55 protein-coding genes (2 of these 55 running past the window's edge) are annotated in these 56,068 nt (G+C 63.7%); 29 read left to right on the forward strand and 26 right to left on the reverse strand.

What is annotated here, in order from left to right:
- The 3 genes from BVG79_RS09395 to BVG79_RS09405 all read left to right on the forward strand — a co-directional run.
- A protein-coding gene (locus BVG79_RS09395; protein WP_085786662.1) for a thiamine pyrophosphate-binding protein crosses the window boundary here: on the forward strand, positions 1-1,662 show its 3' portion. The gene continues 21 nt to the left of window position 1, outside the view; the window shows 1,662 of its 1,683 coding nt (coding positions 22-1,683); its start codon lies beyond the left edge, outside the window; its stop codon occupies positions 1,660-1,662.
- A gap of 73 nt (positions 1,663-1,735) precedes the next feature.
- Positions 1,736-2,956, forward strand: coding sequence for an MFS transporter (locus BVG79_RS09400; protein ID WP_085786663.1), 1,221 nt, complete (start codon positions 1,736-1,738; stop codon positions 2,954-2,956).
- Between the two features lie 9 nt (positions 2,957-2,965).
- A complete protein-coding gene (locus BVG79_RS09405) occupies positions 2,966-3,355 on the forward strand; it encodes an NUDIX hydrolase (protein WP_085786664.1) in 390 nt (129 codons plus the stop codon).
- A 50-nt stretch (positions 3,356-3,405) separates the two neighbouring features.
- On the opposite strand, the gene katG is transcribed toward BVG79_RS09405, so the two are convergent.
- Positions 3,406-5,580 carry a catalase/peroxidase HPI gene (katG, locus tag BVG79_RS09410; protein ID WP_085786665.1) on the reverse strand — a complete coding sequence of 725 codons (2,175 nt, stop codon included), beginning with the start codon at positions 5,578-5,580 and terminating at the stop codon, positions 3,406-3,408.
- 136 nt (positions 5,581-5,716) lie between these two features.
- Here katG and BVG79_RS09415 point away from each other — a divergent pair, with 136 nt between their 5' ends.
- Positions 5,717-6,622, forward strand: a complete 906-nt coding sequence (locus BVG79_RS09415) for a hydrogen peroxide-inducible genes activator (protein ID WP_085786666.1) — start codon at positions 5,717-5,719, stop codon at positions 6,620-6,622.
- A gap of 19 nt (positions 6,623-6,641) precedes the next feature.
- Here the strand turns inward: BVG79_RS09415 and BVG79_RS09420 are convergent, their stop codons facing one another.
- From BVG79_RS09420 to BVG79_RS09435, 4 genes are read right to left on the reverse strand one after another with little or no spacing between them, the layout of a single operon-like run.
- A complete protein-coding gene (locus BVG79_RS09420; RefSeq protein ID WP_085786667.1) occupies positions 6,642-8,288 on the reverse strand; it encodes a hydantoinase B/oxoprolinase family protein in 1,647 nt (548 codons plus the stop codon).
- Complete coding sequence (locus BVG79_RS09425; RefSeq protein WP_085786668.1) at positions 8,288-10,357, reverse strand: hydantoinase/oxoprolinase family protein; 2,070 nt, start codon at positions 10,355-10,357, stop codon at positions 8,288-8,290. Before BVG79_RS09425 ends, BVG79_RS09420 begins: the two co-directional genes overlap by 1 nt.
- Before the next feature lie 9 nt (positions 10,358-10,366).
- A complete protein-coding gene (locus BVG79_RS09430; protein ID WP_085786669.1) occupies positions 10,367-10,945 on the reverse strand; it encodes a peroxidase-related enzyme in 579 nt (192 codons plus the stop codon).
- 1 nt (position 10,946) lies between these two features.
- Positions 10,947-11,390, reverse strand: a complete 444-nt coding sequence (locus BVG79_RS09435; protein ID WP_085786670.1) for an esterase — start codon at positions 11,388-11,390, stop codon at positions 10,947-10,949.
- A gap of 222 nt (positions 11,391-11,612) precedes the next feature.
- Between BVG79_RS09435 and BVG79_RS09440 the strand changes: the two genes are divergently transcribed.
- Positions 11,613-12,593, forward strand: coding sequence for a LysR family transcriptional regulator (locus BVG79_RS09440; RefSeq protein WP_085786671.1), 981 nt, complete (start codon positions 11,613-11,615; stop codon positions 12,591-12,593).
- A 41-nt stretch (positions 12,594-12,634) separates the two neighbouring features.
- Here BVG79_RS09440 and BVG79_RS09445 read toward each other — a convergent pair whose 3' ends face one another.
- A complete protein-coding gene (locus BVG79_RS09445; protein WP_085786672.1) occupies positions 12,635-14,134 on the reverse strand; it encodes an ABC transporter substrate-binding protein in 1,500 nt (499 codons plus the stop codon).
- Between the two features lie 35 nt (positions 14,135-14,169).
- Positions 14,170-15,024, reverse strand: a complete 855-nt coding sequence (locus tag BVG79_RS09450; RefSeq protein WP_085786673.1) for an alpha/beta fold hydrolase — start codon at positions 15,022-15,024, stop codon at positions 14,170-14,172.
- 229 nt (positions 15,025-15,253) lie between these two features.
- Here BVG79_RS09450 and BVG79_RS09455 point away from each other — a divergent pair, with 229 nt between their 5' ends.
- The 6 genes from BVG79_RS09455 to BVG79_RS09480 all read left to right on the forward strand — a co-directional run bounded on the left by BVG79_RS09455 (position 15,254) and on the right by BVG79_RS09480 (position 21,251).
- The gene (locus tag BVG79_RS09455) at positions 15,254-16,690 is read left to right on the forward strand and encodes a flavin-containing monooxygenase (RefSeq protein ID WP_085787346.1); all 1,437 of its coding nucleotides are present in this window, start codon (positions 15,254-15,256) and stop codon (positions 16,688-16,690) included.
- 25 nt (positions 16,691-16,715) lie between these two features.
- Positions 16,716-17,639, forward strand: coding sequence for an ABC transporter permease (locus BVG79_RS09460; protein WP_085786674.1), 924 nt, complete (start codon positions 16,716-16,718; stop codon positions 17,637-17,639).
- Complete coding sequence (locus tag BVG79_RS09465) at positions 17,636-18,487, forward strand: ABC transporter permease (RefSeq protein WP_085786675.1); 852 nt, start codon at positions 17,636-17,638, stop codon at positions 18,485-18,487. Before BVG79_RS09460 ends, BVG79_RS09465 begins: the two co-directional genes overlap by 4 nt.
- Positions 18,484-19,497, forward strand: a complete 1,014-nt coding sequence (locus BVG79_RS09470) for an ABC transporter ATP-binding protein (RefSeq protein ID WP_085786676.1) — start codon at positions 18,484-18,486, stop codon at positions 19,495-19,497. Before BVG79_RS09465 ends, BVG79_RS09470 begins: the two co-directional genes overlap by 4 nt.
- Positions 19,494-20,375: an ABC transporter ATP-binding protein gene (locus tag BVG79_RS09475; protein WP_085786677.1), complete on the forward strand. Its 882-nt coding sequence runs from the start codon at positions 19,494-19,496 to the stop codon at positions 20,373-20,375. The genes BVG79_RS09470 and BVG79_RS09475 overlap by 4 nt, the downstream gene beginning before the upstream one ends.
- A gap of 69 nt (positions 20,376-20,444) precedes the next feature.
- Positions 20,445-21,251 carry an inositol monophosphatase family protein gene (locus BVG79_RS09480; protein ID WP_085786678.1) on the forward strand — a complete coding sequence of 269 codons (807 nt, stop codon included), beginning with the start codon at positions 20,445-20,447 and terminating at the stop codon, positions 21,249-21,251.
- On the opposite strand, the gene BVG79_RS09485 is transcribed toward BVG79_RS09480, so the two are convergent.
- The gene (locus tag BVG79_RS09485; RefSeq protein ID WP_085786679.1) at positions 21,252-22,184 is read right to left on the reverse strand and encodes a sugar-binding transcriptional regulator; all 933 of its coding nucleotides are present in this window, start codon (positions 22,182-22,184) and stop codon (positions 21,252-21,254) included. It abuts the gene before it with no gap.
- Positions 22,185-22,340: 156 nt separating this feature from the next.
- Here BVG79_RS09485 and BVG79_RS09490 point away from each other — a divergent pair, with 156 nt between their 5' ends.
- The 5 genes from BVG79_RS09490 to BVG79_RS09510 are packed head-to-tail and all read left to right on the forward strand — an operon-like array spanning position 22,341 to position 26,970.
- A complete protein-coding gene (locus tag BVG79_RS09490; RefSeq protein WP_085786680.1) occupies positions 22,341-23,654 on the forward strand; it encodes an extracellular solute-binding protein in 1,314 nt (437 codons plus the stop codon).
- Positions 23,641-24,636 (forward strand): ABC transporter permease subunit, encoded by a 996-nt coding sequence (locus BVG79_RS09495; RefSeq protein WP_085786681.1) that lies wholly within the window; start codon positions 23,641-23,643, stop codon positions 24,634-24,636. The genes BVG79_RS09490 and BVG79_RS09495 overlap by 14 nt, the downstream gene beginning before the upstream one ends.
- Positions 24,637-24,640: 4 nt before the next feature.
- Complete coding sequence (locus tag BVG79_RS09500; RefSeq protein WP_085786682.1) at positions 24,641-25,561, forward strand: ABC transporter permease subunit; 921 nt, start codon at positions 24,641-24,643, stop codon at positions 25,559-25,561.
- Between the two features lie 18 nt (positions 25,562-25,579).
- Positions 25,580-26,320 (forward strand): glycerophosphodiester phosphodiesterase family protein, encoded by a 741-nt coding sequence (locus BVG79_RS09505; RefSeq protein WP_085787347.1) that lies wholly within the window; start codon positions 25,580-25,582, stop codon positions 26,318-26,320.
- Positions 26,317-26,970, forward strand: coding sequence for an HAD family hydrolase (locus BVG79_RS09510; RefSeq protein ID WP_085786683.1), 654 nt, complete (start codon positions 26,317-26,319; stop codon positions 26,968-26,970). Before BVG79_RS09505 ends, BVG79_RS09510 begins: the two co-directional genes overlap by 4 nt.
- A 49-nt stretch (positions 26,971-27,019) precedes the next feature.
- On the opposite strand, the gene BVG79_RS09515 is transcribed toward BVG79_RS09510, so the two are convergent.
- The 5 genes from BVG79_RS09515 to BVG79_RS09535 are packed head-to-tail and all read right to left on the reverse strand — an operon-like array spanning position 27,020 to position 31,680.
- Positions 27,020-27,847 carry a glycerophosphodiester phosphodiesterase gene (locus tag BVG79_RS09515; RefSeq protein WP_085786684.1) on the reverse strand — a complete coding sequence of 276 codons (828 nt, stop codon included), beginning with the start codon at positions 27,845-27,847 and terminating at the stop codon, positions 27,020-27,022.
- Positions 27,840-28,847 (reverse strand): ABC transporter ATP-binding protein, encoded by a 1,008-nt coding sequence (locus BVG79_RS09520; RefSeq protein ID WP_085786685.1) that lies wholly within the window; start codon positions 28,845-28,847, stop codon positions 27,840-27,842. The genes BVG79_RS09515 and BVG79_RS09520 overlap by 8 nt, the downstream gene beginning before the upstream one ends.
- A gap of 9 nt (positions 28,848-28,856) precedes the next feature.
- Positions 28,857-29,663: an ABC transporter permease gene (locus BVG79_RS09525; RefSeq protein ID WP_085786686.1), complete on the reverse strand. Its 807-nt coding sequence runs from the start codon at positions 29,661-29,663 to the stop codon at positions 28,857-28,859.
- Positions 29,663-30,535: an ABC transporter permease gene (locus BVG79_RS09530; RefSeq protein ID WP_085786687.1), complete on the reverse strand. Its 873-nt coding sequence runs from the start codon at positions 30,533-30,535 to the stop codon at positions 29,663-29,665. The genes BVG79_RS09525 and BVG79_RS09530 overlap by 1 nt, the downstream gene beginning before the upstream one ends.
- Positions 30,535-31,680 carry an extracellular solute-binding protein gene (locus BVG79_RS09535; RefSeq protein WP_085786688.1) on the reverse strand — a complete coding sequence of 382 codons (1,146 nt, stop codon included), beginning with the start codon at positions 31,678-31,680 and terminating at the stop codon, positions 30,535-30,537. The genes BVG79_RS09530 and BVG79_RS09535 overlap by 1 nt, the downstream gene beginning before the upstream one ends.
- A gap of 250 nt (positions 31,681-31,930) precedes the next feature.
- Between BVG79_RS09535 and BVG79_RS09540 the strand changes: the two genes are divergently transcribed.
- From BVG79_RS09540 to BVG79_RS09585, 10 genes are all read left to right on the forward strand, one after another.
- Complete coding sequence (locus tag BVG79_RS09540) at positions 31,931-32,140, forward strand: hypothetical protein (RefSeq protein WP_085786689.1); 210 nt, start codon at positions 31,931-31,933, stop codon at positions 32,138-32,140.
- Between the two features lie 88 nt (positions 32,141-32,228).
- Entirely contained in the window at positions 32,229-33,341 is a 1,113-nt protein-coding gene (locus BVG79_RS09545; protein ID WP_085786690.1) for an MFS transporter, read from the forward strand.
- Between the two features lie 132 nt (positions 33,342-33,473).
- Positions 33,474-34,352: a ThuA domain-containing protein gene (locus tag BVG79_RS09550; RefSeq protein ID WP_085786691.1), complete on the forward strand. Its 879-nt coding sequence runs from the start codon at positions 33,474-33,476 to the stop codon at positions 34,350-34,352.
- A 60-nt stretch (positions 34,353-34,412) separates the two neighbouring features.
- Entirely contained in the window at positions 34,413-35,189 is a 777-nt protein-coding gene (locus tag BVG79_RS09555) for a substrate-binding periplasmic protein (RefSeq protein WP_085786692.1), read from the forward strand.
- A 30-nt stretch (positions 35,190-35,219) separates the two neighbouring features.
- Positions 35,220-36,929, forward strand: coding sequence for a pyrroloquinoline quinone-dependent dehydrogenase (locus BVG79_RS09560; RefSeq protein WP_085786693.1), 1,710 nt, complete (start codon positions 35,220-35,222; stop codon positions 36,927-36,929).
- A 136-nt stretch (positions 36,930-37,065) separates the two neighbouring features.
- Positions 37,066-38,232: an ABC transporter substrate-binding protein gene (locus BVG79_RS09565; RefSeq protein WP_085786694.1), complete on the forward strand. Its 1,167-nt coding sequence runs from the start codon at positions 37,066-37,068 to the stop codon at positions 38,230-38,232.
- A 64-nt stretch (positions 38,233-38,296) separates the two neighbouring features.
- Positions 38,297-39,160, forward strand: coding sequence for a branched-chain amino acid ABC transporter permease (locus tag BVG79_RS09570; RefSeq protein ID WP_085786695.1), 864 nt, complete (start codon positions 38,297-38,299; stop codon positions 39,158-39,160).
- A complete protein-coding gene (locus BVG79_RS09575; protein ID WP_085786696.1) occupies positions 39,157-40,149 on the forward strand; it encodes a branched-chain amino acid ABC transporter permease in 993 nt (330 codons plus the stop codon). The genes BVG79_RS09570 and BVG79_RS09575 overlap by 4 nt, the downstream gene beginning before the upstream one ends.
- A complete protein-coding gene (locus BVG79_RS09580; RefSeq protein WP_085786697.1) occupies positions 40,146-40,892 on the forward strand; it encodes an ABC transporter ATP-binding protein in 747 nt (248 codons plus the stop codon). The genes BVG79_RS09575 and BVG79_RS09580 overlap by 4 nt, the downstream gene beginning before the upstream one ends.
- Positions 40,889-41,599: an ABC transporter ATP-binding protein gene (locus BVG79_RS09585; RefSeq protein ID WP_085786698.1), complete on the forward strand. Its 711-nt coding sequence runs from the start codon at positions 40,889-40,891 to the stop codon at positions 41,597-41,599. Before BVG79_RS09580 ends, BVG79_RS09585 begins: the two co-directional genes overlap by 4 nt.
- Positions 41,600-41,608: 9 nt before the next feature.
- Here the strand turns inward: BVG79_RS09585 and pobA are convergent, their stop codons facing one another.
- Entirely contained in the window at positions 41,609-42,763 is a 1,155-nt protein-coding gene (pobA, locus tag BVG79_RS09590; protein ID WP_085786699.1) for a 4-hydroxybenzoate 3-monooxygenase, read from the reverse strand.
- Positions 42,764-42,851: 88 nt separating this feature from the next.
- Here pobA and BVG79_RS09595 point away from each other — a divergent pair, with 88 nt between their 5' ends.
- Positions 42,852-43,709 (forward strand): helix-turn-helix domain-containing protein, encoded by an 858-nt coding sequence (locus BVG79_RS09595; protein WP_085787348.1) that lies wholly within the window; start codon positions 42,852-42,854, stop codon positions 43,707-43,709.
- Here the strand turns inward: BVG79_RS09595 and pcaQ are convergent.
- The 9 genes from pcaQ to BVG79_RS09640 all read right to left on the reverse strand — a co-directional run bounded on the left by pcaQ (position 43,669) and on the right by BVG79_RS09640 (position 51,203).
- The gene (gene pcaQ / locus BVG79_RS09600) at positions 43,669-44,592 is read right to left on the reverse strand and encodes a pca operon transcription factor PcaQ (protein ID WP_085786700.1); all 924 of its coding nucleotides are present in this window, start codon (positions 44,590-44,592) and stop codon (positions 43,669-43,671) included. The genes BVG79_RS09595 and pcaQ overlap by 41 nt on opposite strands.
- A complete protein-coding gene (locus tag BVG79_RS09605) occupies positions 44,593-45,918 on the reverse strand; it encodes a lyase family protein (protein WP_085786701.1) in 1,326 nt (441 codons plus the stop codon). It abuts the gene before it with no gap.
- 18 nt (positions 45,919-45,936) lie between these two features.
- Positions 45,937-46,548 (reverse strand): protocatechuate 3,4-dioxygenase subunit alpha, encoded by a 612-nt coding sequence (pcaG, locus tag BVG79_RS09610; RefSeq protein WP_085786702.1) that lies wholly within the window; start codon positions 46,546-46,548, stop codon positions 45,937-45,939.
- Complete coding sequence (pcaH, locus tag BVG79_RS09615) at positions 46,548-47,285, reverse strand: protocatechuate 3,4-dioxygenase subunit beta (RefSeq protein ID WP_085786703.1); 738 nt, start codon at positions 47,283-47,285, stop codon at positions 46,548-46,550. The genes pcaG and pcaH overlap by 1 nt, the downstream gene beginning before the upstream one ends.
- Before the next feature lie 33 nt (positions 47,286-47,318).
- Positions 47,319-47,720 (reverse strand): 4-carboxymuconolactone decarboxylase, encoded by a 402-nt coding sequence (pcaC, locus tag BVG79_RS09620; RefSeq protein ID WP_085786704.1) that lies wholly within the window; start codon positions 47,718-47,720, stop codon positions 47,319-47,321.
- Complete coding sequence (pcaD, locus tag BVG79_RS09625) at positions 47,717-48,511, reverse strand: 3-oxoadipate enol-lactonase (protein WP_335617548.1); 795 nt, start codon at positions 48,509-48,511, stop codon at positions 47,717-47,719. The genes pcaC and pcaD overlap by 4 nt, the downstream gene beginning before the upstream one ends.
- Positions 48,512-48,602: 91 nt before the next feature.
- Positions 48,603-49,799 (reverse strand): 3-oxoadipyl-CoA thiolase, encoded by a 1,197-nt coding sequence (gene pcaF, locus BVG79_RS09630; RefSeq protein ID WP_085786705.1) that lies wholly within the window; start codon positions 49,797-49,799, stop codon positions 48,603-48,605.
- A 3-nt stretch (positions 49,800-49,802) separates the two neighbouring features.
- Positions 49,803-50,471 carry a 3-oxoacid CoA-transferase subunit B gene (locus BVG79_RS09635; protein WP_085786706.1) on the reverse strand — a complete coding sequence of 223 codons (669 nt, stop codon included), beginning with the start codon at positions 50,469-50,471 and terminating at the stop codon, positions 49,803-49,805.
- Entirely contained in the window at positions 50,472-51,203 is a 732-nt protein-coding gene (locus BVG79_RS09640; RefSeq protein WP_085786707.1) for a 3-oxoacid CoA-transferase subunit A, read from the reverse strand. It lies immediately after the preceding gene.
- A 108-nt stretch (positions 51,204-51,311) separates the two neighbouring features.
- On the opposite strand from BVG79_RS09640, the gene BVG79_RS09645 reads away from it, so the two are divergent.
- Positions 51,312-52,070, forward strand: coding sequence for an IclR family transcriptional regulator domain-containing protein (locus BVG79_RS09645; protein WP_085786708.1), 759 nt, complete (start codon positions 51,312-51,314; stop codon positions 52,068-52,070).
- Positions 52,071-52,139: 69 nt separating this feature from the next.
- On the forward strand, positions 52,140-53,372 hold the full coding sequence (locus BVG79_RS09650) for an Hsp70 family protein (RefSeq protein ID WP_085786709.1): 1,233 nt from the start codon (positions 52,140-52,142) through the stop codon (positions 53,370-53,372).
- Between the two features lie 15 nt (positions 53,373-53,387).
- On the opposite strand, the gene BVG79_RS09655 is transcribed toward BVG79_RS09650, so the two are convergent.
- The 3 genes from BVG79_RS09655 to BVG79_RS09665 all read right to left on the reverse strand — a co-directional run.
- Positions 53,388-54,152 carry an isocitrate lyase/PEP mutase family protein gene (locus BVG79_RS09655; RefSeq protein ID WP_085786710.1) on the reverse strand — a complete coding sequence of 255 codons (765 nt, stop codon included), beginning with the start codon at positions 54,150-54,152 and terminating at the stop codon, positions 53,388-53,390.
- Complete coding sequence (locus BVG79_RS09660; protein ID WP_085786711.1) at positions 54,149-55,222, reverse strand: bifunctional transcriptional activator/DNA repair enzyme AdaA; 1,074 nt, start codon at positions 55,220-55,222, stop codon at positions 54,149-54,151. Before BVG79_RS09660 ends, BVG79_RS09655 begins: the two co-directional genes overlap by 4 nt.
- Before the next feature lie 100 nt (positions 55,223-55,322).
- On the reverse strand, positions 55,323-56,068 hold the 3' portion of the coding sequence (locus tag BVG79_RS09665; protein ID WP_085786712.1) for a c-type cytochrome. It continues 139 nt past the right edge of the window; only the last 746 of its 885 coding nucleotides appear in the window; the start codon falls outside the window, past its right edge — the gene reads right to left on this strand; the stop codon is at positions 55,323-55,325.

Consider the following 56,068-nt stretch of genomic DNA (forward strand, 5'->3'; position numbering starts at 1 on the left):
GTCAACGCCCGCCGCGGCGCCGACGTGCTGCTGGAAGTACTTGAGAGCGAGGGCGTCAAATATATTTTCGGCAACCCCGGCACAACCGAACTGCCGCTAATGGATGCCCTGCTCGACTTCCTCGACATCAAATATATCCTCGGCCTGCAAGAGGCGAGCGTGGTGGCGATGGCCGATGGCTACGCCCAAGCCGCCCGCCGCCCCGCGTTTTTGAACCTGCACACTGCAGGCGGGCTGGGGCACGGCATGGGAAACCTGATCAACGCCAACGTCTCGCAAACGCCGCTGGTGGTGACGGCTGGCCAGCAGGATTCGCGCCATAGCGTGACCGACCCGCTGTTGTTCGGCGATTTGGTCGGCCTTGCCGCGCCCACGGTCAAATGGGCGCGCGAGGTTACGACCGCCGACCAACTACCCGTTCTGGTCCGCCGCGCCTTCCACGATTCGAACGCCGCCCCCAGCGGCCCCGTCTTCCTGTCGCTGCCGATGGATGTGATGGAGGAGATGAGCACCGTCAGCACCACCGGCAAATCGGTGATCGACCGCAATGCGGTTGCCGGATCGCTGCCGGAACTTGCACAATATCTGGCCGACATCCCACCCGGCCGCCTTGCCGTAATTGCGGGCGACGAGATCTATTCCAGCCAAGCCGCGACCGAGGCCGCACAGGTGGCCGAACTGCTGGGCGCGCCGGTATACGGCTCGTCCTGGCCCTCGCGCATCCCCTTCCCTACCTCGCACCCGCTGTGGGCAGGCAACCTGCCCACGCAGGCCAGCGGCATCGCCAGCATCTTGTCGCAATACGATGCGATTTTTGCGCTGGGGGGCAAGTCGCTGATCACGATCCTTTACACCGAAGGCCCGGCTGTGCCGGACGGTTGCGATGTGTTCCAGCTGTCGGCCGATGTGCGCGACCTGGGCCGCACCTATGCAACCAAACTGTCGGTCGTCGGCGATATTCGCGCGTCGCTGCAGGCGCTGATGCCGCATTTGCGCGAACGCACCGCCGACCGCACCGCCACCTATAGCAAGCTGGTTTCGAACGCCGGTGCCGCGCGTAAACAACAACGGTTCGACCTGAACGCCGCAGCCGATGCCCTGATGGATGCCGACTGCATCCCGCCGCTGGTCGCCGCGCGCGAAGCAATGCGCGCCATCGGCCCAAAAACCGCCATCGTGGACGAAGCGATCGCGACCTCCAGCCTCGTGCGCAAGTTCCTCGATAGCGACAGCCCCAACCAGTATTCGTTCCTGCGCGGCGGCGGCCTTGGGTGGGGTATGCCTGCCGCGGTTGGCTGTTCGCTAGGCCTTGGGCGCGATCCGGTCGTTTGTTTTGTAGGCGACGGCGCGGCGATGTATTCGCCCCAAGCCCTGTGGACAGCCGCACACGAAGAACTGCCCGTCACTTTCGTCGTGATGAACAACCGCGAATACAATGTCCTCAAAAACTTTATGAAGGGGCAGGCGAATTACGTATCTGCGCGCAGCAACCAGTTCATCGCGATGGACCTGCAGCGGCCAGCCATCGATTATGTCGCGCTGGCCAACTCCATGGGCGTCACCGCGCGCCGCATTGACCGCGCCAGCGACATCGCCCCTGCGATCGAGGCGGGCATCGCCAGTGGGCAGCCGAACTTGGTCGAGATCATCATCGGCACATAACCGGACGCCAGACTTGGGATTAGACCTTGCCCGATCAGGGGTCTAAGAGGGGGGTGTCAGAAAGGCGCGTTCCATGCACTCCCCCCTTCCCCCAGCGTCGGCCGAGACCACGCAAGTCCGCCGCGCATCGCCGGCCTTTGCGAAAATCAAGTTCGCGCTGTTTCTGGCGGGGTTTTCCAGCTTTGCGCTGATCTACTGCGTCCAGCCGCTGCTGCCCGCCTTTGCCGCCAGCTTCAACCTGTCGCCGACCGCCAGTTCGCTGGCGCTGTCGCTGACGACGGGTTGCCTTGCCATCGCCATCTTTATCATGGGGGCACTGTCGCAATCGCTCGGGCGTAAAATGGTGATGGCGGGGTCGATGTTCGGCGCGGCGGTGCTGAACATGATCATCGCAGTCTTGCCTGATTGGCATTCGGTTTTACTGGCGCGCGCACTGGAAGGCGTCGTGCTGGGCGGCGTTCCCGCCGTGGCCATGGCCTATCTGGCCGAGGAAATCGCCCCCGAAGATCTGGGTAAGGCCATGGGCCTTTACATCAGCGGCACCGCATTTGGCGCGATGATGGGGCGCGTCGGCATGGGCCTGCTGACCGAGATCGGGTCGTGGCGCATGGCCATGGGGGTGCTGGGCGCGCTGTGTTTCATCGCGGCGGTCGGCTTTCTAATTTTGCTGCCCGCCTCGCGCAACTTTCAGCCCAAGCCCCATGCAGGCTTGCGCTTTCACCTGAGCACTTGGGCAGGGCACCTGCGCAATCCCGCGCTGCAACGCCTTTATTTCCTGGGCTTTTGCCTGACCAGCGTTTTTGTCACCATCTTCAACTACGCCACCTTCCGGCTAACGGGCGCGCCCTACGGCCTCAGCCAAACTGCGACCAGCATGATCTTTCTGGCCTTTGCGCTGGGGGTGGTGTCCTCGAATGTGGCGGGCACGCTGGCCGACCGGCTGGGGCGGCGGCCCATGCTGGTGTCGGCCTTTGCCATGATTCTGGTTGGGGTGCTGGTCACGCTGGCCAGCCCGATTTGGGCGATTATCACCGGCATCGCCATTATCACCACCGGCTTTTTCATCGGCCATTCGGTCGCGAGCAGTTCGGTCGGGGCGGCGGCGGATGGGGCCAAGGGGCACGCGGCGGCGCTGTATTTGTTGCTGTATTATGCTGGGTCCAGCATTACGGGGTCGATTGGTGGTTGGTTCTGGCAGCACGGCGGGTGGCCTGCGGTCGTCGCGCTGGCGGCGGCCTTCAGTATCGCCGCGCTTCTGGTGGCTGCGTTTGGCCCGAAAATAAACAGGCATTAGGGGACACGAATGGAAATCATCATCGCCGCCGCAATCATCACCCGCGCCGATGGTGCGCTGCTGCTGGTGCGCAAACACGGAACAACCGCCTTCATGCAACCGGGCGGCAAAATCGACGTGGGCGAGAGCCCGCGCGCCGCGCTCTGCCGCGAGTTGAGCGAGGAGCTGGGCATCGACATCGCCCCAGATGCGCCGCAGTACATCGGGCAGTTCAGCGCCCCCGCCGCGAACGAGGCTGGCCACACCGTCACCGCCGCGCTGTTTCGCGTCACCGCCCCGCCCACGATCACCGTTCAGGCCGAGATTGCCGAGGCCATCTGGCTTCATCCCGACCAACCCGCCCTGCCCGATTTGGCGCCGCTGACACGCGACCATGTTTTGCCGCTGGTCAGGGCCTGAAACGCAAAAAGCCCCGCCAACCGGCGGGGCTTTTCGTGTAATATATCACCTTAGGCGCGCAAATCGAACCGGTCTGCGTTCATCACCTTGACCCAAGCCGCCACGAAATCGTTCACGAACTTTCCGGCGTTGTCGTCTTGGGCGTACACCTCGGCATAAGCGCGCAAGATCGAATTCGACCCGAAGACCAAATCAACGCGGGTTGCCGTCCACTTCGTGACACCCGTGTCGCGGGCGCGGATCTCGTAAAGGCCATCGGCCACTGGCACCCACTGATAGGCCATATCGGTCAGGTTCGCGAAGAAATCGTTCGTCAGCGCCCCAGCGCGGTCAGTGAACACACCGGCCTTGCTGCCGCCCGCGTTGACATCCAGCGCGCGCATACCGCCGACCAGCACGGTCATCTCAACCGCCGTCAGCCCCATCAGCTGGGCGCGATCCAGCAGCATTTCCTCCGGGCTGACAACGTATTGCGCCTTTTGCCAGTTACGGAAGCCGTCGGCCGCAGGCTCCAGCCAGCCAAAACCCTCGACATCGGTCTGCTCGGGCACGGCATCGCCACGGCCCGGCGCGAACGGCACGATGATGTCAAAGCCCGCAGCCTTCGCCGCAGCTTCAATGCCCACGCTACCTGCCAGCACGATCACATCGGCCACGCTTGCGCCCGCCTCGGCGGCGATCGGCTCTAGCACAGCCAGCACTTTGGCAAGACGCGCGGGTTCGTTGCCCACCCAGTCCTTTTGCGGGGCAAGGCGAATGCGCGCGCCGTTGGCACCGCCGCGCATGTCGGACCCGCGATAGGTGCGCGCGCTGTCCCATGCGGTGGCGATCATCTCTTGCGGGGTCAGGCCGGATGCGGCGATCTTCGCCTTGACCGCGTCTACGCTCCAACCGGTCGGGCCAGCGGGAATCGGATCTTGCCAGATCAGATCCTCGGCCGGAATATCGGGGCCGATGTAGCGCGTCTTCGGCCCCATGTCGCGGTGGGTCAGCTTGAACCACGCGCGGGCAAAGGCATCGGTGAAGGCATCGAAGTCATTCATGAACTTCAGCGAAATCTCGCGGTAGATCGGATCGACCTTCAGCGCCATATCGGCATCAGTCATCATCGGGTTGCGGCGGATCGTCGGGTCTTCCACGTCGACGGGCATGTCCGCCTCGGCGATTGCGACGGGTTCCCACTGCATCGCCCCTGCGGGCGAGCGGACGAGGTGCCAGTCGTGCTTGAACAGCATTTCGAAAAAGCCGTTGTCCCACTTGGTCGGCTCGGTCGTCCATGCCCCTTCAAGGCCGGATACCACGGTGTCGCGGCCAATGCCGCGCCCGACGGTATTCATCCAGCCAAGGCCCTGAAACTCGGGGCCCGCGGCCTCGGGTTCAGCCGACAAGTTGGCGGCGCTGCCATTGCCATGCGTCTTGCCGATGGTGTGGCCGCCCGCCGTCAGCGCGACGGTTTCGGCATCGTCCATCCCCATGCGGGCAAAGGTCTCGCGCATCATGGCGGCGGTGGCCAGCGGATCGGACTTGCCGTTCACGCCTTCGGGGTTGACGTAGATCAGCCCCATCTGCACGGCGGCCAGCGGGTTTTCCAGCGTGTCGGCCTGCGCGACATCGCTGTAACGCTCGTCCGACGGGGCCAGCCATTCTTTCTCGTCGCCCCAATAGGTGTCGATCTCCGGCGCCCAGATATCCTCGCGGCCAAAGGCGAAACCAAAGGTTTTCAGCCCCACGGTTTCATAGGCAATGGTTCCAGCCAGCGCGATCAGGTCGGCCCAGCTGAGCTTGTTGCCGTATTTCTTCTTGATCGGCCACAGCAGGCGGCGGCCTTTGTCGGTGTTGACGTTGTCGGGCCAGCTGTTCAGCGGCGCGAAACGCTGGTTGCCGGTATTAGCCCCACCGCGCCCGTCGGTCGTGCGGTACGACCCTGCAGCATGCCACGTGACACGCGCCATCATGCCCGCGTAGTTGCCCCAGTCGGCAGGCCACCACGGTTGGCTGTCAGTCATCAGGGCGCGCAGATCGGCTTTCAGCGCATCAATATCCAGCGACTTGACCGCCGCGCGGTAGTTGAAGTCAGCGCCGAAGGGATTCGTCTTGGTGTCGTGCTGGTGCAGGATGTTCAGGTTCAGCGCATTGGGCCACCAGTCCATAACCGTTTTGCCGGTTTCCGTCATCGCGCCGTGCGCGACCGGGCACTTGCCCGTTGCTTTGGTAATTCCGTCCATCTTGCCCTCTGATTAGCTGCGAATTGCGTAGCAAGCGGCTGCGGGCCAGCGCCCACACCCACATTTGCGCGCAGCCTAACAAAGCATGTCCATAAATCCTAATTGGAACTTCCAAATATTGTGATAAGATTTTCAAATGAAAGCCCTGACGATCAAACACCTGCGCTACTTCGCCGCCCTTGCCCGTCACCACCATTTCGGCCGCGCGGCCGAGGTCTGCGCCATCAGCCAACCCGCTTTGTCGCTGCAGATTAAAGAGCTGGAGACCATCGTCGGCGCCCCCCTGCTGGAGCGCGGCCCCCGCCAGTTGCACTTGACTGCACTAGGCGAGGAATTCGCCGCGCGCGCCGCGCAAATTCTGCAAGCTATGGACGACCTGGGCGAGCTGGCCCGCGCCGCGTCGGGCGACATGGCGGGGCGGCTACGACTGGGGATCATTCCGACGGTCACCCCCTATCTGCTGCCGCGCCTGATGACGGCCCTGACCCGGCGCTACCCCGCGCTAGACCTGCAGCCGCGCGAGACAGTCACCCGCCGCCTACTGGATGATCTGCACGCCGGCACGCTGGATGCGGCCGTCGTCGCCCTGCCCGTATCCGAGCCCCAACTGCACGAGGAGCCGCTGTTCGACGAAGATTTCGTGCTGGTGCGCCCCGTCACCGATGCCGACCGGCCCGTGCCCAGCGCCGCGATGTTGCGCGAGATGCGCCTGCTGTTACTCGAGGAAGGGCACTGCTTCCGCGATCAGGCGCTGTCGTTTTGCAGCCTTGATACCACGCATGCACGCGACCTGATGGAGGCAAGCTCGCTTGCGACACTGGTGCAAATGGTCAGCGCCGGCATCGGCGTCACGCTGATCCCCGAAATGGCGGTTGCCGTCGAGACGCGCGGCGCGGCTGTCAGCGTGGCGCGACTGGCGCACCCTGCCCCGACGCGCCGGATCGGGCTGGTCTGGCGCAAATCCAGCCCGCTGGCGGGGCAACTGGGGCAGTTTGCCGCCCTTATCCGCCAGACATGGGCGCAGCAAAAAGGCGGCGCTTAAACGGCGCCGCCTTCTATCATTATTCTAAGCCGTAAACGTCGCGCGCAGCTGCGGCTGAAATGCGCCCCTCGCGCAAATCGCGCCGAACCAAGTCGCGGTCACGCGCCAGCGGGTCACCATAGCCGCCACCGCCCGATGTCACGGCAGCCGCAGTTTGACCGCCTTCCAGCATTCCGTTGCGGGCCGACAGCGGCTTCACCCCCGCGCCCAGTTCGATGCGCGCAAGGCCGCCGGGCAGGCCATCTTCCAGCCCCCAAGCGGGAACGCGGTTCAGCGGACCGCCAAGGTTGACGGTCGCCTGATGGCCGATCGGCGACAGGCGGCGACGAATGGCCATCCCACCACGGAACTTACCTGCACCACCCGAATCCTGCACCAACTCGTAAACATCGACGGACAGGGGGTATTCACTTTCCAGCGCCTCGACCGGAATGTTGGCCGAATTGGTGCTGTTCACATGTACGCCGTCCAAACCGTCGCGCAGGCGCCGCGCGCCCATGCCCCCGCCCATGCTTTCGTTATAGACATAGAACTTGCCCAAGCGCGGGTGGGTGCCGCTGACGGTTTGAACGGTGACCCCGGTCGACCCTGCCGGCACTCGATCGGGGATAGCGGGGGCGAGCGCTGCGAACATCATGTCGATCAGGCGCTGCGCCACATCATGGCGGCTGTAAACGGCGGCGGGCGCCGTTGCGTTCACCACTGTCCCCTCGGGGGCGGTGATGGTCAGCGGGCGGTGGAAACCCGCGTTTGCCGGCGTATCGGGGTCGATCAGCGTTTTGACGACGAAATACACGCAGGCCTGCAACACGGTGAAGACCATGTTCATACCCGAGCGGGTCTGCGGTGGACAGCCATCGAAATCAAACGTGGCTTCGTCGCCCTTGATGGTGATCGCCACAGCCAGCGGCAGAATATCGGGCCAAAGGCTGGTGTCGAAATCATGCTTGAACGTGTAGTGGCCATCGGGGATGGCCTCGATGCCCGCGCGGGCCATACGTTCCGAATAATCCATCAGTTGGTTCGACGCCGCCGCAATCGTGCCCGCGCCATAGCGCTGGAACAGCGCCTGCATGCGCTGCACGCCCAAGCGGTTCGACGCCATCTGCGCGCGAAAATCGCTGACGCGTTCGTCCGGCACTTGGCAGTTCAGCAGCACCAGATCCATGATGTCCTGCTGCAGAACCCCCGCACGATAGAGGCGCACGGGCGGAATCCGCAGCCCCTCTTGGAAGATGTGGGCATGGCCGCGGTCGACGAAATCGGAATGGTGCGCAATGTTGGCAACCCACGCGACAATCGTGCCGTCGACAAAGACAGGTTCAAAGAAGACGATGTCGTTCAGGTGCGTGCCGCCGCCCGTGTAGGCGTCGTTGCCGATAAACACGTCATCGGGGCGCACGGTGGACAGGTCGGTCCGCTTCAGCGTCTCGGTCGCGATCCCCAGCAACGAGCCGAGGTGCAGCGGAATTTGCTGAGCCTGCGCCAGCAGCGTGCCATCGGGGGCGAACACCGCCGCGGAACAGTCGCCGCGTTCCTTGATGTTGGCCGAATAGGATGCGCGCATCAGCGCGCGGCCCATTTCCTCGACCACGGTCGACAGGGCATTGCCGATCACCTCGACGGTGATCGGATCAAGACGCAGGGTTTGATCAGACGCGGCCATCAGGCGATCTCCTCGATGACGATGTTCAGATAGGGGTCGACCGAGGCCTTTTGACCATCCAACACCAGCGTGGTCGAATCCATCTGGGTGATAATCGCGGGGCCCATCACGCTTTGGCCCGGGCCCATCTGGGCGCGGTCGTACAGGTTCACGCTGATTGTCGTGCCACGTTCGGGCAACCACAAATCGCGCGTGCCAACGATGGTGTCTGCGACATCGCCCGTCGCCGCAGGCTCGGCCACCAGACGCGCGCGCTGCACACGGCCCGTCGCCTCTAGCCGCAGGGCAATGATGTCGATCGGCTCGTCAGGGAAGGCATAGCCGTAGATCTGGGTATGCGCCGCCTCGAACCCGGCGCGCAGGGCGGCCAGCGTTTCGGCGGTGATGAGGCCTGCGGGGCAGTCGACGGGCAGCTCGAACGCTTGGCCGCGATAGCGCATGTCGGCTGTGCGGGCGGTGCTTTGGTCGGCGCCAGCAATGCCTTGGGCGGCGAACCAGCCTTCGGCCTTGGCATCCAGTTGGGCATAGCCCTGCGCGACGGCATCAATGCTGTCGCCGTTCAGATGGATCATCCGGCCCACGGCAAAGTGGGTCTTCAGGTCGGTCAGCAGCAACCCCATCGAGCACATGATACCGGGGTTGCGGGGCACCAGAATGCGCGGCATGTCCAGAGCGCGGGCCAGACGTGCGGCGTGCAGCGGGCCAGCCCCGCCAAAGGCCATCAGTGCGTAATCGCGGGGGTCGTAGCCACGCTCGACCGAAACAACGCGGATGGCCTTGGCCATGTTCGCCGTCGCGACCGAGATGATCCCCTGCGCGGTTTCCATCAAACCCATGCCCAGCCGGTCGGCCAGTGCCTGAATCGCATCGACCGCTGCCTGACGGTTGATCGGCAAACGCCCGTCCAGCAAATGCGTCGGGTGCAAAACGCCCAGCACAACATTCGCATCGGTCACCGTGGGTTGGGTGTTGCCTTTGTCGTAGCAGACCGGCCCGGGCACGGCGCCCGCGCTTTGCGGCCCCACCTTCAGGTGGCCGCCTGCATCAATCCACGCGATCGAACCGCCACCGGCGCCCACGGCGTGAATGTCCAGCATCGGCACCTTGATCGGGTGGCCGTGAACGACCGCATCGGTGACCAGCTGGGGCCGTCCCTTGTCGATCAGCGCGACGTCGGACGAGGTGCCGCCCATGTCGAACGTGATCACATCGGGGAAGCCTGCGGCACCCGCAATTTCCAGCGCGCCCATCACGCCCGCCGCGGGGCCGGACAAGACGGTGCGCACCGGATAGGTCGCAGCCTCTTGCGCGGAAATGACACCACCGTTGCTCTGGGTCAGACGCGGCTCAGGCGCGACGCCGATGTCGCTCAGGCGCGGGCGCAACCTGTCTAGATAGCGCTTCATCACGGGCCCCAGCGCGGCATTCACCACGGCCGTCGAAAACCGCTCGAACTCGCGATATTCGGGCGCCACATCCGAGGAGGTCGAGATGAACACCCCCGGCAACTCCTCGGCCAGAATGCGGGCGACTGTTTCCTCGTGGTCGGGATAAAGGTAGGCGAAGAGGAAGCCAATCGCGACCGATTCCACCCCTTCGGCACGCAGCTGCGCGGCATGGGCGCGCACGGCCCCCTCGTGTAGCGGCACGCGAACCGAACCATCGAAATTCACGCGTTCCGGCACTTCGAGGCGCAGATCACGCGGGGCCAGCGGCGGCGTCTTTTCTTGTTGCAAATCATACAGATCGGGGCGCTGCTGGCGGCGGATCTCGATCACGTCGCGGAAGCCTTGGGTCGTGATCATCGCCGTTTTGGCGAAATTTCCGGTGATCAGCGCGTTGGTTGCGACCGTGGTGCCGTGACCGACATAGGCCACCTCGTCAGGGGTGCGGCCATGGGCGGCCAGCCCCTCGCGGATGCCGGTCGCGATGGCTTCGGACGGGTCGGCGTTGGTCGACGACACTTTCCACACCACCAGCTTACCCGTGGCGGGGTCGTAAATCGAAATATCGGTGAAGGTGCCGCCCGTATCGGCCCCAATACGCAGCGCGGGAACAGATGTCGTCATGACTTTGCCTTACCTTGTGGCCGTGCCCGCCGGAACGGCATGGCCCAGAATATGCATCAAGCGGTTCGCCCAGCCGAAAATGGCGGTCGCATGGATCAGATCCGAAATATCGGCAGTGCTGAAGCCCTGTTCAACCAGCGCCTGCACATGATCGGGCGTCGCCTGCGCGGGCGTGACCGACAGCGCGCGGCAAAAATCGACGACAGCGCGGATCTTCGGCTCGTAATCGGCATCCAGCCCGACGGTATACATCAGCTTGACCACGTCGTTACGCCCCGACAGCCGTTCATACCGCCGCGCATGAACAGATGCGCAGTACACGCACTTATTGACCGCCGAGGCGACCAGTGCCCCAAGTTCCCGCCACTCGTTCGACAGGCCGCCGTCATCATACATGATCTGGTTATACAGCGTGGTGCGCGCCGCATAGCTTTCGGGGTCATGCGCCAGCGTGCGCACATAGGGCGAGACCTTACCGCCCGAGGGGGTGAATTGCATCGCCTCCAGCTGGATGGGGGTGGCATCCTCCATCGCCAGGGGTTCGAGGTAGGGCTGCCAAGACAGGGGTTTGACCGTGAATGCCGCCATCTTACACCTCCAACAGGGCGTGGCCCTGACGAATGCGGGTTTCGTAATTCGTGAACGCCACCAGTTCCGACAGCGCGACCACCTGCGGCACCGTAAGACCCGCTGCGACCAATGCGTCGATGTCGGCGCGGGTCGCCTCGCCGGGGGTTTGGGTGATCTTGTCGCAATGGCGCACCATTGCGGCAACCGCACCATCGGCGATGCTATCAGCCGATGCGCCAGCGGCGATCTGCGCGGGGATGCCGTCCAGCCCCGCGGCATAGTGCGTAGCCATAGCGCCCTGCCCGATCAGCGTGCACATCCGCGCCGCCAGACCCGACCGCAGCGCGGCGGGCAGGCCCAAATCGTCGCGCGGCGCGATGACCGACGCGCGGCAAGCATCGGTGCTGTCGCGAAACGCCGCGCGACCCGCCGCACCGTCACCTGAAAGCTGTGCTACGCCCATATCCTGCACCCTCCTGAAGGCTTGTCTAGTTATTCGTATATTGCATTTATTGGCAGCTTAAATGCCAATATAAGATTAGTGAAGCGCTATTAAACCCGCGCCTATTGAACGCGCGGCCCGCCCATCGCAGCCCGCCTTTGACTGGATGGCACCGGCAAGATACAGCATAAGGGCGACCCATCCGGTGCAAGCACACCGGTGCAAACAAGGACATAGACCCATATGGCAGGTGCACCGCTTTTCGACCTTCGACAGTTGGAGGCTTATGCCGCCGTCATATCGACCGGCAGCGTCACGGGGGCGGCACGGGTCATCGGCAAGTCGCAGCCCGTCGTCACTCGCCTTGTCCAAGACCTCGAGGCCGAGCTGGGCTTTGCGCTGTTCGCCCGCCACGGTCGCCGCATTACGCCCACGCAAAACGGCAGCCTGTTCTACCGCGAGGTCGAGCGCCTGCTGGCCGACGCCAGCCGCACCCGCCAACGCGCAGCCGATTTGGCGCACCGGCAGATTGCCTCGATCGAACTGGCCGCGACGGCCACGATGGCCGCTTCGATCGTCCCCCACGCGCTGAAGACGCTGCGGGCGCAAGGCTACTCGCCCAAAGAAATCATCCTGCGCAACCAAACCTCCGAGGAAGTCATCCAGTCCGTCGCCGCGCGGCAGGCCGATGTCGGCATCGCCAGCCTGCCCCTCGACCACCCCGGCCTCGAGGTGCAGTGGATCGCCGAAGCGTCCTGCGTGTGCGTGCTGCATGAAGACGACCCCCTTGCCGCCCAAAGCGTGATCGATCTGGCCGCACTGGCGGGGCGGCAACTGATCACGCTGCTCAATCCTTATCGTATCCTTGGGCGCATTTCGGCGGCGCTGGCGGATATCGATGTCGATGCGGTCATCCGCACCAATTCGTCGACCACCGCGTTGAACATGGTCAGCGCGGGGTTAGGTGTCGCGATACTCGAGCCTGTCTCGCCGGTCGGGCAGCACTTTGCCCATACCGTGGTGCGCCCACTGTCGGTATCGATCCCGTATTATTGGGGTATCATCACGCCCATCGGTCTGCCGGAATCGCCCATCGTGCAGCCCTTGGTCGAGGCGCTGATCGCCGCATCCGACATGGGCATGCCTGGCTTTCGCGTGCGCGACCCGCGCGATACCGAAAGCATTCAAAAGAACATCTTCAACTTTTCCGAAGACACGCTGTAACGGCATCGCCCCGCCCCCCGCAGGGGGCAGGGCCGCAACGCTTATTCGGCGTCAAAGTCCATCGCGCGCTTCCAATCGTCGCCGCGGGCATTCCAATGCACATCCGTGCTGGTCGCATAGGTGACGGGCTGCTCGTACAGGAAGACGAACGGCGCCTGCTCGCACATCAGCTCGGTCGCTTTGTCATAGGCGGCCTGACGTTCGGCAGGGTCGGTGGTCGCACGGCCTTCATGCAGGTATTCGCTGAATTCGGAATTACCCCAGAAATCATAAGGGTTGCCGGCTTCGGCCAGACCCAGCAGACCGTCGGCATCGATGGTCGGCCACGCATAGGACAGCAGCGAAAGACGGCCCACATCATGTGCCTTGATGTGCTTGTCTTGATAAGCGCCGAAGGACATCTCGACGATGTTCACGTTCAAGCCCACATCCATCAGCATGGACTGCACGGCCTGCGCCACTTCTTCGCCCTGCAGATAGGTTCCGACCGGCACTTCCAGTTCGATCGGCTGCGACAGGTCGACGCCCGAGGCCGCCAGCAGTTCGATCGCCTTTTCGGGGTCGTACGGATAGGGCTGCAGGTCGGGGTTGTAGCCGAAGTATTGCGAGGTCAGAATTTGGCAGTTTGCCACATTGGCCATGCCTTCGAACAGCGCATCGGTGATCGCTTCCTTGTCGACCGCATAGTTCAGCGCCTGACGCAGCTCGAGGCTGTCCATCGGCGGCTTCTCGGTGTTGATCTTCAAGAAGGTCGTGCGCGTGGCGGGCACGGAACCGGCGACCAGATTGGCCTCGGCGTCAAGGCTTGCCACCTCGGACACGGGAATCTTGTCGGCAAAGTCGACCTCGCCCGCACGCAGGGCGGCCACGCGGGCGGCATCCTCGGGAATGATCTTGATCTCGACGCGGTCGAATTGCGGCGCGGGGCCCCAGTAATCGGGATTCGCGGTCAGCGTGATGCTGCTGCCCGGCACGCGGTCGGACATGACGTAGGGCCCGCCCGAGGTGGTTTCCAACGCGGGATTCACATCGCTCATCCATTGCGGAGGCAACAGGAAGAACATCGACAGCTGATCGGCCAGCGCGGGGTAAGGCGTGCCGGTTTTGAATTCGACCGTCTGCGCGTCGATAACATTTACCTCGGTGATATTGCCGAACCAGCTGGCAATGCGCGAGTTCAACTCGGGGTTGGTCACACGCTCGACGTTGGCCTTCACGGCGGCGGCGTCCAGCGCCTCGCCGTTGATGAACTTGGCGGCGGGGTTCAGGTGGAACAGCCATGTGTGATCGTCCACCGCTTCCCAGCTTTCAGCCGCGTTAGCGTGCAGCGCCATGTCGGGGCCGCGCCAGACCAGCGACGGATAGATGTGGCTAGCGATGCTAAGGTCGGTGCCGATCGACGCCGTCATATGCGGGTCAAGCGTCGTGACATCGCCCGACAGGGCCATAACCAGTGTCCGCCCCTCTTGCGCGCTGGCGGGCAGCGCAAAGGCGGCGGCAATGGCAAGCGCTGACAGGGTCGTTTTCCAATGATAAGACATGTTACCTCCGTGAACCGGGCGCACCCGGGGTGGTTTTATTGAGCAAGAAACGCCCGCACGGCGGGCATTACGACTTCGGGGGCCTGCACGTGGACGCTGTGGTTTGCGCCCGGCACGACCAACAGGGTCGCATTGGGAATCTTTTCGGCCATCAGGCGCGACTGCGAGGCCGGGCAGATCCAGTCGTCTTCACCGACACAGATAAAGGTCGGGGCAGTGATTTCGTGCAGGCGTTCGCGCACATCATAGGCCAACCACTGGTCATCCTCATAGAGGTCGTTGTGCGCCTGCAGGTGCACGGGCATATCCCGCGTGCGTTCAAACGCGGCTTGCGCGTCGAACTTTGCCGGATCGTCGGCATAAAGCGGCTGCATCGCCAGCCATAGCAGGCGGAATTCCAGATCGCTTTCCACGCGGTTCGAGAACAGCTTCTCGATCATCGCGGGGGTCAAGCTGGGCACCAGATGCGCGCGCGATTTCATAATCTCGATCGCTTCGGCTTCCATATGGTAGCTGGGTGCGGTGCCGCGCAGGACCAGCTTGGAATAGCTGCCGGGGTGGCGCAGCGCATAAGTCAGCGCGATAAACCCGCCGAACGACCCCCCGATGACGATGCATTGATCATCACCGCAAAAATGCTTGCGCAGCGTTTCAACGTCGTCGGCCAGTTGGTTGAAGGTGAAGGGCAGCGTATCCGTGGTCTTGCCATGCCCGCGCTGGTCATAGCTGATGACGCGATAAGTATCCGACAGGGCCGCACCCCACGAACGGAAGTCGTTCGCCAACTCGCCAGCGCCACGGCCGCCATGAAGCGTGAAAATCGTCGGAGCGTTTTCAGGGCCTGCAACTTCGTAATTAAATGTGACTCCATCCAGCGTAACCGAGGGCATGAGCAGATTCCTTTTTGTTTGTTCTAATCGTGATGCGAATTTGAAATCTTTGCAAAGTCAATTTTCACATAAGCAGAGAGGATTCTTGCCGTTGTAGGCCCTTGCGATAGCATGGGCGTACTTTCTGCTCATTAAATTCTCATTTGCGATCTGTGTGGCTGTTGAATTCACTTTTCACATTGAATACGCCAAACAGACCTATAGCCTGACCCACGAAACGGGGACGAATATGACCGACACCTCACTTCAGGCGCTAGAAGCGCGCCTTGCCGAAGATCTCGACCGGCTGTGCTTTACCGGCAAGGACTGGGTGCCCCGCACAACGGTGGGCGACCAGCCTGTGCGCGATGTTGTGGTGATCGGCGCGGGCATGTGCGGGCTGGTGACATCGGTGGCGCTGCGCAAGCACGGCATTCTAAACCATATCGTCTATGACAAGGCCCCCGCAGGGCTGGAAGGTCCGTGGCTGACGATCGCCCGCATGGAAACGCTGCGCTCGCCCAAACAGCTGACGGGCCCGGCCTATGGCCTGCCCTCGCTGACCTTCCGCGCGTGGTACGAGGCCAGCCATGGTACCGCTGCGTGGAACGCGTTGGACAAGATCGTCGTCGCTGACTGGATGGCCTATCTGATCTGGTATCGCCGCGTGATGGACGTGCCCGTGGTTAATGGGGCCGAGATGACCGGCCTGCGCAACGGCCCCGATGGGCTGATCGCATTGGAAATGGTTATCGACGGGCAGCCCGAACGTGTCCTGACGCGCAAGCTAGTGCTGGCCACTGGCCGCGACGGGCTCGGTGGGCCGTTCCTGCCCGCCGCCGCGCAAGCCCTGCCCGCCCATCTGCGCGCCCACTCGGCCGACATCATCGATTTCACCGCGCTGGAAGGCAAAGTCGTCGGCGTCGTCGGCGCGGGCGCCTCTGCAATGGATAACGCCGCAACCGCGCTGGAAACCGGTGCCGCTGCTGTCCACATGTTTATCCGCCGCCCTGATATTCCCCGCCTGAACAAGGGCATGGGCATAGGCAGCCCCGGCATGACGCACGGCTATGCGGCGCTGGACGATACGTGGAAATGGGCGATCCAACACCATATCAACGCGGCGCAAACGCCGCCGCCGCGCGCCTCGACCCTGCGCGTATCGCGGCACGAAAACGCGTTTTTCCATCTTGCCTCGCCGCTGAACAGCATCACGCGTGTGGGTGATCAACTGCAGGTCACCACGCCCAAGGGGCAGTATCTGCTGGACTACATGATCTTTGCCACCGGCTTTATGGTCGATTTCGCGCAGCGCCCCGAATTGGCCGCGATTACACCGCATATCAAACTATGGCGCGACGAACGCCTGTCCGCCGACCTGCGCGACGATGCGCTGGCGTTTTCACCCGACCTCGGGCCGGGGTTCGAGCTGCAAGAGAAAGAGCCGGGCACCTGCCCGATGCTGAACAGCATCCTCAGCTTCAACTTCCCCTCGACCCTTAGCCATGGCAAACTGTCGGGCGACATTCCAGCCGTCAGCGAGGGGGCCGACCGCATGGTGCGCGGCATCGTCAGCAGCCTGTTTACCGCCGACATCGATCAGCACTGGCAAAGCCTGGTCGACTACGATGTGCCCGAACTGCTGGGCGACGAATGGCAAGACGCCGATGCCGAGGGCAGCGCATGAGCCGCAACCAAACACGAGGGCTGAGATGAGCCGCTATCTTCTGCGCCGCTTGGCCGAGGCTGTCATTTCGATCTGGGGCGTGCTGACGATTGTGTTTTTCGTTGGCCGCCTTCTGGGCGACCCCGTGTCGCTGCTGGTGCCCATTGGGGCATCTACCGCCGATATGGACCGTCTTCGCGCGGGCCTTGGGCTGGATCTGCCGCTGTGGCAACAATACCTGACCTATATGGGCCAAGTGCTGAAGGGTGACTTCGGCACGTCTTTCGTCTTCAACCAGCCCGCCATGCAAGTGGTGCTGGAACGCATGCCTGCCACGATTGAACTGGCGATGACGGCGCTGGCCATCGGCATAGTCATCGGCGGCACGGCGGGCATCATCGCCGCGCTGAACAAGGGCCGTTGGCCCGAAACGCTGGTGCTGGGCTTTGCTATGATCGGCCAAGCGACCCCCACATTCTGGCTGGGGATCATGTTGATCCTGTTCTTTGCCGTGCAACTGGGCTGGGTGCCCACGGGCGGTTACGGCACAGTCCAACACCTGCTTCTGCCCGCCTGCACCGTGGCAATCTTCATCTCGGCCTCGATCGCGCGGCTGCTGCGCTCGTCCATGCTGGACACCCTGCGCGAGGATTACGTCCGCACCGCTAAGGCCAAGGGATTGATGCCACGCACGATTTTGCTGTGGCATACCCTGCGCAACGCCCTCATCCCCGTCATCACCATGATCGGTATTCTGGTGGGCGAGCTGCTGGGCGGCGCGGTTGTGACGGAAACCGTGTTTGCATGGCCCGGCGTCGGCCGGCTGATCTATCAGGCCATCGACCAGAAAGACTTCCCCGTTATTCAGGCGGGCGTGGTTTTGGTCGCCACTATCTTTGTCCTCGCCAACTTTCTGGTCGACCTGCTGTATGCCGTGCTTGACCCCCGCATCAAAGAGGGTCGCGCATGAAAAAGTTCCTGTCGTCCCTGCTACGCAGTAAAGGCGGGTTGATCGGCGCGATCATTCTGCTGGTGCTGGTGGCCATTGCGCTGTCGGCCCCGCTGTTCGATCTGCCCAGCCCCATCCGCAGCGACCTGCGCGCCCGCCTTGTCGGGCCGACGTGGACGGGGCTGTTCAGCCCCGGCGCGCACCCCTTCGGCACAGACCCCAACGGCCGTGACATCTTGTCCCGAGTCATCTACGGCGCACGGATCTCGCTGTCGATCGCGCTGGCGGCGGTACTGCTGGGCGCCGTGATTGGCGTCACGCTGGGGATCATCGCCGGCTTTGTCGGCGGCTGGGTCGATGCGGTGCTGATGCGCCTTGTCGATATGCAGCTGGCCTTCCCGCTGGTGCTGTTCGCTTTGCTGGTTGTCGCGGCCCTTGGGCCAAGCCTGACGAACCTCATCATCGTGCTGGGGATCACCAGTTGGACGCAATACGCCCGTATCGTGCGCGGCCAAGTGCTGGCCCTGCGCGAGCGTGAATTCGTCCTGTCCGCCCGCGCGGCGGGTACCGGTGCCTTCCGCATCATGGCGCGCCATATTCTGCCGAACGTCGTCACGCCCGTGCTGGTGGTCGGCACGCTGGAACTGGCGCGGATCATTGTGATGGATGCGGCGCTGTCGTTCCTTGGACTTGGTGTGCAGCCCCCAACCCCCAGCTGGGGCCGGATGCTGGCCGACGGGCGCGTCTACATCACTTCGGCATGGTGGGTCGTGACGTTCCCCGGCATCGCCATCGCCCTTACCGTCCTCAGCGTGAACCTGCTGGGCGACTGGCTGCGTGACTACTTTGACCCGCGGGGTGCAAAATGACCGATACCCCCCTTCTCGAGGTGCGTAACCTCTCGGTCGTGTTCGACACCCCTGCGGGCGTCGTCCACGCGGTAAACGACGTGTCCTACACGCTGCACAAGGGCGAGACCTTGGGCGTCGTGGGCGAGTCGGGTTCCGGCAAAAGCGTGCACGCGATGGCGATGATCGACCTGATCGCACGCCCCCCCGGGCGCATTGTCAGCGGCGAGGTGCTGTTCAAGGGCCAAGACCTGCTGAAGATGTCGCAAAGCCAGCTGCGCGACATTCGCGGGCGGCACATCGGCTTCATCTTCCAAGACCCGATGACGGCCCTGAACCCCGTTCTGACCATTGAACGCCAGTTGATTGAAACGCTGACGCGCCACCTGCACTTGACGCCCGCGCAAGCCCGCACCCGCGCCATCGAGCTGCTGGAACTGGTGCAAATCCCCGATGCGGCGCGGCGGATCAAATCCTACCCGCACCAGTTTTCGGGCGGCATGCGCCAGCGCGTGATGATCGCCATGGGCATTGCCTGCGGCCCCGAACTGGTCATCGCGGACGAGGCGACCACCGCCCTTGATGTCACCGTGCAAGCCCAGATTCTGGACCTGATGAAAGACCTGCGCCGCGACAGCGACACAACGCTCATCTGGATTACCCACGATATGGGCGTTGTGGCGGGTCTCGCCGATACTGTGCAGGTCATGTATGGCGGGCGCATTTTGGAACGCGGGCCGGTGGATGCTGTCTTTGCCAGCCCGCGCAACGCCTATACGTGGGGCCTACTACGGTCGCTGCCTGCCGAAGGGGGCGCCAAGAAAACGCGCCTCTACCAGATCCCCGGCACGCCGCCCGACCTGACGAAACCGCCAGCGGGCGACCCCTTTGCCCCGCGCAACGCATTCGCCACGCCGCGCTGCTTTACCGAAATGCCGCCGTTGCTGCCCGCCGTCGGCAGCGACCCCAACCACCTTGTCGCCGCTTGGTATGACCTGCCCGCGCTGCTGGCGCAGAAAGGCGCGCAATGACCGAACCGCTGCTTTCCGTCAAAAACCTGTCGAAAACCTATCGCGGCCCCGGCGGGAAAGAGGTGTTGGCCGTGCGCGGCGTCAGCTTCGATCTGGCCCCAAGGGAGATCCTCGGGCTGGTCGGCGAATCCGGTTCGGGAAAAAGCACTACTGGTCGCCTTGTGCTGCGGCTGGAAGATGCCACCAGCGGCGAGATCACCTTTAACGGCCAGCGCATCGACCAGTTGGCCCAGCGGCAAATGCGCCCGATCCGCCGCGACATGCAGGTGGTTTTCCAAGACCCCTATGCCGCGCTGAACCCACGCATGACCGTCGGCAAATTCGTGGCAGAACCGCTGGAAATCCACGGCCTAACCCATGGGCGGGGCGAGACGCGCGACCGCGTGGCCGCGCTGTTCAAGCAGGTCGGCCTCGACCCCAGCTTCATGGATCGCTACCCGCATGAATTTTCGGGCGGTCAGCGTCAGCGCATCAACATCGCCCGCGCCATCGGCATCAACCCCAAGTTGATCGTCGCGGACGAGCCGATCACCGCGCTGGACGTGTCGATTCAAGCGCAGATCGTGAACCTGTTTTCCGACCTGCAGGAAGAACTCGGGCTGGCCTATCTGTTCGTCGCGCATGATCTGGCGATGGTGCGCTTCCTGTGCCACCGCGTCGCGGTGATGCTGCGTGGCCGGATCGTCGAAATCGCCCCGACCGAGGCGCTGTTCGAAAACGCCCAACACCCCTACACGCGGGCGCTGATCTCGGCCATTCCGATCCCCGACCCCGCGCGGGAACGCGCACGCAAGGCGCAGGTCTACACCCCCACCCCCGAGGCGCTAGAGGGGGAACTGCGCGAGGTTTCCCCCGGCCATTTTGTGCTGCAGGGCTAAATCGCCATCAAACTGTCATCTGGCAGGCATAAGGCGGGGGGATTCTTTCCCCGCCAAAAAGCACCTGAGATGACTGAGCAATTCCACCCCTCGCCCCGCCTTGCCGCCATGATCGCCGCCGCCCACGCGGGCGGTGCCGTCGCACGCGACGGCCTGCGCCACCGCAACGCCGCCGAGGTGGTTCACAAGCGTCCGCGCGACTACCAGACCGAGGTCGACGTCGCCGTTGAACGCGTGATCGTCGCCGCCCTTGCCCCCCACTTCCCAGACCACGCCATCGGTGGCGAGGAAGGCGCCGACGACCGCGAAGGCCGCGGCGCGGGCGAGCTGGTGATCGACCCCATCGACGGAACGACCAATTTCATGTGGGGCATGCCGCATTTCGGTGTGGTGATCTCGTTGGTCGAGGCAGGAGAGGTCGTCGCAGGCGTTGTCTACGACCCCATGCTGGACGAAACCTTTTGCGCCGAAGCGGGTCAAGGTGCTTGGCTGAACGGCACCCGCCTGCGCCTGACGGCCAGCACCGACGCCGTAAATGCCGTCTTTGGCGCAGGACTACCCATTCCGGGCCAAGTCCAATCGGTGTCCGAGGACACCTACCACAGCGCCCTGCGCCGCCTGATGGACACCAGCGCCGGTGTGCGACGGCTGGGCTCGTCCGCGCTGTCGACCGCTTGGGTCGCGGCTGGGCGTCTGGACGGTTTCTTCGAGGATATGCTGTCGCTGCACGATTACGGCGCATCCATGCTGATCGTGCGCGAGGCTGGCGGCTTGGTCACCGACCTGCGGGGCGGCCCTGTCACCAACCCCGGCGCCATTTTGGCCGCGCGCCCCGGCCTGCATGACTGGCTGCTGGCCGGGTTCGCTGCGGGTTGATCACACCAGCAGGTTAGTGGCGTTTTCGCTGTCGGTGACGAGAACACTCGCCAGACCGCCCGCCAAAATAGCCCGCACCGCCTCTAGCTTATAGGCACCGCCACCGGCCAGAATCCGGTGGCGGATGTGTTTGAAACGATCCAGCGCAGGCGAAAAAACCTGCGCATTGATCGGGTGGTCGATCGGTTGCCCCGCTGTGTTCAAAAAGTGCCCAGCCACCTCGCCGACAGCCCCTGCCGCCAGTAAATCCTCGCGCGTGACGCCAGCCGGCAAGCCATAGCGCACCTGCAGTGAGCGTCCTGAAATATCCCCGATACTCAGATAAGCCATATCGACCGTGCAGATCGTCTCGAACGTCTTGCGGAACACATCCTGCGCGATGATCAGATCACGCGACCGGGCCGAATCGGCATAAATCGGGGCAACCAGATATTCGCAAGCCGCACCGAACACATTGGCAAAGCCCCGCACAATTTCGAATGTGTTGATTTCAGACCCATGGGTCAGCCCCCCCATCACCGACCTGATCTGCATCTGTGGACGCGCGGCGGGCGACATAGCCTGCACCGTCTCGCGCAGGGTCGATCCCCAGCCGACACCCATGGTCTGGATATCGTTCACCACGATGAACCGGTCCATCCAATCGGCGATAGCGCGCCCCAATACCGAATGCATCTGCGCCGGATCAACCGGCGTTGGCACGACCAAAGCCGCATCAAGGCCGTAACGGGCGCACAGGTCGCGTTCCAGCCCTGCGCATTCGCCAATCTTGCCGCTAAAAGATATTTTCACGAATCCCTCGCGCAGGGCAGCAGCCAGAACCTCGTTCACACGGCGGCGCGTCACGCCCAGCGCATCCGCGATCTGGGCCTGGGTCAACCCCTCCATATGGTACAGCCATGCAGCGCGGGCCATCAGCTCATTTGCATCCATGCGGATCTTACCTTTTTTCTTACTCATCCGGCCAAAAGTAACAAATGTCATTTAAGCGTAACATTTGTACCCTATTCGATCACTAACGCCACCCCGCAGCTGATTCAAGCACCCAGCGCGGCAGGCCCAGCCTTAAACCGAATAAGGAACAGAACAATGAAACGCTTTGCACCTTTATCCCTGGGTGTCGCGCTTGCGGCGCTGACAGCACTGCCCGCCAGCGCCCAAGATCGTGTCCAAATCGAATGGTGGTATGCCGTCAACGGCCGTCTGGGCGATTTGGCGCAAGAGATCATCACGCGCTTTAACGCATCGCAAGATCAGTACGAAGTTGTCGGCACCTATAAGGGCAACTACGAAGAAAGCATGGCGGCGATGGTTGCGGCCTATCGCGTCGGACAGCAGCCCACGATTTTGATGGCAGCCGAGCGCGGCTTTATGACCATGTTGAACTCCGGCGCGGTTGTTCCCGTGAACCAGTTGATGGCCGCGCAGGGCTATGATGTCGATTGGGATGACTTCATCGCCCCCGTGGCGGGGTTCTATGTGGTCGATGGTGAACCAGCAGCCCTGCCTTTCAACTCGTCAACGCCCATCTTGTGGTACAATGCCGACCAATTCCGCGCCGCAGGTTTTGATGGCCCCGCCGATACCTGGCAAGAGCTGGAACAGCAGCTTTACACCCTGAAAGCGCAGGGCATTTCCGAATGCCCGATGGTCCTGAACGGCGATTTCCAGTGGGGCATGCTGGAAAACTATTCGGCGATCAACGACATGCCTTGGGGCACCAAAGCCAACGGCTTTGACGGGCTGGACACGGAATTCGTTTACAACACGACGGGCGTCGTCGATCAGGCCACCCGCATGGGCAAATGGATGGAAGACGGCGTTCTGCACCTTGCGGGCGAGGGGATGAACCCGCAGCAGATGTATATCGCCGAAACCTGCGCCACATTGATCGCCTCGACCGCAGGCCACGCGGGTGTCGAACAAGGCGCCCAGTTCGACTGGAGCGCCACCTATCTGCCCCACGAAGCCGGCATCACTCCGAAAAACAGCACTATCGGTGGCGGCGCTTTGTGGGTGGTCAACGGCAAAAGCGATGCAGAATACGCGGGCGCGGCGGCCTTTTTGAACTTCGTCTCCAGCCCCGAACTGCAATCGTGGTGGAGCGGCGAGACCGGCTATGTCCCCGTGACCAATACCGCCTATGAAACCATGCGCGACGCTGGCTACTTCGAGGCCCATCCGACCCGCGAAATCGCCATTTTGCAACTGTCACGCGGCACGCCCAGCGACAATTCGCGCGGGTTCCGCTTTGGCAATCACAACCAAGCCACCGCCATTCTGGTCGAGGAAATGCAGGCCATCTGGACGGGGCAGAAAACCGCACAGCAGGCCCTCGACTCGGCCGTTGCGCGGGGCAACGACATCCTGCGCCAATACGAGCGTATCCATGCTGGCCGCTAAATCCGGCAGCACGATCACGGGGGGCGCGCCATCGCGCCCCTTTTCGGCGTTGTGGGCCCGCATCATGCGCGCCCAACAAAACGCGGCTGTCAACGGGCTGAAAACCACCCATTTCCGCAAACCGGGCGTGGCGTTTTGGCTTTTGGCCCCGCAGGCCCTGATCTTGTTGTTTTTCTTTTATATTCCGGCCTACAAAGCGCTATCGCTGGCCTTTGTGGAAACCGATCCTTTCGGCTTGTCGGTCATCTTCGTGGGCTTTGACAATTTCACCCGCCTCTTCGCCAGCCCCGCCTACCGCGCCAGCGCCGTGCTGTCGTTGGTCTTTACGCTGGTTCAAAGCGTCCTGACGCTTGGCCTTGCGACAGCGCTGGCCTTCGCCACCGATCGGGTCGTGCGCGGACAGGCGTTTTTCAAAGGCGTGATCCTGCTGCCCTATGCCATCGCGCCTGTCGCGTCGGGCACGATCTTTGCCTTTATGTTCAATCCGAATGTCGGGCCAATGGCCCACATGCTGCACGCGATGGGCCTACCGTGGAATCCCGCTATGCGCCCGCTGGACGCGCAGGTCCTGGTCGTGATGGCGGCCGTTTGGAACCACCTGTGCTATGATTATATCTTTTTGGTCGCGGCGCTGCTGTCGGTCCCCCGTTCCCTGATGGAGGCCGCCGCCCTAGACGGCGCCGGCGCGGTGAAACGCTTTTTCACCGTCTCGTTGCCGATCATCATGCCGACCTTCTTTTTCCTGATGATCATGAACCTGATTTACGGCCTGTTCGACACCTTTGGCCTGATCGAGACGATGACACGGGGCGGCCCTGCCGCAGCCACCAACACACTGGTTTACAAGGTCTATCAGGATGGTTTCGTCCAGTTGGATCTGGGCAGTTCTGCCGCGCAATCCGTGGTTCTGATGGGGATCGCCATGGCTTTCACCATTTTGCAATTCCGCGCGGTCGAGCGGCGCGTCAACTACACGGGGTAATCACATGGTCGAACGTAACCCTTGGCTGACCTTTGTATGCTACCTGATCCTGGCGGTCGGGGCGGCTATTGTCTGTGTGCCGCTGTATCTGTCGTTCGTGGCTGGTTCGCTTGACTATGTCCGGCTGCAACAGGCCCCGTTCCCCTTGCTGCCCGGCGACAATTTCTGGGCCAACATCACCGAGGCATGGCAAAAAGCCGATTTCTCGCGCCTTTACCTGAACTCGCTGATCGTCACGCTGGGCATTGTCGCGGGCAAGATCCTGATCTCGCTGATGGCCGCCTTTGCGATCACCTATTTCCGGTTCCCCTTTCGCATGACCATGTTTTGGCTGATCTTCATCTCGATGATGTTGCCGATCGAGGCGCGGATCATCCCGACTTACGAGGCAATCGCCGATGTCGGCGGGCCGCTGCGCGACCTGTTCGCCGCGACGGGCCTGACAGGGTTGATCCATACAGTCACCGGCTACCGGTTGGAGATGGCCATGAACTGGAACCTGATCAACAGCTATCCGGGACTGATCCTGCCGCTGATCGCCTCGGCCTCGGCCACATTCTTGTTCCGGCAGTTTTTCATGACAGTGCCAGACGAGCTGCTGGAAGCGGCAAAGTTGGACAACGCAGGGCCGGTGCGCTTCTTTTTCGACATCCTGCTTCCGCTGTCGCGCAGCAATGTGGCCGCGCTTGCGGTGATCTTGTTCATCGGCAACTGGAACCAATACCTGTGGCCCATGCTGTTCACCACCACGCCCGACATGCGCACCGTCATATTGGGGCTGCGCAGTCTGGTGCCTGGCCCGGATCAACCACCGGCATGGAACCTGTCTATGGCTGCGGCGTTTTTCGTCATGCTGCCCCCTGCCCTTGTCGTCATCTTCCTGCAACGCGCCATGACGCGCGGCGTTGTGGACGGTGACAAATAACCCCCGAAAGGAATGAACATGACCCTTATTGCCGGTCACCGCGGGGCCCGTAACCTATGGGCCGAAAACAGTCGCACGGGCTTTCTGAACCTGCGCCAGATGCCCGTCGAGGCTGTTGAATTCGACATTCACCTTGATGGCGCAGGCGAGATCGTGGTGATCCATGACGCGACGCTGGATCGCACCACCGACCACGCAGGGCCTGTCAGCGCCCTGCCCGCAGGCGCCCACCGTCAGGTTTTGCTAAAGGACGGCCACGGCGACACCATTCCCACGCTGGCGGACGTGCTGGACATCTACAAAGAAACCCCGTTCGAGCTGCATATCGAGCTGAAAACCGACGCCAACGCCCTGCCCTATGCTGGGCTAGAGGCCAAAACGATCGCATTGGTGACAGCTTTGGGCATCGCCGATCGCTGCGTCCTGACCAGCTTTGATCTGGGCGTTTTGCAGACCCTGAAAACCCTCGCCCCCCATATTCGCAGATTGTCGTCCTATGATCGCAAGGGCGCAGACCGCGACGGCGTGCTGGTGGGCTTGCAAAAGCGGCTAGATCTTGTCGATATCCTCGCCGTCGAAAAATCGCTGCTGGGCGCACATTGGGACATCTTTGCCCAGCACGTCCCGCTAGAGCGATTGGGCGCGTGGGTGACCAACACCCCGGCGGATCTGGAAAAGTGGATGTCCTGCGGGTTGCGCCAGATCACGACAGACAATCCCGATGTGGCTTTGGCTGTCCGCAAGGCTCTGACCGTATGAACGCGATCATCTTCGACTGCGACGGCGTTCTGATCGATAGCGAACCCTTGGCCAGTGCCACGCTGGCCGCCGCTCTGCGCCGCAAAAATATCGCGATCACGGCCGAGGAATCCCACCGCGTCTTTACCGGCAATGCCTTGCCCGTCATCCAGCAGATCTGCGTCGAGACCTACGGCCTGCAAGATGTTGATGGCTTGTTCGCGCAGTGGCAATCCGATTTGTTTGCCGCCTTTGCAACCCAGCTGCGGCCCATGACCGGCATGATCGATCTGCTGGCGGGATTGGGGGGGCCAATCTCGGTCGCATCGAACAGCAGCAGCGCGCGCCTGCGGGCCAGTTTGGGGGTCACGCCCCTATGGCCTTTGTTCGCCGGACATATCTACAGCGCAGACATGGTCCCCCAGCCCAAGCCCGCACCCGATCTACTGCTGCTCTGCGCGGCGCGGATGCAGGTCGCCGCGCAAAATTGCACGATGATTGATGATAGCCCCCACGGGATCACCGCGGCCCGCGCGGCGGGCATGCGCAGCATCGGATTTGTCGATCCAAACGATCCCCGCCCGAACAGAGCCGCTGCGCTGCGGGCCGCCGGGGCTGACCATGTCGCAACCGGCGTTCCCGAACTTCGGTCCCTGTTGCGGCACGCATAACAAAAACCCCGGCCAAATCGGCCGGGGTTTCTTTTTTTAAGGCTGTGCGTTAGCCCTGCAGGGCGCTCCATAACGCCAGGGGGTCGTCAGTCGTAATCTGCGCGACACCCAGTGCCATCAACTGCTGCGCGATCCCGACGGTGTCGGCTGTCACGCGCTGCAAGGTATAGGCATCGACAGGGCGGCCAATAGCGCCGACCAGATCAAACCCCGCAACTGCGCTGGAAAGAACGACGCGGTAATCCAGATAGATCATCCGCGCATCGCCTGCCGCCTGCAGCGCCCGCGCGGCAAAACCCGCATAGTCTCCGCTGGCATCCAGCCGTTCCAGTGCGCCGAAATGGCACGGATCATACCCCGTCGCCAAATCAGGCAGTTCTGCCGACAGCCGCGCAACAGCCTGCGCATCGCCCCCCGACAGGATCATATGGCGCTGCACCGGCTGCACGGCCTGAACAAAGGCCGCAATATCAGCATCCTGCAACGTCGCGCTGGTTTCTTTCATATCCAGCTGCAACTGGGCGCCCGCCGGCAGGTCATGCGCGGCCAAAGCAGCACACAGATCCCCCAGCAGCGCCACGCCCGTTTGGGTCAGAGCCCCGTGATCATTGCGGCGGCGCAGGCGACGGATCGTCTCGGCATCGGCGGCATCAACGCGGCCATGTCCGTCGGTGCCGCGATCCAGCGTCTCATCGTGCAGAACGGCAAAGCCGCCGCCCGCATGACGCACCAGATCAACCTCGACCCGCGCACCTGCGCGCAGGCCCTGCAAGATGCGGGCGGGATCGAATTCCATATCGCCCGCCTGCCGCCGCCCACGGTGCCACTTCAGCCATGTGCGACCATGGGCATGATCGATGAACAGCGGCTCAGTCATGGAACACCGCCACATCCGTGGCCGAGGGGCGCACGCTGTCGCCCATCATCCACGGCGCGCCGGGCGGGCAGATGACTTTCAGCCGCGCGTCACAGCCGTCGATGCCGACCTCGGCCAGCATATGGGTGCCGAAATCGGTCACGCGGTGAATGCGCCCACCCTCGCCCCGTTCCAACTGCATCGCCTCGGGGCGGATGGCCAGCGTGGCGGGGCCATCGCCGACATTGGCACGGGTGCGGAACAACGGGTGGGTCGAGTGCTGGGCGCGGAAATCGGTCTTCACGAAGTTCATCGTGCCGATGAAGCCCGCAACAAAACGCGTAGCCGGTTGGCGGTAGATGCGCGCGGGCGTGTCAGCTTGCTCGATCATCCCATCTTTCAACACGACGATGCGGTCTGCCAGCGCCAGCGCCTCGTCCTGCCCGTGGGTGACGAAGACGGTGGTGATGCCCAGACGCTGCTGGATATCACGCAACTCTTCGCGCAGGTGCTCGCGCAGGTGTTGGTCAAGACTGGCAAAGGGCTCGTCCAGCAGCAAAATTTTAGGCTCTAGCGCAAGCGAACGGGCCAAGGCCACGCGCTGCTGCTGCCCGCCAGACAATTGCCAGACGCGGCGCTTGCCATAGCCTTCCAAACCCACCAGCGTCAGCACCTCGTCCACCTTTTGGGCGATGGCGGCTTTGGCCAGACCGCGCAAGCGCAGGCCAAAGGCAACGTTTGCGGCAACATCCATATGCGACCACAGCGCGTGGCTTTGAAACACCATACCCGTGGGGCGCTTTTCAGGCGGCACGCGCGTCATGTCGGCCCCGTCGATCAGTACTTGCCCGCTGTCGGCAGCCTCGAACCCGCCGATCATGCGCAAGATCGTCGACTTGCCCGACCCCGACGGCCCCAGCAGGCACACCAGCTCGCCATCGGCGACATCAAGCGAGACGGATTTGACGACGGGCGTGCCGCCGAAGGATTTTTCCAATGCGCGCAAAGTCAGACTGGACATGATTTCTCCTTACACACCAAAGCCACGGGCAAAGCTGGACGAACCCACCAACCGCCGCGCAAACAGCAAGGCAACAAAGCTGGGGATCCACAGCAGCACCGACAAAACGGCCCCGTATTGGACAACGATCTGGTTATTGATGAAGGTGATCATCAGCACCGGCATGGTGCGGATCTGCGGCGCGCCGATCAGCCACGCCCCTTCGGTTTCATAAAACGTGCCGACGAAGGTCAGCAGCAGCGCGGCAAAAATCGTGGGCGCCGCCTGCGGCAGGCTGATCTGCAGGAAGACCCGCAAAGGCCCTGCGCCGGCGTCACGGGCGGCTTCCTCCATCCGGCGGTCGATGTTCTGAAAGGCCGCGACGGGAATCCAGATCATCATCATCAGCGTGCCCACCAGCTGGATCAGCACCACGCCCCAGAAATTGGACACCAGCCCCAGCCCAAGGAAGATCCCGGCAATCGCCACCAACAACCCGAATTTGGGAAAAGCGTGGCTGGCCAGAAACGACAGGAAGAAGATGTTCTTGCCCGGAAAATTCATCCGCGCAAAGGCATAGGCAGCAGGCAGGCAGATAACGGCAGACAGGAGGGTGACCGTCAGCGACAGCCGGATCGAAAGCCAGATCGCCTCCCACACATCGGCGCGGGCCAGCGTTTGGCCCCAGAACCGCGTGCCCCATTGCTGCGGCAACAACGAGGGGTAGCGCCAAACCTCGGTAAAGGCCCAGATCGCCACCACCAGCAGCGGCAGCACGATGACAAGGGCAAGGGCGGCTGCGATCAGCACGCCCAGCCAGTCGAATTTCTTTTGCATCAGCGGCGCTCCTTTTGGCCGCGCGCGATGGATCGCACGTAAAAGGCGCCAAAGACGGCACAAATCGCAAAGGTGACCACCGCCTGCGTCATCGCCATGCGCGTATCCAGCACTTGGCTAAAGGTGCGCTGCATGAACGGGCCCATCATTTCGGGGCTGGCCGGCCCCAGCACATAGGGGAAGGTGAAGGCCGAAAAGATGCCCAGCACGGTAAACGACAGCACCACCAGAATCGAATTGCCGATCTGGGGCAGGATCACATGGTGAAACACCGCCAGCTTGCCCGCGCCCGCATCGCGCGCCGCATCGACCGCGTTATCGGACACCGCGCCAAGTCCTGCGACCAGCAGCAGCACCGTCAGCGGAATATTGTCCCACACCAACCCGATAATCGGCCCCATCGGCGTCAGGTAAGGCGAGTGGATTTTGGGCAGCCCCATATTCACCAGCAGAATATCCACAGCGCCATTGGGCCCGATCGTGCGGATCAGCGCATAGGCCAGAATGACCGAAGGAACGAACAGCGGAAACAGCGTCAGCCCCTGCACGATGCTGGCAACGCGGCTTTTGGCAAAGCGCAAATACAGTGCGATCGGCAGGCAGATCGCCATCAGCAGCGCCGCACAAACCGCCGTGACCCACAGCGTCAGCCACAGGTTTTTCAAACTATAGGCATCGGTAAAGAAAAAGGCATAGGTGTCCAGCGCCAGATGCCCGTCGACCACCATCGTCCGCCATAAGGCATTGAAGATGGGGAAAATAATCAGCCACGCCAAAAGCCCCACCGGAACGGCAACAAGAAGGAGGCCGACCAGCCCCCTTCCGTTGCGTTTTCCGTGGGTCTTGGCGGCCTTGATGTCCGCCGCGCTCATCAGTCGCGGGCCACGTTCGGTGCGACGGCGCGATACCAGCCATCGTTGATCGCCGATTCCCACGCCCCGCCCGGGAATGTCGGGATCGAGGTCGGGATGACGTCCTTGAACTGCTCGCGCAGCGCCGGATCGACGTAATCCCAGCTAACACCGGGGAAACCGCCCAGTTCGGTCAACACGGCCGACTGGATGTCTTCGGTCAGCAGGAAGTCGGCCAGTTTCAGCGCAGCTTCTTTTTGCACGCCATTGGCCAGCACCACCGCACGCGAGAAACCGCCGCACAGCGCCAGATCCTGCAATTGCACAAGGCCGGTCGTCTCAGGCAGCACGCCCTGGCCGATGGCCGACAGCACTTGGTCCGACCAAACGGGAGTCATCGTCACAACGCCTTGGGCCAGCAGCTGGATCGACTGGGTGTTGCCCGCCGAATAGCTGCCGCGTTCATACAGCGCGGGGGCGATGTCGTTCAGAATGTCCCACGCTTTGCCCAGCGCCTCGGCGGCGAAAGCGTCCGAATAATTCTCGACAGTGAAGGCTCCGGGGTCGCGGCCGTTCGCCTCGTGAATGGCGCGGCGCACAAAGTTACCGCCCGAGCCACCCTTGTCGGGGCGGTTATAGATGAATTGACCGGGGTTCGCCTTGATCCACGCCGTCAACTCGTCCCAGCTTTTGGGCGCATCGGCGGGATTCAGGCGGGTGGCATCATAGGCCAACAGCACTTGGCTACCGCGATAAGGCATCGAATAATTCGATTCCAGCGCGGCGGGGTTCACACGCGACCAGTTCGACAGGCCCGCCTGCGACAGGTCGACCCAAAGGCCAGCCTCGACGGTGCCGGTCAGTTCCTCGGGGCGGAAGGATTCGAACATTTCGGCTTGCGGGTCGGCGCCGGTGGGCAGCGCGGCCAGCGCCCGCTCGCCAATAGCGCGCAGACCAGCGTTGTCGCCCGCATCCACCACACGCAGCGCAACGCCGGGGTTGGTCGCATTAAAGCGCGGCACGATCACATTCGTCCAGAAGTCGACGATATTCGAATCCGAGCTGGAATACATGTAAAGCGTCCCGTCCGCAGCCAGCGCGAAACGGGGCAGCGCAGCCGCTGCACCAACGGCAGCCGAGCGAAGCAGGAAAGAACGGCGATCCATCAAGTGGTCTTTCTGTTTTGATCCGATGGAGGGCTTTTGCGGCGCTTACACGACAAAGCCGCAACGGCTGTGCGAAAGTTTTTTGACAAGGCGCATGCGGGCGTAACATGCAGTCGCGCCATCGGGCTGCTCATACCGCACCCCAGCATCGGTGCGAAATCGACCACTCGCGCCATCGCACTGGGCGTAATTTCTGCCCGTAATCCACACCTATTCGGGTGTTGATGCTGCCGCGCGTTCGCTGATACGGATGGCGCAATTCTTCATGCTGCCCCTGCACACCGCCGCCGCCCGAGACGCTCTGCCTGACATGATATCGGGGGTGCGTTTCGCGATCGCGCTGCTGGTCGTCCCGCCCAAGATGATCGGCGCGCAACAAAAGGCTGGTGCGTTCTTGCGGCCTTCGGCGGCGCAAAACAATCGGCTACGGGCCACACCCGCCCGCAGTCGCCACATATGACAAGAAAGCGAGGCCGACTGTGCCTTCCGACCGGCCCAACACCTGGGGGCCATTCATCCTGACAGCCGCCACCTTGGTTACAGGCACCATGGGCGCCACAATGGCCAGCCCGCTCTTTCCATTATACGAGGCCGGCTGGGGCCTGCTGCACGCGCAGACCACGCTGATCTACGTGATCTATATGCTGGGCGTGTTGGCGTCGTTTCTGTTTTTTGCCCGCCTCAGCGACAGCATCGGCGCGGTAACAGTGCTGCGCCTTGCCAGCGGGCTGATGCTGCTGGGGCTGATCGCATCAGCCGGTGCGGCCCTCCTGCCGGTGGGCGGGCTATGGGTTTTGTTCACGGGGCGCTTTTTGATCGGCGTTGCCTCGGGGATGATCTCGACCGCCGCGGCTATGGGCATGGCCCAGTTAGAGCCACAGGGCATTCGGCACGCGCCCTTTGTGACGTCGGTCACAACGATGGCGGGGTTCGGGCTTGGCCCGCTGGTGTGCGGGTTGATCGCCCAATTCGCACCATGGCCGCTGATCACGCCCTATGTGGTCGTATTGGTGCCGGTGATGGCCATTCTGGCAGGGCTGCTGCGCCTGAAACCGCCCGCGCGGCCACGGCGGCCGGTCTCGCTGCTTCCGCAACTGGGGTGGCCCGCGCAAAGCGGCCTGTTGCTGGTCGGATCTTTCGCCGTATTCGCCGCCTACGCGCTGTTCAGCCTGCTGGCATCGCTTGCGCCATCGTTTCTGGGCGATGTGCTGCCGTGGCGCGGGCCAGGGGTATCGGGCACGGTCGTGGGGTCGGTGCTATTCCTGTCGGCGGGGGTGCAGATCATCGCGCGCAAACTGCCGACGGGCCGCACACTGCCGCTGGCGCTGGGCCTGATGGGCTGCGGGGCGCTGCTGCTGATCCCTTCGATGCTGTTCAACGCGGCGGCGGCCTTCCTTCTTGCCGATGTTCTGATCGGCCTTGGGCACGGGCTGTCGTTTATGTCGGGCATCCGCATCGTGCACGCGATGACGGGCGACGAAGACCGCGCAGGCGTACTGGCAAGCTTCCTCAGCATATCGTACCTCGGGGCGATTTTCCCGACGCTGGCGGTGGGGTATCTGGCCGACATCAGCGGCCTCGGCACGGCTGTGATCAGCTTTGGCGCGGCGGCGGCCCTGCTGTGCGTGGCGCTTGCCCTGCTGCAGCGACGCCTGCGCTAGCCATAGACCCGCTGGTATAATCTCGCAGTTATACAAGGCAGGCAAAATGTCATTATCCCGCGCGCCGAATGCGCCCTAGGCTTTGCCCGCACGCCGCCCTTGGGGAGAAGGGCGGCGGCGAGGGAGGACGACATGACATTGAAAAGCCTTTCGAAACTGGCGATTGCCGGAACAATGGCGCTTGGCTGCACGCTTGTCGGGCAGGCCGCAAACGCACAGAACGGCGCTGTGTGCCAAGGCCTCGACCCCGCCTGCTACAATGACTGGGGCGGGCGCGATCCGGCGACAAACGGGTATAGCGTGCTGATCTACAGCCGCGTGGCCGAGGGCAGCAACCCGCACGCCAACACGCCCTACGGCATCGCCCGACTGACCGACCTGCTGGAGAGCGCCGACATCAAAGTCACCGCCACCAGCGAGGTGACCGACGTGCAGGGCGCGCGCCAACTGCGGGCCTATGACGCGGTGATCTTCTTCAATACCCAACGCGATGTTCTGGACAGCGCGGCGATGATGGCGCTGCGCATCTATATGGAAAGCGGCGGCGGGTTTGTCGGGATCCACAACGCATTCGGCACGATGTACAACTGGGAATGGTATCGCGGCCTGTTGGGCAATACCCAGCTGTTCGACCACGGGCCAAACCAGCCGGGCACCGTGAACGTGATTACCGCAGGCGATGCCTCGACGCGCGACCTGCAGCCTAGCTTCACCGTGACGGACGAGTTCTACAACATCTGGCCCGACCCGCAGATGGGCGGCAATATCCGTGTTCTGCTGGCGTCCGACGATTCCACCCGCGAACGCGGCACACAAGGCTACAACGGCCACCCCGGCACCTACGAAGGCCTGCACCCCGTCAGCTGGTGCCACTATTACGACGGTGGCCGCGCCTTCCTGACAGTCCTTGGCCATACCGAGGAAATCTTCGACGACGCCAACTTCCGCGCGCATATCTTGGGCGGGGTCGAAAGCGCAATGGGCCGCCAGCCCTTCTGTCAGGGCGAATGACCACCCTGCGGCGCACCCCCCGTGGGCGCGCCGCAGCCTTTATCGGGGCCAAGCACGACCATGATCCGAACATGCGCCATAAGCCTTGCGGCTATTGCGATCGCGGGCGCCTGCGCAGCGCAGCAGCCCTATGTGGCACCTGAATTCTACGACGCGCGCCGCCCCGACCATGGGCAGCGCCTGCCCTTGTGCGTCTTGCCCGGCAGCGCCACCGCTGAAACCGACCGCCAAACCGCCACCCTTTTGGCCGAAGCCCTGCTGTTGCAGCCAGACATCGTAACCATGCAGATCAACACCGACGCGCTAGACAGCGACGGCATCTGGCCAGACCTGTTCGTCTATCTGATTGAAAAATGCGTCGGCATGATGGGGGCCGAGCTGATCGCCGGCGTGCCCTACCCCGATTGGCTGACCATCACGCAGCCCTATTATACCGCGCCTTTCGTGCTGGTAACGCGCGACCCCGCCATCAAGCAACTGGACGACCTACCCGCAGGCGCGATGGTGGGCAGCCCCGTCTACACCCCGATCGATACCGAACTGGCGCAGATGATCGCGGCGGGCACCTTTGGCACGCTGCGCCGCCAGCCCTATGACGACATTTCCCAAGTCACCCGTTTCTTGGGCGAGGGCACGATGACCGCCGCGGTCGTCTGGTCGCCCTACCTGCCCGAATTGCACCTGCCCGACCTGCACACCAGCGCCAATCTGGCACCGCTGCACCTGACCAGCCGCACCCTTGGCATCGTGCTGCGCCGCCAAGATGGCGCGCTGCGCGACATGATCGACCAAGCCCTCACCGCCTTGCAAGACGACGGGTCTCTGCCCCGCCCCTAGCCGGCCCCATTTGTAACCAGAGAGGACCTCATGAAACAGCATCTCAGCCGCATCGCCGCCCTCGGCCTGGGCGTATCCAGCCTGATCGCGCTGCCCGCATGGGCCGAAATCGCCAACTACACCCCCATCACCGAGGAAACCCTGCGCGCCCCCGCCGATGGCGACTGGCTGCAATGGCGCAATACCGACAATGGCTGGGGCTATTCCCCGCTGGCGCAAATCACCCCTGAAAACGCCAGCCAGCTGCAACTGGCGTGGGGCTGGGCGATGGAGCCTGGCCAACAAGAAACCGCCCCGCTGATCTATAACGGCGTCATGTTTCTGGCGAACCCCGGCGGCGTCGTGCAAGCGCTGAATGCCGCAACGGGCGATCTGCTGTGGGAATTCCGCCGCGAATTCCCCGATACCGTCCGTCCCGGCGCCATCACGCGCGGCCTCGCGGCCTTTGGTGACAACATCTATTACGCGGCCCCCGATGCCAGCATAATCGCGCTGGATGCCCGTACCGGCCAAGTCGCGTGGGAAACCCGCGTTGCGCGCCCCGAGGATGGTGCCTATTTCACCGCCGCCCCGATTGTAGCCGAAGGGGTCGTCGTGGCGGGCTATCAAGGCTGCTGGCGGTTCCGCGAGGAAAAATGCGCTGTCGTCGGCCTTGATGCCGCAACCGGCGAAGAAAAATGGCGCGTCGTCACCATCGAGGATGAGGCCGAAGGCGATACGTGGGGCGGTACCCCCTATCTGATGCGCGCGGGCGGCGATATCTGGACATCGGGCACCTACGACGCTGAACATGGGCTGGTGCTAATCGGGATCTCGCAGGCGAAACCGTGGGCGCGCGCCAGCCGCGGGCACGATGGCGCGACGCTTTATACCGATTCGGTGCTGGCGATCGACCCCACCAGCGGCAATGTCGAATGGTACCGCCAGTACATTCCCGGCGACAGCAACGACAACGACGAAGCCTTCGAACACATGATGATCGATTTCGATGGCGAGCAGCGTTACGTGAACATGGGCAAGCTGGGCGTGTTGTGGCAAGGCAGCCTTGAAGATGGCACCCCGATTGCCGCCTATGATCTGGGCTGGCAGAACCAGATCGACATCGCCGACGGCGCTTTCGTCGATTACCGTCCCGGTATGGTGGCCGAGGTGAACACCCCGATTGCCATGTGTCCCAGCCTCGCTGGCCTGCGGAGCTGGCGTGCCATGGCCTTCAGCCCCGAAACGCGGGCGGTCTACATTCCCATCAGCATGACCTGCGACGCGGGTATGATCTACCGCGAGGTCGAGATGGTTCCGGGCGGTGGCGGCAACGGCCAAGCTGGCAGCACCCGCATCATGCGCCCCGAAAGCCCCGACAACATGGGCCGCTTTGTCGCAATGAATGTCGATACAGGCGAAATCATGTGGCAGCACATCATGCGCTCGCCCGCCAACACCTCGACGCTGACGACGGCGGGCGGTGTGGTCTTTGGCGGCGACTGGGACCGCAACCTGTTCGCGTTTGATGAAAAGACCGGCGATGTCTTGTGGCAAACGCGCCTTCCCCAAGCAGCCCAAGGCTATCTTGCCGCGTACGAGGTGGACGGACGCCAGTATATCGCGGTGCCGGTCGGCGTGGGCGGCGCGTCGTGGTCGACCAGCATGCCGATCACGCTGCTGCCGGAACTGCGGCGCCCCTCGGGCGGGAATGCAATGCTGGTCTTTGCACTTCCCGAAACGGTCGCATCGGTGCAGTAAAACTGTACCTATAGCCCGGGGGTTATATAACCCCCGGGTAAATTCATTTTGTGCGCCCCCGGTTGACTGCCATACTCAACCCGTGACCCATAGGTCATGGCGGAGGAGAGAGGCCGCCTTCAGGGAGGAAAAACCAATGAAGTACCTATTGCAGGTAACGGCAGCTGTTGCGCTATGCGCGGGCGTCGCCCATGCCGATGTGATCAAGGTCGGCGTCGTCGGCCCGTTTTCGGGAGGGGCCGCGCTGCAAGGGCGCAATTTTCAGGCGGGGATCGAGGCCTATTTCGCGCTGCACGGCAAAACCGTCGGCGAGCACGAGATCGAGGTGATCTACCGCGACCTGCCCGCTGCCGACCCCGGCCAATCCGCCGCCCTTACGCAAGAACTGATCGTCGGCGAGGGTGTGCAGTATCTTGCGGGCTACTATTACACCCCCGATGCCATGGCCGCCGCCCCGATTCTGGAGGAAGCCAATGTGCCGATGGTCATCTTCAACGCGGCGACATCGGCCATTGTGAATGCCAGCCCGCTGGTGGTGCGCACATCGTTCACCACGTTCCAAACATCCACCCCGATGGCCACCGTCGCGCGCGAGCGGGGCATTTCCAAGGCGATCACGGTGGTCAGCGACTACGGCCCCGGCATTGACGCCGAAACTGCATTCGTGCGCGCCTTTGGTGCAGCGGGCGGCGAGACTGTGCAGTCGGTGCGCATGCCCATGACCACCGTCGATTTCAGCCCCATCATGCAGCGGATCAAAGATTCGGGCGCCGAGGCTGTCTTCGCCTTCCTTCCCGCCGGCCCGCAAACGCTGGGCTTTATGACGGCTTTCGTTGAAAACGGCCTGAAAGATGCGGGTGTCCAACTGCTGGCCCCGGGCGATCTGACGCAGGAATCCGACCTGCCGGTGCTGGGCCCGAATGCGGCGGGCATGCTGACAACGTTCCATTACGCCGTCAGCCACAACTCGCCCGAAAACATCGCCTTTATCGAGGCAGCCAGCAACTGGCTAGGCAACCCCGACGAGCTGAGCTTCCCCGCTGTCGGCGCCTATGACGGCATGACCGTCATCGCCCGCATGATTGAGGCGACCGATGGTCGCCAAGACGCCGCCGCCGCTGTCGAGGCCGTGAAAGGCATGGAGTGGATCAGCCCGCGCGGGCCGGTGTCGATCAACCCCGAAAACCGCCACCTGACGCAGAACATCTATCTGCGCGAAGTGGCCGAGGTCGAGGGCAAGTGGATCAACCACGAACTGCAGGTCTTCGAAAACCAAGGCGATCCGGGCTGGGTTGCCCCCTAACTTCACCGGTTGGCCAACCCTCGGGTTGGCCAAGCCCGCCCCCAGCTAGCCCGAGTACACCTGCATGCAGACGATTCTTTCCATCGGCGTAGATGCCTTTGCCTATGGCATGGTGCTTTTCGTCATCTCGATTGGCCTATCAGTCACGATGGGGCTGATGAAATTCGCCAACCTTGCCCACGGCGCCTTTGCTATGATCGGCGGCTATGTCGCATCTTATGCCACGCAGGCCCTTGGCTGGCACTTCGGCTTTGCGCTGCTGGCCGCAGTCGCCGCCTGTATGGTGCTGGCCGTGCCGCTCGAGCGGTTTCTTTACCGCCGTTTTTATGGCGCATCCGAACTGCGGCAAGTGCTGATGACCATCGGCCTGACCTTTATGATCATCGGCATCGCCAACTGGCTGATGGGGCCAACGCTGAAAACCATCGCCCTGCCCCCCGCGCTGCAAGGGCCGGTCGACATCGGGTTCCGATCCGTCCCCGCGCACAAGATTTTCGCCGCCGTCGTCGGTCTGCTGGTCGCCATCGGCCTTTGGCTGCTGATCGAACGCACGTTTTTTGGCGTCAAACTGCGCGCCGCCGTCGATGATGCCCCCATGGCCGAGGCCTTGGGCATCCGTACCAAGATCGTCTACGCCATCAGCTTTTCCATCGCCATCGGGCTTGCCGCACTGGGCGGCGTGGTCGGCGCGCAGCTACTGCCGATCGAGCCGCAATACGCGCTGCACCACATGGTGACCTTCCTTGTCGTCGTCTCGGTCGGCGGGGCGGGGTCGATTGGCGGGGCGCTGGCCGCGTGCCTGATCCTCGGCACCGTCAAAACCACGGGCAGCTATCTGATGCCGGAATTCGGCAATTTCTTCTTTTACCTCGCGGTGATCGCCATTGTCGCGGTCTTCCCGAACGGATTGATGGGACGCGCGAAATGAGCCAACCCCGCACCCTACCCCTGCTGAAGCGCGGCTTTCTGGGCGACATCATCAGCCTTGCGGTGATGATCGCCATTGCCGTCATCTGCTTTCACTTCATGCCGTCGAACCTGTCGTTCTTCACGCGCATCATCGCGATCATGCTGCTGGTGCTGGCGATTGATCTGGTCACCGGCTTTACCGGCATCGCGACGCTGGGCCACGCCGCACTTTATGGTGCTGGGGCCTATGCCGCCGGGATTGCCGCCGCCAAATTCGGCATCAACGACCCGATCCTGATGCTGCTGATCGGTGTGGTCGCGGGCGCAATTATGGGGCTGATCAGCAGCCTTGTCATCTTGCGCGGCCACGGCCTCAGCCAGTTGGTTCTGTCGATTGCTGTCGTGCAATTGGCCCGCGAGGCTGCCAATAAATTCTCGGGCTGGACGGGCGGGTCGGACGGGCTGTCCGGCATTTCCCCCGCCCCGCTATTCGGCACATGGCGGTTCGACCTATGGGGTCGCACGTCCTATTGGCTGGCGGTCGTGCTGCTGCTGGTCACGTTCTTCCTGCTGCGCCAACTGGTGCGCTCGCCCTTTGGCAAGCTGTGCCAAGCCATCCGCCAAGACCCCGTCCGCGTGCGGGCCATGGGCGCGCCGGTCTACCTGACGCAGGTGAAAATGTACGCCATATCCGGCGCCGTCGCGGGTCTTGGCGGGGCGCTGTCTGCGGTTGCGACCAAGGTCGTCGGGCTGGACAGCCTGTCCTTCGAACTCTCGGCCGAGGCTGTCGTCATGCTGGTGCTGGGCGGCACGGCCAACCTGTTCGGCGCGATGATCGGGTCGGGCGTGTTCATGTGGTTCGAACACACCATGGCCACGATCAACCCCTATCACTGGCTGACCATTGTCGGGGCATTGCTGGTGGTCGTCGTGCTGTTCGCCCCGCGCGGGCTGACCGGCATGGCCGAGACGCTTTACAACCGCCTGATCGGGGGCCTGCGCAAATGAGCATCCTTGAAGTTCGCAACCTGTCCAAGCGCTTCGGCGGGCTGAATGTGACGAATGATATCTCGCTAGTGCTGAACCCGGGCGACCGCGTGGCGCTGATCGGGCCGAACGGCGCGGGCAAGACCACCTTCGTCAACCTTGTCACCGGCCACCTGAAGGCCGACGCAGGCCAAGTGCTGATCGCGGGGCAAGACCTGTCCACCGCAAGCCCCACCGCCCGCGTTCACGCGGGGCTGGTGCGCAGCTTTCAGGTGACGCGCCTGTTCCCCGACATGAGCCCCGAGGAACACGTCGCCCTTGCCATCTTGCAGCGTCTGAACCGTGCCGAGCGGATATTCGGCGATTACCGTGCGATGCCTGATGTTATGGATGAAGCCTATAGCATCTTGGATCTTTTGAACCTGACCCCCTTGGCGCGCACCCGCGTCAGCGACATCGCCTATGGCCAGCAGCGCCTGCTGGAAATCGCCCTTGCCATGGCCCTGCGCCCCAAGGTGCTGCTGCTGGATGAACCCGCCGCAGGCGTGCCGTCATCCGACACCGTGCTGATCGAAAAGGCGCTGGATCAACTGCCGCCCGATCTGGCGGTGCTGATGATCGAACATGACATGGACTTCGTCTTCCGTTTCGCCCGCCGCGTGGTGGTGCTGGCCGCAGGCACGCTGATTTTCGACGGCACGCCGCAGCAAGTCGCCGCCGACCCGCACGTGCGCGAAGCCTATCTGGGGAGCTACGCCGAATGACCGCCGCCAGCCTGACCATCAGCGGTTTGACCGCAGGCTACAGCCAAACCCGCATCCTGGAAGACATAGACCTGTCGGTGCCTGCGGGCGGGCGCACGGCGGTGCTGGGGCGCAACGGCATGGGCAAGACCACGCTGTTTGCCAGCATTGCAGGCCAAACCCGCCGCCACGGCGGCACCATCCGGCTGGACAATACCGAGCTGACGGCACTGGATGGCGCGGCGCGGGCCCGCGCGGGCCTAGGGTACGTGCCCCAAAACCGCGCGATTTTCCGGTCGCTGACGGTCGAGGAAAACCTGCTGTCCGGCCTGAAAGACCGCCCCCGCAGCGCGATCGAGGAAGCCTATACCCTGTTCCCCCGCTTGGCCGAGCGGCGCCAGAACATGGGCGGCCAGCTATCGGGGGGTGAGCAGCAAATGCTGACCACCGCCCGCACCATCTTGGGCCAACCGCGCCTGTTGATGCTGGACGAACCGCTTGAAGGCCTTGCCCCTGTCATCTGCGACGCGTTGATGGAGGCCTTTACCCAACTGGCCGCCAGCGGGACAATGACCATCCTGCTGGTCGAACAGCGCCTGAAAGCCGCCTTCGATTTCGCCGATACAATCGTGATTTTGGAACGCGGCCGTGTGGCGTGGCAGGGCACATCCGCAGCCCTGCAAGCCGACACGGCCACAATCGACCGCCTGCTGGGTGTGGGGCATTAGCCCCACACTTCAAAACGCGCCGGTGTAGTTTTCGGCCAAACTGGCCTGCGCCAGACGCGAACCTGCCAGATAGTCAAATTCCGCCCGCTGGATGCGACGCCCGAAATCGCCGGTTTCGGGAAATACATGCAGCAGATTGGTCATCCACCAGCTGAACCGCTCTGCCTTCCAAATGCGGGCCAGAACGGTGGAGGAATAGGCGTCGATACCCGCATCTGATGCCTCAACGACAGCCTCGATCAGCGCGTCGGCCAGCACGGCGACATCGCTCATGGCCAGATTGAGGCCCTTGGCCCCCGTCGGCGGCACGATATGCGCGGCGTCGCCCGCCAAGAACAGCCGCCCAAAACGCAGCGGCTCGGCCACGAAACTGCGCAGCGGGGCAATGGATTTTTCGATCGACGCGCCGGTGCGCACCGCCTGCGCGACCTCGGGACTAAGACGGGCGCGCAGCTCGTCCCAAAAGCGGTCATCCGACCAATCGGCAACCTTTTCATCCGCGCCGACCTGCACGTAATATCGGCTGCGCGTGCTGGAGCGCTGCGAACACAGCGCAAAACCGCGCGCATGGTGGGCATAGACCAACTCGGGCGCGGCGGGCGGCTGATCGACCAAAACTCCTAACCAGCCAAAGGGATACACCCTCTCGAACGTCTTGATCGCATCTTGCGGCACACTGGCGCGGCAGACGCCGTGAAAACCATCGCACCCCGCGATATAGTCGCAGTCGATCCGGTGCGTCTGGCCGTCTTTGCGATAGGTGACCCACGGCTTGCCGTCGAAATCGTGGATGGCTACATCCTCGGCCCCGTAAACGGTCAACCCCTCGCGGGCGGCCATCAGGTCACGGGTGACTTCGGTCTGACCATAGACCATAACCTGCTGCCCGATCAGGGCCTGAAAATCCACGCGCAGCGCATCGCCGTCAAATTCCAACCGGCAGCCCGCGTGGGCGTGCCCCTCGGCGTCCATCCGCGCGCCGACGCCCGCGCGCCGCAGCAGATCGACAGTGCCCTGTTCCAGCACGCCCGCGCGAATGCGGCCCAGCACATAGTCGGCGCTGCGCTGTTCCAAAATAACAGCATCGACGCCCGCCCGTTCCAGCAGCCGCCCCAGCATCAGCCCCGCAGGCCCCGCCCCGATAATCACAACCTGATGTCGCATATTTCCCCCTCGTCCTCGGGGGGGATATTGGCAACTTTGGCGGCAGATCAGAATGGACGGATGGCGCAAAATATTGGACTATCCGCACATGCAGCAGATTCCCTCATATGCCCTCTATGGCGAGGCCGCGACCGATTTTGCGGGCGAGTGGCTGCATTGCGAAACCATACCCGCCCGATCGCGGCTGCATGGCTATACCATCCGACCGCACCGGCACGGACACCTGTTTCAGGTGCTGACGCTGACGGCGGGCAGCGCCGAAGTCACGCTGGACGGCACTGACATCACCCTGCACGCGCCCGCCGCGGCGGTGCTGCCCGCGCTTTGCGTGCATGGCTACCGGTTCAGCCGCGATGTGGATGGCCATGTCATCAGCCTGCTGGACGGGGTTCTGCACCAGCAGGGCTTACCGCAGCCGCGCGCCTTCACCTGCGCCGGCCCACAGGCCACGCCCATCATTGCGGCGGTGACTGACTTGCGCGCCAGAATGGCAGGCCCGCACGACCCGTTGCATGATCTGTCCCTGCGCGCGCAAACCAGTTTGCTGCTGGTGACGCTGGCCCGCGCAGCGGCCAGCGATTTCGCCCCCCCGCGCCCCGCGCACAACAAGGCCGCTGCCTTTCGCCATCTGGTGGAGCAGAATTTCCGCCACGACCGAGCCGTCGGCAGCTATGCGGCGCAACTGGGCATCAGCCAGACCCATCTGGGCCGGATCAGCCGGCAACATCTGGGCGCAGCCCCGCTGCAGATCATCGAACAGCGCATTCTGCTAGAGGCGCGCCGCAATCTGGTGTTCACCCACCGCAGCATCAAGCAAATCGCGGATGATCTGGGCTATGACGACGCGGCCTATTTCACCCGCGTGCTGACGCGCCTGCTGGGTATGGCGCCCAGCGCCTACCGGTCTATCGCAGCGGCTGCGACACGTCGCGCACCACCTGCATAAACACCTGCGCCTCGAATCCGGCAGGGGTGTCGGTGCGGGTGGTGAAGCCCACGGGGCCCATCGTGTCGATCATATTGGCCCCCAGCAGCGCCAGCTGGCCATCGTCGATGTCGCGTTTGACGACCCCTTCGGAAATCAACCAGATCGCATCGCTGCTGCGCACATAAGCCCGCCCGAAAGCATTCGAGATCGTCTCGATCTCGTCGCGCGGCTCGGTAATGCCCTGCGCCATCAACATCTGGTCGACATGCTGACGGATCAGCGATTCCGGCGTCGGCAACATCAGCTGATAGGGCTCGATCATGGCAATTTCGAACTGCGGCACCGACAGCAGCGGGTGCCCCAGCCGGACGGCCATCACGACCTGCTCGAAATAAAGATGCTCGAACGAGAGGCCGAGCATCGTCTCGGGCTTGGCCATGCGGCCGATCATCAGGTCGGCATCGCCAGTCTGCAGCAGGCCCAGCAAATAATCGTTCGGGCCGGTCAAAATGCGCACGCGAAGCTCGGGGTGCAAGGCGCCCAGCCGTCGAACCGCCTCGGGCAAAATGCGAGCGGATACCGTCGGCAGCGCCCCGATGCGCAAAATCTGGCGCTGCACTTTGCCATGGGCCGCCTCGACCCCCTGCCGCAGCGCGGTCAGGCTGGTGGCACAGTAGCCGAAAAACACTTCGCCATAGGGGGTTAGGGTCAGGCGGCGGCGCGTGCGGTCGAACAGCGGGTTCGCCAGCACGTCCTCCAACTCTTTGATTGTTTTGGATACAGCAGGCTGGCTGATGTTCAGCGAGTCCGCAGCGCCGCCCACCGAGCGAAGCCGCGCCACCTCCCAAAAGCAGGTCAGGTGGCGCAGTTTGATGCGCGGATCTAGGGCGCGGGGGGCCATCTAGGCGCCTGCGGCAACCGCCGCCGCAAAGGCGCGGGCCTCGGCTGGGGCCTCGCCCAGACCGGCATGTTCAACATCACCCAGCGCCAATTCGGGGAAGGCAGCGGCGACCAGCGCGCCCAAACTCTGCCCTCTCGCCATCGCCTCGGCGCACAGGTCTTTGACGCGGGCCTGCGCGGCGGGGCGGGGCATGTGGCGGGCAAGGGCAAAGCTGTAGGCCTCGGCATGGATCAGCCCGCCACCAGCATCCATATTGCGCGCCATCGCCGCCTGATCGGGCGTCAGCCCTGCAACCACATCCCGCGCGAGGGTCAGCGCGCGGCCCGTGCACAGCACGATCTGCGGCAGGGTCAGCCATTCTGTGAACCACGCCGCCCCGTCGCGCTGCTGGCGATGCACGGCAGCCCCCTGAAACGCCGCATTCAGCGCCGTCACCTGATGCGACAGCGCGACAATCACCGACGGGCCAACCGGATTTTGCTTTTGCGGCATGGTCGAGCTACCACCCGCCCCCGCCAGCCGCACTTCGCCGATGCCCGATTGCACCATCAGCATCACGTCCTCGGCCATCTTGCCAAGGCTGGCGGTCAGCGCGGCCATCGCGGCCATCAGCGCGGCCAAACTGTCACGCTCGGGGTGCCAGCTGTGGCCGGGATCGCGCAAACGCAAGCGTTCGGCCAGCGTGGCACGCACGGCGGGGCCCTGCCCCTCTAGCGCCGAAAGGGTTCCCGCCGCGCCACCAAGCGAGACGCAGGCCACATCCCCCCCCGCCTGCTGCACACGGGCGCGGTGGCGTTGCAGCGGCCGCCCCCATTGCGCCACCACAGCGCCAAAGCTGGTAGGCGTCGCGAACTGGCCATAGGTGCGCGCGGCCAGCGGCAGGTCGGCATGTGCCCCTGCCATTGCCCCAAGGCTTTCGACCAACGCGCCCAGCCGCGTATCCAGCACGCCCAGCACGCGGCGCAGCCGCAGCGCCAGCGCGGTGTCGACGATATCCTGCGACGTCGTGCCCCAGTGCAGATACTGCGCATATTCGGGCGCTTGCATCGCCTTGCGAAACGCGTTGATCAAAGCGGGCACGGGCACGCCGTTTACCGCGGTTTCGGCAGCCAGACCCGCCGGGTCGATCTGAACCTCGCGCGCGGACCTCGCTATAAACTCGGCCGCCTCGGGCGGGATGATGCCCAGCGCGCCTTGCGCAGCGGCAAGTTCCCCTTCCACCAACAGCATTGCGCGCACCTCGGCACTGTCGGTGAACAGCGCCGCCAGTTGATCGTCGCCGAACAACCCGCGGAACATCGCGCTATCTGCAATCGAGGCTGGCATCAGGAAAACCTTTCTTTTTCACATGTCGAAGAAGACGGTTTCATCCTCGCCTTGCAAGCGAAAGTCGATATGGTACCGGCCGTCATCTTGCTTTTTGGCCAGCAGCGTTTGCACGCGCGGGCGATGTTCGATGCGCAGCAAAACGGGGCAGGCCTCGTTCGCATCAGGCTCGTCATCGAAATAGATGCGCGTCTGCAAGCCCACGTTGATACCGCGCGCCACCAGCCAAACGGCAATGTGCGGGGCCATCAAACGCCCGTCGGGGAACGGCACGCGGCCGGGCTTGATCGTGTCCAACTGCCACACGCCGGTGTCGAAATCAGCCGCGACGCGCGCCCAGCCTGTCACATTCGGGTCGGCTGGCCCGCGCGGATCGTTGCCGGGGTAAATGCCCGCCGCATCCGCCTGCCAGCTTTCAAACAGCGCATCGCGCAAGATCATCCCCGCACCGTCGATCACGCGGCCCGTAATGGTGATCAACTGCCCCTTGGCCCCCGCCTTGATCGGGCTGGCGCCCAGATCCTCGGGGTAAATACCGGGGTTGCCCAATTTGTTCGGCGTCAGCCCGATGTGAACATAGGGGCCAGCCGTCTGCGACGGCGTTTCTTTCAGATAATCAAGGCGCTGCATCACAGACCCTCCTTGCGGTTTTCAAAGAACGACTGGCGCCGCCCGCGCAGAACGATGTCGAATTTATAGGCCAGACAATCCATCGGAATCGCGCGATTCATGTCCAGCGGCGCGACCAGAACGTCGATGGCCTTCTGCTGGCCGATGGTCTGCACGATGGGGCAGCGCGCGATCAGCGGATCGCCCTCGAAATAGTTTTGCGTGATCAATCGCTGCCCGAAACCCGACCCAAAGACCGAAAGGTGGATGTGCATCGGTCGCCAGTCGTTCACGCGGTTCGGCCACGGATAGGCCCCGGGGCGGACGGTCAGAAACTCGTAACTGCCGCTTTCGGACGTCAGCGTGCGACCGCACCCGCCGAAGTTAGGGTCAAGCGGGGCCAGATAGCCGTCTTTCTTGTGGCGATATCGGCCGCCCGCGTTGGCCTGCCAGATCTCGACCAGAACCCCCGGCACGCCGCGCCCGTTTTCGTCCAAAACGCGCCCGTGCAGGATGATCCGCTCGCCAATGGCGGGCTGACCGGTAAAGTTCATGATCAGGTTATTATCCAGCTCGCCGATCATCGACTGCCCGAACGCGGGGCCGGTTTCCTCGCTAAGGGTCGACCCCAGCGAGACCAGCGGCCGGAACGGCGCGCGGGTCATCGATGTTTTATACCCCGGCGTATACGCCGCAGGGTGCCAGTCGCGGTCACGCAAATACAGCGGGCCTGTGTCTACCGGACGGTTGCTTGTCATGGCGCTGTCTCCTCCCAAAGATGGCTGCCGCCGTTAATCTGTCGCAGCTTCCTGCGATATGTCGATGCCCAATTCGGCGAAAACATCTTTCGCCAGTTTAAAGGCGTGGTTCGCACGCGGCACGCCAGCGTAAACGGCCACATGCAGCAATGCTTCGCGCACATCCGACGGGGTCGCGCCGGTGTTGATCGTGGCGCGCAGGTGCAGGGCCAGTTCTTCGTAATTGCCCAAGCCCGCCAGCAGCGCGATGGTCATCATCGACCGCTCGCGCGCGGGGATGGTGTCGCGCGACCAGACATTGCCCCAGGCCGCTTCGGTGATCAGCGTCTGGAAGGGTGTGTCGAACGGGGTGGAATGCGCCTGCGCACGGTCTACGTGGCGGTCACCCAAGATACGGCGGCGGGTCGCGGTGCCCTGCGCGTAGCGATCTGTCATGGTCGAACCTCGGCCAAAAACGCGTTGAGTATATCGGCAAAGGCCGCAGGGGCCTCGACCGGCGGAATATGCCCGACGCCGGGCATCACGGTATAAGTGGCCCCGTCGATCAAGGCGGCAGTTGCCGCAACGATGTCGGGGGGGGCCGCGCCGTCCAGTTGTCCCGCGATCACTGCGGTCGGCACGGCTATAGCGCCCGCGCGGGCGGTCAGGTCGGCGGCGGCCAAGGCATGACATGCCGCCACATAGCCCGCGCGCGGAGTGCGCACCAACATATTGCGCCAAATGGATAATTCGGGCGTTGCGCGAAATGCGGGGGCGAACCACCGCTCCATCACGGCATCGGCGATGCTTTCGATGCCGTCAGCCTCGACCGCCGCGATACGCGTGTTCCAGCTATCGGCAGTGCCCATCTGCACGGCGCTGTTGGCCACCACCAGCCCGCGCACCAAATCGGGGCGACTGGCGGCCAGCTGTTGGCCGATCATGCCGCCAATCGACAGCCCGACAAAGACGACGGGCCCGCTGCACACAGCCTCGATCAGGGCCGCTGCATCATCGGCCAGCGCCGCAATCGACACGCTGGCGGGGTCACGGGGCAGATCCGATAGACCGTGACCGGGCTTGTCGAAACGCACCACCCGCACCCCTTGCAGACGCGGCAAAACCGCGTCCCACAGGTGCAAGTCGGTTCCCAGCGAATTGGCAAAAACCACTGTAGGGCCATCGGATGGGCCATCCACACGGATGTGCATCGCCCCCCATGGCCGCGCCAGAACCTGCATCGTCATCCCTCCCCTTTGCAGTATGATTTTGCATGCGGGGCGGGAATTGAAAAATGGTAATAGCGCGGCCAGTCATAACTATAGGGTTATGATTTAGTCAGACCTTTTCGATGGCGATGGCAATGCCTTGACCGACGCCGATGCACATGGCCGCCAATGCGCGCTGACCGCTGCTGGCCAGTTGCAAGGCCGCCGTGCCGGTGATGCGTGCGCCCGACATGCCCAGCGGGTGGCCCAGCGCAATCGCGCCGCCGTTGGGGTTCACGCGCGGGTCGTCATCCGCCACGCCCAAATCGCGCAGGCTGGCCAACCCTTGCGAGGCAAACGCCTCGTTCAGCTCGATCACATCGAAATCGCCGATGCCCAATCCCAACCGCGCCATCAGCTTTTTCGACGCGGGCGCCGGGCCAAAGCCCATGATACGCGGCGCAACGCCAGCCGTGGCCCCGCCCAGCACGCGCACAATCGGGGTCAGGCCGTATTTTGCGGCGGCCTCGGCACTGGCCAAAATCAGCGCCGCCGCCCCGTCATTCACGCCCGAGGCATTGCCCGCCGTCACCGACCCGCCCGCGAACAGCGGACGCAAGCCCGCCAGCGCCTCGGCCGAGGTTTCGCGCGGGTGTTCGTCGCGGCTGACCACTTTCGGGTCACCCTTGCGCTGCGGGATGGTTACGGGCGTGATTTCCTGCGCCAAACGGCCACTGGCCTGCGCGGCTGCGGCGTTTTGCTGGCTGCGCAGCGCCATCGCATCCTGATCCGCGCGCGAGATGCCAAAGTCATCCGCCACATTCTGCCCCGTCTGCGGCATCGAATCGACGCCATACAGCTTTTCCATCGCGGGGTTCACGAAACGCCAACCAATGGTGGTGTCGTGAATTTCGGCGGCGCGTGAAAAGGCTGTCTCGGCTTTGGGCATCACGAAAGGCGCGCGCGACATGCTTTCCACGCCGCCCGCAATCATCAGCTCGGCCTCGCCAGACGCAATGGCGCGCGCGGCGGTGATGACGGCATCCATCCCCGACCCGCATAGGCGGTTCATGGTGGTGCCCGGCACGCTGTCGGGCAGGCCCGCCAGCAGCAGCGACATGCGGGCAACGTTGCGGTTATCCTCGCCCGCCTGATTGGCGCAGCCAAAGATCACATCGTCCACAGCCGCCCAATCGACGCTGGTGTTCCGCTCCATCAGCGCGCGCAGCGGCACCGCGCCAAGGTCATCGGGGCGCACCATCGCCAGCGCGCCGCCAAAGCGGCCAATGGGGGTGCGGATATAATCGCAAATGTAAACGTCACGCATGGCTTATACCTCGGGAACAACCAGATCGATCACATCACCCACCACGTGCAGGGTCGCACCGGTGACGGATTGCAGATCATCAAACGACAGACCGGCCAGCTTTTCGCGCAGGACAAAGCGGCCCCCTTCCACATCAACCACCGCCAGCGAGGTATAGACCCGCGTGACGCAGCCAACACCCGTCAGCGGCAACGTGCAGCTTTGCAGCAGCTTCGGGCGGCCATCTTTGGTAACGTGGTCGGTAATCACCGCGACGCGCTTGGCCCCGTGCACCAGATCCATCGCGCCCCCGACCGCCGGAACCCCCTTGGGGCCGGTCGACCAGTTGGCCAGATCGCCGTTCTCGGCGACCTCGTAGGCGCCCAAAATCGCCACATCCAAATGCCCACCGCGCACCATGGCAAAGCTGTCGGCATGATGGAAGAACGAGGCCCCCGCATTCAGCGTCACCGCCCGCTTGCCCGCGTTGATCAGGTCCCAGTCCTCGGTGCCCGGCGCGGGGCTTTCGCCAAAGTTCAGGATGCCGTTTTCGGTGTGGAAAATCGCCTGGCGCCCCGGCGGTTGGAACTGCGCGACCTTTTCAGGGAACCCGATCCCAAGGTTCACATAAGCGCCGTCGGCAATGTCTTGCGCCGCGCGCCACGCGATCTGGTTGTTTGTCAGCTTTTGCATTTATGCCTCCAGCGGATAGGCGGCACCCGCCCGATTCAGGTCTTCTTCTTGGGCGGGGTGCGGCACCTCGACCACGCGCTGCACAAAGATGCCGGGGGTCACGACGGCCTCGGGGTCGATCGTGCCGGCGGGCACCACTTGGCGGGCCTGCACAATGGCGACGCGCGCGGCCATGCACATCACCGGCCCGAAGTTGCGGGCCGCCGCGCGGTAGGTCAGGTTGCCCTGCGGGTCGGCCAGCTCGGCCTTAACCAGCGCATAGTCAGCCTTCAGCCAACGTTCCTGCACATATTCGCGGCCATCAAACATGGCGGTCGGCTTGCCTTTGGCCAAATCAGTGCCAAAGCTGGTGGGGGTGTAGAAGGCGGGAATGCCCGCGCCGCCCGCACGGATCCGCTCGGCCAGCGTGCCTTGGGGCACCAGTTCCAGCGCGATCTCACCGGCCAGATATTTCGTCGTGAACACCACCGGATCGGCCGACCGCGGGAACGAGCAGATCAGCTTTGCGACCATGCCGGCCTCGATCAGCGCTGCAAGGCCGACGTGCCCGTTGCCGGCGTTGTTGTTCACCACCGTCAAATCCTTGGGCGCGCCGGTGGCGTGGAACCGGTCGATCAGCGCGTGGATCAACTCAATCGGGGCACCTGCGCCGCCGAATCCCCCGATCATCACCACCGATCCGCTTTCAATTTCGGCGACGGCTGTTGCCAGATTTGGCACCTGCTTGTCCATGACGTCCTCCTGCGCACGTGTCGGCACTGGATAAATCCGCTGCGCCCTTTCCGGCAAAGGGTTTGTGCGCTATGCTGCTTTTGTTCACTATGCGCACAAAGGCAAACCATGATCCCCGACCGCGACACGATGGGCGGCCTTGCCAAGGGCCTGATGGTGATCGAAGCCTTTGGCGCCGACACGCCCCGCCTGTCCATAACCGAGGCCGCCGCCCGCACGGGGCTGGATCGCGCCACCGCGCGGCGCTGCCTGCTGACGCTGGTGCAGCACGGCTATGCCGACCACGACGGCAAATTCTTCACCCTGACCCCGCGCGTTTTGCGGCTGGGCGTATCCTGCCTTGCCGCGATGCCGCTGCCGCAAATCGTGCAGCCCTATCTGGATAAGCTGACCGACATCATCGGCGAAAGCTCGTCCGTGTCGATTTTGGACGGGGCCGAGATTGTCTATGTCGCCCGCGCCTCGCAGCGCAAAGTCATGTCCATCGCGCTGATGCCGGGGTCGCGGCTGCCCGCGCATTGCACCTCGATGGGGCGGGTGATGCTGGCCGCCTTGCCCGCAGACCAAGCCGCCGCGCGCCTTGGCGCGGCTTCCCTGCCCGCGCGCACGCCGCACACGCGGACCAACCCCGCCGCCGTGCTGGCACTGCTGGGCCCCATCCGCGCCCAAGGCTACGCCGTGATCGAACAAGAGGTTGAAATCGGCCTACGCTCTATCGCTGTGCCGCTGCAAAACGCCCACGGGCGCACGGTTGCGGCTGTCAACATCGGCACCGCCACCACGCGCACCCCCGCGCAAGACCTGACCGATCGCCTGCTGCCCGCACTTCTCTACGTGCAACGCGAATTGCGCGGGCTGCTGAAGTAACCTGCCCTTGCAGTCGGGCGCGGCATTCTTTACGCCTGCCCCCTCATTGTGATTGCGTCAGGTGCCGCCATGTCCAACAGCCCCGTCCTTGCCGTCGACTTCGGCACATCGAATACCGCTGCGGCCGTATATGCGGGTGGCGCGGTGCGGCGCATTCCGCTGGAACAGGGCGATGACACGCTGCCCACCGCCGTCTTTTTCCCCGCGAACGGCGCGGCCATGCAGATCGGCCACGCCGCCACCCGCGCGCTGATCGATGGGGCCGAGGGGCGTTTTATGCGGGCGCTGAAATCGATCTTGGGCACTGCGCTGTTTCACGAATCGCGGCTGATCGGGGGCAAGCGCCGCACCTTGGCCGATATCGTCACCGCCTTCCTGACCCGCCTGAAGACCGAAGCCGAAGGACGCACCGGCCTGACCTTTACCGCCGTCTTGTCGGGCCGCCCCGTCCATTTCCATTCGAACGACCCCGTCCGCGACGTGCAGGCCGAGGCCGACCTGCGGGCCTGTTATGCCGCCGCCGGTTTCACCCAAATCGACTTTTTGAACGAACCAGAAGCCGCCGCCCATGCTGCATCCGATGCGCAGGGCGTGGGGCTGATCGTCGACATCGGTGGGGGCACGTCGGACTTTACGGTGTTCCGCCGCACTGGTGCGCAAATCGAAACGCTGGCCAGCCACGGCATCCGGCTGGGCGGGACGGATTTTGACCAAGCCATCTCGCTGGCGCATGTGATGCCGCTGCTGGGCCTCGGCGGCACGCTGAAACGTGACTTTGGGCCGGGGCTGTTGCCGGTGCCGAACGCTATCTACGTCGATCTGGCGACATGGGCCAAGATCCCGTTCCTTTACACCCCCGAGACGCGCCGCGCGGTCGCAGACCTGCAAAAGCACGCGACCGACCGCACCGCCCTGTCCCACCTCGCCACCGTGATCGAGGACGAGCTGGGCCATTCCACCGCTTTCGCCGTCGAGCGCGGCAAGATTGCCGCAAACAGCGGGCAGGACACCCGCATCCCGCTGGGTTTTATTGCCAAGGGCCTTGCGGCCCCCATCACCCCCGCCAGCCTGACGGCTGCGCTGACCGACTTCCGCACCCGCTTGCTGACCGCGATCACCGAAACGCTGGCCATCGCCAGCACCCCACCCGAGGCGATTGAAAACATCGTTTTCGTCGGCGGGTCGAGCTTGATGGAAATGGTGACGACCACCGCTGCCGCCGCCTGCCCGCAGGCCAAACACCTGCAGGCCGAGGCGTTCACCGCCGTCGTCGACGGGCTGGCGATTGCCACCCGTCCCTGACCCCAGCCGCGCGGCTTAGTAATAGGCGCTGGCCGCAGCTTGCAAACGGGCCATCGCGTCGCGGTAAGGCGCGGGGCCCATGCTAATCCGCGCAACCCCCAGCGCGGCCAGCGCGCTGGGGGTGGTCAGATCTTGCCGCATCATGACGTTCACCGGCAGCGAGGACGCCGCGCAGATTTGGCCGATCAGGGTCAGGTCGGTCAGGCCCGGCACGAAAAAGCAATCCGCCCCCGCCGCCGCATAGGCCGCGCAACGTGCGAGCGCTTCGTCGACCAGCCCCGCATGATCGGTAGGTGACGTAGCGTGTAGAAACAGGTCGGTGCGGGCATTGATGACGGCGGGCACGCCGCACGCATCGGCGGCGCGACGCACGGCCTGCACACGATCGGCCTGCACGCCTACGGGATAAATCCCCCCGCCGTGGACGACCTGATCCTCGAAATTCAGCCCGACGACGCCGCAATCGAGCAGACGGCGCACGTTTTCCCCCACGCCCTGCGGGTCGGGGGCATAGCCCCCTTCGAAATCGACCGTCACGGGTAGGTCGACGCTGGCGGCGATGCGCCCCGCACTGGCCAGCGCGGCGTCCAGCGGCAATGCCTCGCCATCAGGGTAGCCTTGCGCTGCGGCCACCGACCAGCTGCCGGTCGCAAGCGCCTTGGCGCCCGCCGCGGCCACCGCTGCCGCACTGCCCGCATCCCAGATGTTGACCAGCACCAGCGGTTCATACGGGACGTGAAGGCTACGCAGGTGCAGCGCCTTGTCGGTTTGGGTCGTCATGATGCTATTTCCTTGTTCAGTATCATAAGCTTGCGTTCAATTTCGATCAGCCGCTGCTTGCGCCACAGCCCGCCGCCATAGCCCGTCAGCGCCCCATCCGCGCCGATCACACGGTGACAGGGGATCATCAGCGCGATCTGGTTCGCGCCATTCGCGCGGGCGACGGCGCGCACGGCGCTGGGGCGACCGATTTGGCGGGCAATGTCGGAATAGCTGCGCGTCTGGCCAGCGGGGATCGTCCGCAGCGCATCCCAGACCGACTGGGTAAAGGCGCTACCTGCAACGGCGAGCGGTGTCGTAAAACGGCTGGACCGCGCGGCGAAGTAGTCGGCCAGTTCCGCCGCAGCTTGGTCGGATGGCGGCTGGGCCCCCACGCCGATGGGCTGGCGCGCAGCGGCCTGCAGACGGCGCAACTCGGCCGGTAGGGCCTTGCGGTCGACGAATTCCAGCAGATGCAGGTGGGTGTGGCTGCTAACGGCAATCATGTCGCCCAGCGGGGTGGGAATCCACGTTGCGCGCAGCAGGGCATCGGCGCGCAAATCGGCAGGCGCGCAACCCAGTAAGCGCGCAAAGGCGGCGCGAAAGGCGCTGGCGGACTCAAAACTGGCCTCGTGCTGGGCGGTGATGACCTTGGCCCCTTCGGCCAGCGCGGTGAACCCCTCGCGCAGACGGCGCTGGCGGGCCATTTCCAGAAAAGTCATGCCGAACTGACGTTTGAAACTGCGCCGGATCGTCGATGGATCATACCCGAGGCGCGCGACATCGCCTTCGGACCAGCGCCGGTCGGGCTGCCCATCCAGCGCCTGCAGCAGCGCGCCAATGGCCGGGTCGGCTAGGGCGGCGGCCTGCAACGGGTGACAGCGCTTGCAGGCGCGATAGCCCGCATCGATGCATTCGCCGATGGTGGCGAAGAAGGTGCAGTTTTCGGCCTTGGGTTTGCGCGCGGGGCACGTCAGGCGGCAGAACACACCGGTCGAGGCCACGCCCACAAAGGCCTGCCCATCGAACCGGTCATCACGCGCCAGAAGCGCAGCGTAGAGGGTTTTGAAATCGGGAAGATCGAACAACATGCCACCCGTTTACACCAGTAGCATCGCGCGTGCCGCCGCTTTTCGGGCGCCTATTCTTTTTCTTGCCCGCCGCGGATGCAGCGGGCAAGACGGCTGCGCATTACAGCGGGTTGCGCGGGTCGTATTCGCCAGCCAATTCGCCGCCATCGGGGGCGTCGGCCTCCAGATCCTCGGTCAGCTGGTCGCGGATTGCCTTGACGTAGTCGGCATCGATCGCAGGGGCGTCATTCCCCCAGCTAGAGCGTAAAAACGTCACCAGTTCCGCCACTTCCGCGTCGGAATAGCGCCACGCAAAGCCCGGCATTCCCATGATGGCGGGCCGTGTCGCGGTGGGTGGCAGCTGCGATCCTTGCAAGATGGCGACCACCACCAGATGCGGCTCGGGGGCGAGGATCGTCGGGTTGCCCGCCATGGCAGGGAACACATCGGTCGCGCCCAGACCGGTGGTCATGTGGCAGGCCGAACAGCTGTCCTGATACATTTCGGCGCCCCGCCCCGTAATCGACCCATCGGCGAAGGCATCATGCGTCGCCGAATCGGGGGTGTAGCTGGCGGTTGACTGGTCCGAGGGGGCGAGCGACTTCAGATAGGCCGCAATCGCGTGCAGATCCTCGTCCGGCATGGCTTGGGTGGTGTTGACGACCACCCCCGCCATCGCAGGGCCCAAGACGGCCGAATGGGCGTTGCGCGCGGTGCGCAGCGTGTCGACAATGTCTTGTTCGGTCCAGTTCAACAGCCCGTCGGCATCGGCGCGCAGACTGATCGCGTAGGACCCATCGAACATCGCCGCGCCTGCCAGATAGGTCGGGGCGCTAGCGTCTGCCGCTGTCGTCCCGTCGGCGGCGC

It is taken from the genome of Ketogulonicigenium robustum (assembly GCF_002117445.1).
Taxonomy (GTDB): domain Bacteria; phylum Pseudomonadota; class Alphaproteobacteria; order Rhodobacterales; family Rhodobacteraceae; genus Ketogulonicigenium; species Ketogulonicigenium robustum.

Excerpts from the sequence above, each read along its gene's own strand:
- BVG79_RS09400 (WP_085786663.1), top strand. The coding sequence starts at position 1,736 with ATGCACTCCCCCCTTCCCCCAGCGTCGGCCGAGACCACGCAAGTCCGC.
- BVG79_RS09405 (WP_085786664.1), top strand. The coding sequence starts at position 2,966 with ATGGAAATCATCATCGCCGCCGCAATCATCACCCGCGCCGATGGTGCG.
- katG (WP_085786665.1), bottom strand. The coding sequence starts at position 5,580 with ATGGACGGAATTACCAAAGCAACGGGCAAGTGCCCGGTCGCGCACGGC.
- BVG79_RS09415 (WP_085786666.1), top strand. The coding sequence starts at position 5,717 with ATGAAAGCCCTGACGATCAAACACCTGCGCTACTTCGCCGCCCTTGCC.
- BVG79_RS09420 (WP_085786667.1), bottom strand. The coding sequence starts at position 8,288 with ATGGCCGCGTCTGATCAAACCCTGCGTCTTGATCCGATCACCGTCGAG.
- BVG79_RS09425 (WP_085786668.1), bottom strand. The coding sequence starts at position 10,357 with ATGACGACATCTGTTCCCGCGCTGCGTATTGGGGCCGATACGGGCGGC.
- BVG79_RS09430 (WP_085786669.1), bottom strand. The coding sequence starts at position 10,945 with ATGGCGGCATTCACGGTCAAACCCCTGTCTTGGCAGCCCTACCTCGAA.
- BVG79_RS09435 (WP_085786670.1), bottom strand. The coding sequence starts at position 11,390 with ATGGGCGTAGCACAGCTTTCAGGTGACGGTGCGGCGGGTCGCGCGGCG.
- BVG79_RS09440 (WP_085786671.1), top strand. The coding sequence starts at position 11,613 with ATGGCAGGTGCACCGCTTTTCGACCTTCGACAGTTGGAGGCTTATGCC.
- BVG79_RS09445 (WP_085786672.1), bottom strand. The coding sequence starts at position 14,134 with ATGTCTTATCATTGGAAAACGACCCTGTCAGCGCTTGCCATTGCCGCC.
- BVG79_RS09450 (WP_085786673.1), bottom strand. The coding sequence starts at position 15,024 with ATGCCCTCGGTTACGCTGGATGGAGTCACATTTAATTACGAAGTTGCA.
- BVG79_RS09455 (WP_085787346.1), top strand. The coding sequence starts at position 15,254 with ATGACCGACACCTCACTTCAGGCGCTAGAAGCGCGCCTTGCCGAAGAT.
- BVG79_RS09460 (WP_085786674.1), top strand. The coding sequence starts at position 16,716 with ATGAGCCGCTATCTTCTGCGCCGCTTGGCCGAGGCTGTCATTTCGATC.
- BVG79_RS09465 (WP_085786675.1), top strand. The coding sequence starts at position 17,636 with ATGAAAAAGTTCCTGTCGTCCCTGCTACGCAGTAAAGGCGGGTTGATC.
- BVG79_RS09470 (WP_085786676.1), top strand. The coding sequence starts at position 18,484 with ATGACCGATACCCCCCTTCTCGAGGTGCGTAACCTCTCGGTCGTGTTC.
- BVG79_RS09475 (WP_085786677.1), top strand. The coding sequence starts at position 19,494 with ATGACCGAACCGCTGCTTTCCGTCAAAAACCTGTCGAAAACCTATCGC.
- BVG79_RS09480 (WP_085786678.1), top strand. The coding sequence starts at position 20,445 with ATGACTGAGCAATTCCACCCCTCGCCCCGCCTTGCCGCCATGATCGCC.
- BVG79_RS09485 (WP_085786679.1), bottom strand. The coding sequence starts at position 22,184 with ATGGATGCAAATGAGCTGATGGCCCGCGCTGCATGGCTGTACCATATG.
- BVG79_RS09490 (WP_085786680.1), top strand. The coding sequence starts at position 22,341 with ATGAAACGCTTTGCACCTTTATCCCTGGGTGTCGCGCTTGCGGCGCTG.
- BVG79_RS09495 (WP_085786681.1), top strand. The coding sequence starts at position 23,641 with ATGCTGGCCGCTAAATCCGGCAGCACGATCACGGGGGGCGCGCCATCG.
- BVG79_RS09500 (WP_085786682.1), top strand. The coding sequence starts at position 24,641 with ATGGTCGAACGTAACCCTTGGCTGACCTTTGTATGCTACCTGATCCTG.
- BVG79_RS09505 (WP_085787347.1), top strand. The coding sequence starts at position 25,580 with ATGACCCTTATTGCCGGTCACCGCGGGGCCCGTAACCTATGGGCCGAA.
- BVG79_RS09510 (WP_085786683.1), top strand. The coding sequence starts at position 26,317 with ATGAACGCGATCATCTTCGACTGCGACGGCGTTCTGATCGATAGCGAA.
- BVG79_RS09515 (WP_085786684.1), bottom strand. The coding sequence starts at position 27,847 with ATGACTGAGCCGCTGTTCATCGATCATGCCCATGGTCGCACATGGCTG.
- BVG79_RS09520 (WP_085786685.1), bottom strand. The coding sequence starts at position 28,847 with ATGTCCAGTCTGACTTTGCGCGCATTGGAAAAATCCTTCGGCGGCACG.
- BVG79_RS09525 (WP_085786686.1), bottom strand. The coding sequence starts at position 29,663 with ATGCAAAAGAAATTCGACTGGCTGGGCGTGCTGATCGCAGCCGCCCTT.
- BVG79_RS09530 (WP_085786687.1), bottom strand. The coding sequence starts at position 30,535 with ATGAGCGCGGCGGACATCAAGGCCGCCAAGACCCACGGAAAACGCAAC.
- BVG79_RS09535 (WP_085786688.1), bottom strand. The coding sequence starts at position 31,680 with ATGGATCGCCGTTCTTTCCTGCTTCGCTCGGCTGCCGTTGGTGCAGCG.
- BVG79_RS09540 (WP_085786689.1), top strand. The coding sequence starts at position 31,931 with ATGGCGCAATTCTTCATGCTGCCCCTGCACACCGCCGCCGCCCGAGAC.
- BVG79_RS09545 (WP_085786690.1), top strand. The coding sequence starts at position 32,229 with ATGGGCGCCACAATGGCCAGCCCGCTCTTTCCATTATACGAGGCCGGC.
- BVG79_RS09550 (WP_085786691.1), top strand. The coding sequence starts at position 33,474 with ATGACATTGAAAAGCCTTTCGAAACTGGCGATTGCCGGAACAATGGCG.
- BVG79_RS09555 (WP_085786692.1), top strand. The coding sequence starts at position 34,413 with ATGATCCGAACATGCGCCATAAGCCTTGCGGCTATTGCGATCGCGGGC.
- BVG79_RS09560 (WP_085786693.1), top strand. The coding sequence starts at position 35,220 with ATGAAACAGCATCTCAGCCGCATCGCCGCCCTCGGCCTGGGCGTATCC.
- BVG79_RS09565 (WP_085786694.1), top strand. The coding sequence starts at position 37,066 with ATGAAGTACCTATTGCAGGTAACGGCAGCTGTTGCGCTATGCGCGGGC.
- BVG79_RS09570 (WP_085786695.1), top strand. The coding sequence starts at position 38,297 with ATGCAGACGATTCTTTCCATCGGCGTAGATGCCTTTGCCTATGGCATG.
- BVG79_RS09575 (WP_085786696.1), top strand. The coding sequence starts at position 39,157 with ATGAGCCAACCCCGCACCCTACCCCTGCTGAAGCGCGGCTTTCTGGGC.
- BVG79_RS09580 (WP_085786697.1), top strand. The coding sequence starts at position 40,146 with ATGAGCATCCTTGAAGTTCGCAACCTGTCCAAGCGCTTCGGCGGGCTG.
- BVG79_RS09585 (WP_085786698.1), top strand. The coding sequence starts at position 40,889 with ATGACCGCCGCCAGCCTGACCATCAGCGGTTTGACCGCAGGCTACAGC.
- pobA (WP_085786699.1), bottom strand. The coding sequence starts at position 42,763 with ATGCGACATCAGGTTGTGATTATCGGGGCGGGGCCTGCGGGGCTGATG.
- BVG79_RS09595 (WP_085787348.1), top strand. The coding sequence starts at position 42,852 with ATGCAGCAGATTCCCTCATATGCCCTCTATGGCGAGGCCGCGACCGAT.
- pcaQ (WP_085786700.1), bottom strand. The coding sequence starts at position 44,592 with ATGGCCCCCCGCGCCCTAGATCCGCGCATCAAACTGCGCCACCTGACC.
- BVG79_RS09605 (WP_085786701.1), bottom strand. The coding sequence starts at position 45,918 with ATGCCAGCCTCGATTGCAGATAGCGCGATGTTCCGCGGGTTGTTCGGC.
- pcaG (WP_085786702.1), bottom strand. The coding sequence starts at position 46,548 with ATGCAGCGCCTTGATTATCTGAAAGAAACGCCGTCGCAGACGGCTGGC.
- pcaH (WP_085786703.1), bottom strand. The coding sequence starts at position 47,285 with ATGACAAGCAACCGTCCGGTAGACACAGGCCCGCTGTATTTGCGTGAC.
- pcaC (WP_085786704.1), bottom strand. The coding sequence starts at position 47,720 with ATGACAGATCGCTACGCGCAGGGCACCGCGACCCGCCGCCGTATCTTG.
- pcaD (WP_335617548.1), bottom strand. The coding sequence starts at position 48,511 with ATGACGATGCAGGTTCTGGCGCGGCCATGGGGGGCGATGCACATCCGT.
- pcaF (WP_085786705.1), bottom strand. The coding sequence starts at position 49,799 with ATGCGTGACGTTTACATTTGCGATTATATCCGCACCCCCATTGGCCGC.
- BVG79_RS09635 (WP_085786706.1), bottom strand. The coding sequence starts at position 50,471 with ATGCAAAAGCTGACAAACAACCAGATCGCGTGGCGCGCGGCGCAAGAC.
- BVG79_RS09640 (WP_085786707.1), bottom strand. The coding sequence starts at position 51,203 with ATGGACAAGCAGGTGCCAAATCTGGCAACAGCCGTCGCCGAAATTGAA.
- BVG79_RS09645 (WP_085786708.1), top strand. The coding sequence starts at position 51,312 with ATGATCCCCGACCGCGACACGATGGGCGGCCTTGCCAAGGGCCTGATG.
- BVG79_RS09650 (WP_085786709.1), top strand. The coding sequence starts at position 52,140 with ATGTCCAACAGCCCCGTCCTTGCCGTCGACTTCGGCACATCGAATACC.
- BVG79_RS09655 (WP_085786710.1), bottom strand. The coding sequence starts at position 54,152 with ATGACGACCCAAACCGACAAGGCGCTGCACCTGCGTAGCCTTCACGTC.
- BVG79_RS09660 (WP_085786711.1), bottom strand. The coding sequence starts at position 55,222 with ATGTTGTTCGATCTTCCCGATTTCAAAACCCTCTACGCTGCGCTTCTG.